This is a genomic window from Anabaena lutea FACHB-196 (assembly GCF_014698305.1).
Classification (GTDB): Bacteria; Cyanobacteriota; Cyanobacteriia; order Cyanobacteriales; family Nostocaceae; genus Anabaena; species Anabaena lutea.
Genome location: NZ_JACJST010000014.1, coordinates 1 through 56980, shown reverse-complemented (window position 1 = coordinate 56980; position 56980 = coordinate 1). Strand labels below are relative to the sequence as shown.

General features: G+C 38.5%; 58 protein-coding genes and 4 pseudogenes (1 of these 62 cut by a window edge). 28 read left to right on the top strand and 34 right to left on the bottom strand.

Annotation, left to right across the window (positions count from 1 at the left end; genetic code table 11):
• The 3 genes from H6G59_RS27365 to H6G59_RS15870 form a co-directional block, all read right to left on the bottom strand.
• Positions 1 to 521, bottom strand: the start of a protein-coding gene (locus H6G59_RS27365) for a serine/threonine protein kinase (RefSeq protein WP_242038888.1). 772 nt of this gene lie to the left of the window's left edge; only the first 521 of its 1293 coding nucleotides appear in the window; the start codon lies at positions 519 to 521; its stop codon lies off the left edge, out of view.
• 225 nt (positions 522 to 746) lie between these two features.
• A complete protein-coding gene (locus H6G59_RS15875) occupies positions 747 to 998 on the bottom strand; it encodes a hypothetical protein (protein WP_242038887.1) in 252 nt (83 codons plus the stop codon).
• Entirely contained in the window at positions 970 to 1557 is a 588-nt protein-coding gene (locus tag H6G59_RS15870) for a Panacea domain-containing protein (RefSeq protein ID WP_190716027.1), read from the bottom strand. Before H6G59_RS15870 ends, H6G59_RS15875 begins: the two co-directional genes overlap by 29 nt.
• 309 nt (positions 1558 to 1866) lie before the next feature.
• Here H6G59_RS15870 and typA point away from each other — a divergent pair, with 309 nt between their 5' ends.
• From typA to H6G59_RS15855, 3 genes are all read left to right on the top strand, one after another.
• The gene (gene typA, locus H6G59_RS15865; RefSeq protein WP_190716025.1) at positions 1867 to 3657 is read left to right on the top strand and encodes a translational GTPase TypA; all 1791 of its coding nucleotides are present in this window, start codon (positions 1867 to 1869) and stop codon (positions 3655 to 3657) included.
• A 334-nt stretch (positions 3658 to 3991) separates the two neighbouring features.
• Positions 3992 to 4582 (top strand): Uma2 family endonuclease, encoded by a 591-nt coding sequence (locus tag H6G59_RS15860; RefSeq protein ID WP_190716023.1) that lies wholly within the window; start codon positions 3992 to 3994, stop codon positions 4580 to 4582.
• Positions 4583 to 4652: 70 nt separating this feature from the next.
• Entirely contained in the window at positions 4653 to 5297 is a 645-nt protein-coding gene (locus H6G59_RS15855) for a Uma2 family endonuclease (protein ID WP_190716216.1), read from the top strand.
• Positions 5298 to 5957: 660 nt separating this feature from the next.
• On the opposite strand, the gene H6G59_RS15850 is transcribed toward H6G59_RS15855, so the two are convergent.
• From H6G59_RS15850 to H6G59_RS15840, 3 genes are read right to left on the bottom strand one after another with little or no spacing between them, the layout of a single operon-like run.
• A complete protein-coding gene (locus H6G59_RS15850) occupies positions 5958 to 6758 on the bottom strand; it encodes an endonuclease/exonuclease/phosphatase family protein (protein WP_190716021.1) in 801 nt (266 codons plus the stop codon).
• Between the two features lie 18 nt (positions 6759 to 6776).
• Complete coding sequence (locus H6G59_RS15845; RefSeq protein WP_190716019.1) at positions 6777 to 7112, bottom strand: DUF5615 family PIN-like protein; 336 nt, start codon at positions 7110 to 7112, stop codon at positions 6777 to 6779.
• Positions 7105 to 7416: a DUF433 domain-containing protein gene (locus H6G59_RS15840; RefSeq protein WP_190716017.1), complete on the bottom strand. Its 312-nt coding sequence runs from the start codon at positions 7414 to 7416 to the stop codon at positions 7105 to 7107. The genes H6G59_RS15845 and H6G59_RS15840 overlap by 8 nt, the downstream gene beginning before the upstream one ends.
• A gap of 66 nt (positions 7417 to 7482) precedes the next feature.
• Between H6G59_RS15840 and H6G59_RS15835 the strand changes: the two are divergent.
• Positions 7483 to 7620: pseudogene (locus tag H6G59_RS15835) on the top strand (DUF58 domain-containing protein); the annotation flags it as partial.
• A 170-nt stretch (positions 7621 to 7790) separates the two neighbouring features.
• On the opposite strand, the gene H6G59_RS15830 reads toward H6G59_RS15835, so the two are convergent.
• A complete protein-coding gene (locus H6G59_RS15830; protein WP_190716015.1) occupies positions 7791 to 8579 on the bottom strand; it encodes a DUF1868 domain-containing protein in 789 nt (262 codons plus the stop codon).
• A 266-nt stretch (positions 8580 to 8845) separates the two neighbouring features.
• On the opposite strand from H6G59_RS15830, the gene holA reads away from it, so the two are divergent.
• From holA to H6G59_RS15815, 3 genes are all read left to right on the top strand, one after another.
• Complete coding sequence (holA, locus tag H6G59_RS15825) at positions 8846 to 9835, top strand: DNA polymerase III subunit delta (protein WP_190716013.1); 990 nt, start codon at positions 8846 to 8848, stop codon at positions 9833 to 9835.
• Between the two features lie 167 nt (positions 9836 to 10002).
• Positions 10003 to 10479, top strand: a complete 477-nt coding sequence (locus tag H6G59_RS15820; protein ID WP_190716011.1) for a DUF4168 domain-containing protein — start codon at positions 10003 to 10005, stop codon at positions 10477 to 10479.
• A gap of 539 nt (positions 10480 to 11018) precedes the next feature.
• Positions 11019 to 11849 carry a squalene/phytoene synthase family protein gene (locus tag H6G59_RS15815; protein ID WP_190716009.1) on the top strand — a complete coding sequence of 277 codons (831 nt, stop codon included), beginning with the start codon at positions 11019 to 11021 and terminating at the stop codon, positions 11847 to 11849.
• 62 nt (positions 11850 to 11911) lie between these two features.
• Here the strand turns inward: H6G59_RS15815 and H6G59_RS15810 are convergent, their stop codons facing one another.
• Positions 11912 to 12115: a hypothetical protein gene (locus H6G59_RS15810; protein WP_190716007.1), complete on the bottom strand. Its 204-nt coding sequence runs from the start codon at positions 12113 to 12115 to the stop codon at positions 11912 to 11914.
• Between the two features lie 281 nt (positions 12116 to 12396).
• On the opposite strand from H6G59_RS15810, the gene H6G59_RS15805 reads away from it, so the two are divergent.
• Positions 12397 to 13197, top strand: coding sequence for a Tab2/Atab2 family RNA-binding protein (locus tag H6G59_RS15805; protein ID WP_190716005.1), 801 nt, complete (start codon positions 12397 to 12399; stop codon positions 13195 to 13197).
• Between the two features lie 158 nt (positions 13198 to 13355).
• Here the strand turns inward: H6G59_RS15805 and H6G59_RS15800 are convergent, their stop codons facing one another.
• The 7 genes and pseudogenes from H6G59_RS15800 to H6G59_RS15765 form a co-directional block, all read right to left on the bottom strand.
• On the bottom strand, positions 13356 to 14756 hold the full coding sequence (locus H6G59_RS15800) for a TldD/PmbA family protein (protein WP_190716003.1): 1401 nt from the start codon (positions 14754 to 14756) through the stop codon (positions 13356 to 13358).
• A gap of 136 nt (positions 14757 to 14892) precedes the next feature.
• Complete coding sequence (locus H6G59_RS15795) at positions 14893 to 15309, bottom strand: hypothetical protein (RefSeq protein ID WP_190716001.1); 417 nt, start codon at positions 15307 to 15309, stop codon at positions 14893 to 14895.
• 91 nt (positions 15310 to 15400) lie between these two features.
• On the bottom strand, positions 15401 to 16012 hold the full coding sequence (coaE, locus tag H6G59_RS15790; protein ID WP_190715999.1) for a dephospho-CoA kinase: 612 nt from the start codon (positions 16010 to 16012) through the stop codon (positions 15401 to 15403).
• A gap of 182 nt (positions 16013 to 16194) precedes the next feature.
• Positions 16195 to 17817: pseudogene (cobA, locus tag H6G59_RS27845) on the bottom strand (uroporphyrinogen-III C-methyltransferase).
• Between the two features lie 81 nt (positions 17818 to 17898).
• Positions 17899 to 18366: a tetratricopeptide repeat protein gene (locus tag H6G59_RS15775; protein ID WP_190715993.1), complete on the bottom strand. Its 468-nt coding sequence runs from the start codon at positions 18364 to 18366 to the stop codon at positions 17899 to 17901.
• Between the two features lie 4 nt (positions 18367 to 18370).
• Positions 18371 to 19312, bottom strand: a complete 942-nt coding sequence (locus tag H6G59_RS15770; protein ID WP_190715991.1) for a homogentisate phytyltransferase — start codon at positions 19310 to 19312, stop codon at positions 18371 to 18373.
• Positions 19313 to 19404: 92 nt separating this feature from the next.
• Positions 19405 to 20247, bottom strand: a complete 843-nt coding sequence (locus H6G59_RS15765) for a methyltransferase domain-containing protein (RefSeq protein ID WP_190715989.1) — start codon at positions 20245 to 20247, stop codon at positions 19405 to 19407.
• A 116-nt stretch (positions 20248 to 20363) separates the two neighbouring features.
• Between H6G59_RS15765 and H6G59_RS15760 the strand changes: the two genes are divergently transcribed.
• From H6G59_RS15760 to H6G59_RS15755, 3 genes are all read left to right on the top strand, one after another.
• Positions 20364 to 21698 (top strand): TrkH family potassium uptake protein, encoded by a 1335-nt coding sequence (locus H6G59_RS15760; protein ID WP_190715987.1) that lies wholly within the window; start codon positions 20364 to 20366, stop codon positions 21696 to 21698.
• A 103-nt stretch (positions 21699 to 21801) separates the two neighbouring features.
• A complete protein-coding gene (locus H6G59_RS27620; RefSeq protein ID WP_277924638.1) occupies positions 21802 to 21927 on the top strand; it encodes a hypothetical protein in 126 nt (41 codons plus the stop codon).
• Positions 21924 to 22619: a potassium channel family protein gene (locus H6G59_RS15755; RefSeq protein WP_190715985.1), complete on the top strand. Its 696-nt coding sequence runs from the start codon at positions 21924 to 21926 to the stop codon at positions 22617 to 22619. The genes H6G59_RS27620 and H6G59_RS15755 overlap by 4 nt, the downstream gene beginning before the upstream one ends.
• 111 nt (positions 22620 to 22730) lie before the next feature.
• On the opposite strand, the gene H6G59_RS15750 is transcribed toward H6G59_RS15755, so the two are convergent.
• The 4 genes and pseudogenes from H6G59_RS15750 to H6G59_RS15735 all read right to left on the bottom strand — a co-directional run bounded on the left by H6G59_RS15750 (position 22731) and on the right by H6G59_RS15735 (position 26994).
• Positions 22731 to 23834 carry a tetratricopeptide repeat protein gene (locus H6G59_RS15750; protein ID WP_190715983.1) on the bottom strand — a complete coding sequence of 368 codons (1104 nt, stop codon included), beginning with the start codon at positions 23832 to 23834 and terminating at the stop codon, positions 22731 to 22733.
• Between the two features lie 143 nt (positions 23835 to 23977).
• Complete coding sequence (queA, locus tag H6G59_RS15745) at positions 23978 to 25141, bottom strand: tRNA preQ1(34) S-adenosylmethionine ribosyltransferase-isomerase QueA (RefSeq protein WP_190716215.1); 1164 nt, start codon at positions 25139 to 25141, stop codon at positions 23978 to 23980.
• 423 nt (positions 25142 to 25564) lie between these two features.
• The gene (locus H6G59_RS15740; protein WP_190715981.1) at positions 25565 to 26140 is read right to left on the bottom strand and encodes a hypothetical protein; all 576 of its coding nucleotides are present in this window, start codon (positions 26138 to 26140) and stop codon (positions 25565 to 25567) included.
• 196 nt (positions 26141 to 26336) lie between these two features.
• Positions 26337 to 26994: pseudogene (locus H6G59_RS15735) on the bottom strand (RpnC/YadD family protein).
• Positions 26995 to 27296: 302 nt separating this feature from the next.
• Here H6G59_RS15735 and H6G59_RS15730 point away from each other — a divergent pair.
• Together H6G59_RS15730 and H6G59_RS15725 are read left to right on the top strand one after the other, a co-directional pair.
• A complete protein-coding gene (locus tag H6G59_RS15730) occupies positions 27297 to 27686 on the top strand; it encodes a hypothetical protein (RefSeq protein ID WP_190716212.1) in 390 nt (129 codons plus the stop codon).
• 404 nt (positions 27687 to 28090) lie between these two features.
• Positions 28091 to 28630 carry a retropepsin-like aspartic protease family protein gene (locus tag H6G59_RS15725; protein ID WP_190715979.1) on the top strand — a complete coding sequence of 180 codons (540 nt, stop codon included), beginning with the start codon at positions 28091 to 28093 and terminating at the stop codon, positions 28628 to 28630.
• 330 nt (positions 28631 to 28960) lie between these two features.
• Here H6G59_RS15725 and H6G59_RS15720 read toward each other — a convergent pair whose 3' ends face one another.
• From H6G59_RS15720 to H6G59_RS15705, 4 genes are all read right to left on the bottom strand, one after another.
• A complete protein-coding gene (locus H6G59_RS15720) occupies positions 28961 to 29647 on the bottom strand; it encodes a PHP domain-containing protein (RefSeq protein WP_190715976.1) in 687 nt (228 codons plus the stop codon).
• Positions 29648 to 29814: 167 nt separating this feature from the next.
• Positions 29815 to 30039, bottom strand: a complete 225-nt coding sequence (locus tag H6G59_RS15715) for a hypothetical protein (RefSeq protein WP_190715974.1) — start codon at positions 30037 to 30039, stop codon at positions 29815 to 29817.
• Between the two features lie 289 nt (positions 30040 to 30328).
• Complete coding sequence (purM, locus tag H6G59_RS15710; RefSeq protein ID WP_190715972.1) at positions 30329 to 31351, bottom strand: phosphoribosylformylglycinamidine cyclo-ligase; 1023 nt, start codon at positions 31349 to 31351, stop codon at positions 30329 to 30331.
• A gap of 72 nt (positions 31352 to 31423) precedes the next feature.
• Positions 31424 to 31630, bottom strand: a complete 207-nt coding sequence (locus H6G59_RS15705; RefSeq protein WP_190715970.1) for a hypothetical protein — start codon at positions 31628 to 31630, stop codon at positions 31424 to 31426.
• A gap of 87 nt (positions 31631 to 31717) precedes the next feature.
• Between H6G59_RS15705 and H6G59_RS15700 the strand changes: the two genes are divergently transcribed.
• The 4 genes from H6G59_RS15700 to H6G59_RS15685 are packed head-to-tail and all read left to right on the top strand — an operon-like array spanning position 31718 to position 36544.
• The gene (locus H6G59_RS15700; RefSeq protein ID WP_190715968.1) at positions 31718 to 32338 is read left to right on the top strand and encodes a DUF3859 domain-containing protein; all 621 of its coding nucleotides are present in this window, start codon (positions 31718 to 31720) and stop codon (positions 32336 to 32338) included.
• A 2-nt stretch (positions 32339 to 32340) separates the two neighbouring features.
• Entirely contained in the window at positions 32341 to 34038 is a 1698-nt protein-coding gene (locus tag H6G59_RS15695; protein WP_190715966.1) for an asparagine synthetase B family protein, read from the top strand.
• Entirely contained in the window at positions 34014 to 35225 is a 1212-nt protein-coding gene (locus H6G59_RS15690) for a diaminopimelate decarboxylase family protein (RefSeq protein WP_190715964.1), read from the top strand. The genes H6G59_RS15695 and H6G59_RS15690 overlap by 25 nt, the downstream gene beginning before the upstream one ends.
• A 14-nt stretch (positions 35226 to 35239) precedes the next feature.
• Entirely contained in the window at positions 35240 to 36544 is a 1305-nt protein-coding gene (locus tag H6G59_RS15685) for a toprim domain-containing protein (protein WP_190715962.1), read from the top strand.
• 23 nt (positions 36545 to 36567) lie between these two features.
• Here H6G59_RS15685 and H6G59_RS15680 read toward each other — a convergent pair whose 3' ends face one another.
• The 4 genes from H6G59_RS15680 to sodB form a co-directional block, all read right to left on the bottom strand.
• Positions 36568 to 37152, bottom strand: coding sequence for a hypothetical protein (locus tag H6G59_RS15680; RefSeq protein WP_190715960.1), 585 nt, complete (start codon positions 37150 to 37152; stop codon positions 36568 to 36570).
• 14 nt (positions 37153 to 37166) lie between these two features.
• Positions 37167 to 38402, bottom strand: a complete 1236-nt coding sequence (locus H6G59_RS15675) for an AAA family ATPase (RefSeq protein ID WP_190715958.1) — start codon at positions 38400 to 38402, stop codon at positions 37167 to 37169.
• 4 nt (positions 38403 to 38406) lie between these two features.
• Positions 38407 to 40137 (bottom strand): asparagine synthetase B family protein, encoded by a 1731-nt coding sequence (locus H6G59_RS15670; RefSeq protein WP_190715957.1) that lies wholly within the window; start codon positions 40135 to 40137, stop codon positions 38407 to 38409.
• A gap of 92 nt (positions 40138 to 40229) precedes the next feature.
• On the bottom strand, positions 40230 to 40829 hold the full coding sequence (sodB, locus tag H6G59_RS15665) for a superoxide dismutase [Fe] (protein WP_071191799.1): 600 nt from the start codon (positions 40827 to 40829) through the stop codon (positions 40230 to 40232).
• A gap of 203 nt (positions 40830 to 41032) precedes the next feature.
• Between sodB and H6G59_RS15660 the strand changes: the two genes are divergently transcribed.
• A complete protein-coding gene (locus H6G59_RS15660) occupies positions 41033 to 41224 on the top strand; it encodes a hypothetical protein (protein WP_190715953.1) in 192 nt (63 codons plus the stop codon).
• 616 nt (positions 41225 to 41840) lie between these two features.
• Here H6G59_RS15660 and H6G59_RS15655 read toward each other — a convergent pair.
• Entirely contained in the window at positions 41841 to 43532 is a 1692-nt protein-coding gene (locus tag H6G59_RS15655) for a bifunctional pantoate--beta-alanine ligase/(d)CMP kinase (RefSeq protein ID WP_190715952.1), read from the bottom strand.
• A gap of 129 nt (positions 43533 to 43661) precedes the next feature.
• Positions 43662 to 44768 (bottom strand): septal ring lytic transglycosylase RlpA family protein, encoded by a 1107-nt coding sequence (locus H6G59_RS15650; RefSeq protein WP_190715950.1) that lies wholly within the window; start codon positions 44766 to 44768, stop codon positions 43662 to 43664.
• 812 nt (positions 44769 to 45580) lie between these two features.
• On the opposite strand from H6G59_RS15650, the gene glsA reads away from it, so the two are divergent.
• Positions 45581 to 46549, top strand: coding sequence for a glutaminase A (gene glsA, locus H6G59_RS15645; RefSeq protein ID WP_190715948.1), 969 nt, complete (start codon positions 45581 to 45583; stop codon positions 46547 to 46549).
• A gap of 427 nt (positions 46550 to 46976) precedes the next feature.
• Positions 46977 to 47327, top strand: coding sequence for a hypothetical protein (locus H6G59_RS15640; RefSeq protein ID WP_190715946.1), 351 nt, complete (start codon positions 46977 to 46979; stop codon positions 47325 to 47327).
• Positions 47328 to 47476: 149 nt separating this feature from the next.
• Here the strand turns inward: H6G59_RS15640 and H6G59_RS15635 are convergent, their stop codons facing one another.
• Positions 47477 to 48475 (bottom strand): cyanophycin synthetase, encoded by a 999-nt coding sequence (locus H6G59_RS15635; protein ID WP_190715944.1) that lies wholly within the window; start codon positions 48473 to 48475, stop codon positions 47477 to 47479.
• Positions 48476 to 49020: 545 nt separating this feature from the next.
• Between H6G59_RS15635 and H6G59_RS15630 the strand changes: the two genes are divergently transcribed.
• The gene (locus H6G59_RS15630) at positions 49021 to 49257 is read left to right on the top strand and encodes an SPOR domain-containing protein (protein WP_190715942.1); all 237 of its coding nucleotides are present in this window, start codon (positions 49021 to 49023) and stop codon (positions 49255 to 49257) included.
• A 102-nt stretch (positions 49258 to 49359) separates the two neighbouring features.
• On the opposite strand, the gene bcp is transcribed toward H6G59_RS15630, so the two are convergent.
• Positions 49360 to 49836, bottom strand: coding sequence for a thioredoxin-dependent thiol peroxidase (gene bcp, locus H6G59_RS15625; protein ID WP_190715940.1), 477 nt, complete (start codon positions 49834 to 49836; stop codon positions 49360 to 49362).
• Between the two features lie 184 nt (positions 49837 to 50020).
• Between bcp and H6G59_RS15620 the strand changes: the two genes are divergently transcribed.
• From H6G59_RS15620 to H6G59_RS15600, 5 genes are all read left to right on the top strand, one after another.
• Entirely contained in the window at positions 50021 to 50845 is an 825-nt protein-coding gene (locus tag H6G59_RS15620; RefSeq protein ID WP_190715938.1) for an FAD-binding domain-containing protein, read from the top strand.
• On the top strand, positions 50842 to 51318 hold the full coding sequence (locus H6G59_RS15615; protein WP_190715936.1) for a GNAT family N-acetyltransferase: 477 nt from the start codon (positions 50842 to 50844) through the stop codon (positions 51316 to 51318). The genes H6G59_RS15620 and H6G59_RS15615 overlap by 4 nt, the downstream gene beginning before the upstream one ends.
• A gap of 67 nt (positions 51319 to 51385) precedes the next feature.
• Entirely contained in the window at positions 51386 to 52903 is a 1518-nt protein-coding gene (locus H6G59_RS15610) for a GNAT family N-acetyltransferase (RefSeq protein ID WP_190715934.1), read from the top strand.
• Positions 52893 to 53390: a DUF3850 domain-containing protein gene (locus tag H6G59_RS15605; protein ID WP_190715931.1), complete on the top strand. Its 498-nt coding sequence runs from the start codon at positions 52893 to 52895 to the stop codon at positions 53388 to 53390. Before H6G59_RS15610 ends, H6G59_RS15605 begins: the two co-directional genes overlap by 11 nt.
• 151 nt (positions 53391 to 53541) lie before the next feature.
• Entirely contained in the window at positions 53542 to 54093 is a 552-nt protein-coding gene (locus H6G59_RS15600; RefSeq protein WP_190715929.1) for an ATP-binding protein, read from the top strand.
• A 95-nt stretch (positions 54094 to 54188) separates the two neighbouring features.
• Here H6G59_RS15600 and H6G59_RS15595 read toward each other — a convergent pair whose 3' ends face one another.
• Positions 54189 to 54632, bottom strand: coding sequence for a DUF29 domain-containing protein (locus tag H6G59_RS15595; protein ID WP_190715927.1), 444 nt, complete (start codon positions 54630 to 54632; stop codon positions 54189 to 54191).
• 170 nt (positions 54633 to 54802) lie between these two features.
• On the opposite strand from H6G59_RS15595, the gene H6G59_RS15590 reads away from it, so the two are divergent.
• Together H6G59_RS15590 and H6G59_RS15585 are read left to right on the top strand one after the other, a co-directional pair.
• Positions 54803 to 55102 carry a hypothetical protein gene (locus H6G59_RS15590; RefSeq protein WP_190715925.1) on the top strand — a complete coding sequence of 100 codons (300 nt, stop codon included), beginning with the start codon at positions 54803 to 54805 and terminating at the stop codon, positions 55100 to 55102.
• Between the two features lie 26 nt (positions 55103 to 55128).
• Positions 55129 to 55503: pseudogene (locus H6G59_RS15585) on the top strand (PIN domain-containing protein); the annotation flags it as partial.
• 109 nt (positions 55504 to 55612) lie between these two features.
• Here H6G59_RS15585 and hpnH read toward each other — a convergent pair.
• Positions 55613 to 56632, bottom strand: a complete 1020-nt coding sequence (hpnH, locus tag H6G59_RS15580; RefSeq protein ID WP_190715923.1) for an adenosyl-hopene transferase HpnH — start codon at positions 56630 to 56632, stop codon at positions 55613 to 55615.
• 133 nt (positions 56633 to 56765) lie between these two features.
• On the bottom strand, positions 56766 to 56960 hold the full coding sequence (locus H6G59_RS15575) for a hypothetical protein (protein WP_190716225.1): 195 nt from the start codon (positions 56958 to 56960) through the stop codon (positions 56766 to 56768).
• Between the last annotated feature and the right edge of the window lie 20 nt (positions 56961 to 56980).

The window sequence follows — 56980 nt, the reverse complement described above, 5'->3', positions numbered from 1 at the left end:
GTATGGGTTTTAGTTAAATTCGGTGTAAATTCTCTCGCAATGCCAAAATCAATTAACACAGCTTCTGATTTACCAGAACGCAACATGATATTTTGTGGTTTAATATCTCGATGCAATAAGCCATTATTATGAACAACAGTTAACGCTTCTCCTATTTGCTGAATGTATTTTAATGCTACATCTTCAGTTAAAACACCTTGATTTTCAACTAAACTTCCTAAATCTTCCCCATCAATATATTCCATCACCATACACCAAAGATCATTTTCATAAATAACTTCGTATATTTGGACAATATGGGGATGACTACATTTAGCTAATTTAATTGCTTCATTGAGAAAGTCTTGTTGAAATTTAGCAAAATCATAACGCTTTTGAACTGTATTATTCAAAGTTTTGATAACAACGAAATTTCCATTATTATCTTTAGCAAGATATGTGATCCCAAAACCACCTTCACCTAATTCTTTTTCAATGGTATATTTACCATTTTGTAATTGCTGTCCTGATAACCAAGCCATGTTAAATCAGCTTATAAACAACCTACAAGTTAATTTTGACACAAGATTTGCCGTAATTGAAAATATAATGCTTGGATAAAAATTATACAAACACTGTTACTAACAGTCTAGAATTTCTTTAAGAATGCTCTTTAAATCTGCGTCAGCAGGGCGTTTTGCAAATTGTTCGTGGCTATAAATCCATACCAGCTTAATTACAGAATCAGTTGTATTGACTAAATACATTTATCTAATTTGTCCAGATGCACCTTTGGATACCTTAAACTCGATTTTGTGAAATGACCATCCTTCGGGTAATTCAATCTTTCCAGGTAAAGGTTCATTGCGGGAATTTATGGGATATTGATTTTCAATTAAATCTTCTAAAACTTGTGCAACACATTCTACAAAGTCAGACCTATAAGCTTTCGCAAGTTTTTTGAAAGAACGCTGAAAATTATCAGATTTTTCAATCGAGAAGGGAGTTAAGCCAGTCACGCACTTCTCCTTTATGAATACGAGTTGATGATTCTGAATTACAAGCGTCTTTTAAAACTTGTCGCATAACAATTTGATAGCCTGGATGATCACGTTCTATCTGTTCTAATTTCTCATATCCTAATGCTTTTAAATCTTCTCGTAGAATTACTGTAGTTGATGCGGCTTCAGGAAGTAACCCTTTGCGTGCTTTCTTCCAAGGAAATTCTAAGTGAGTCATATCACTTAAACGATAAGCATGATAGCCACAAAAATATTCCCATACTTCTCCTAGAAGTTGTTTCTGATCTTCAGATATTTCTAATAATGATTCTTGACTAGGAATGGGTAATTGTTTAGCTTCAAATTCGCTATAAAATCTATAAGCAGGTGGACAGACTGGACCATAACGCCATGCCTGTATTTCTTCTACAAATAATGGCTGATCATACATTGCTAAATGCAAACTTTGAGCATAGTATAGAAGTTTTTGAGCTTTCATGTTTGTCATTTCTGCTTCTATACCATCCGCGTAAGCTTTCATAATGAAGTAGCGAGCTACAGTTAGACAATCAATCATAATCAAACTCGCATAAACTGACTATCTGAAGAATTTTTAACAACACCACATATCTTATTATAGTTTAAGCTTGGATTTTAGTACATATTTACTACAAATTCCCTATCAATATAGTTGACAACCCGAACAAACAGCCCTAAACCCAAGAAATGCTCTTGCCAGTTATTGTCAAAACAACAATAATTGTGACAATTGCGCTAGAATTATTAAAGGTTCGTTACAGAATTGGCAAATCATCCCCGATTCTGTTACAACAGCCAAACATTTAGCTTCTTAATCTTAAAACACTAAAGTTCACCCCCAGCCTCTATGACGCTCCCAATTCGTAACGTCGCCATCATCGCTCACGTTGACCACGGTAAAACCACCTTGGTTGATGCTCTCCTCAAACAGTCCGGCATTTTCCGCGAAGGCGAAGACGTTCCGGATTGTGTCATGGACTCCAACGCTTTGGAGAGGGAACGAGGGATTACGATTCTTTCTAAAAATACAGCGGTTCGCTACAAAGATACCCTAATCAATATTGTTGATACCCCTGGACACGCTGACTTCGGCGGTGAAGTAGAACGGGTACTCGGCATGGTCGATGGTTGTCTGCTGATTGTCGATGCGAACGAAGGCCCTATGCCCCAAACCCGCTTTGTGTTGAAAAAAGCGTTGGAAAAAGGTCTGCGTCCTATCGTAGTGATTAACAAAATCGACCGTGGCCAAGCTGACCCCCACGTTGCTGTTGATAAAGTCTTGGATCTGTTCTTGGAATTAGGAGCAGATGAAGACCAGTGCGACTTTAAGTATCTGTTTGCTTCCGGTATGGCTGGTTTCGCTAAAGAAACTTTGGAAGCAGAAGGGGTAGATATGCAGCCCCTATTTGATGCAATTCTCCGCCATGTTCCTGCACCAGTGGGAGATCCCAACAAGCCTCTGCAATTGCAAGTTACCACCCTAGATTATTCTGAATATTTAGGACGGATTGTGATTGGTAAAATCCACAATGGTACTATCCGTACCGGACAGCAAGCCGCTTTGGTAACAGAAAATGGCAGCATTGTCAAAGGTAAAATTAGCAAGTTGCTAGGATTTGAAGGCTTGAAGCGGGTGGAAATGGAAGAAGCCACCGCAGGTTATATTGTCGCTGTGGCTGGTTTTGCTGATGCTTACATTGGGGAAACAATTACAGACCCCAACGAACCACTCGCTTTACCGTTAATTAAGGTAGATGAACCAACTTTACAAATGACCTTCTGGGTGAATGATTCACCTTTTGCCGGTCAAGAAGGTAAGTTGGTGACTTCTCGACAAATTCGCGATCGCTTATTCCGCGAGTTAGAAACCAACGTGGCGTTGCGTGTTGAAGAAACTGATTCACCAGATAAATTCCTGGTTTCCGGTCGGGGTGAATTACACCTGGGTATCTTAATCGAAACCATGCGTCGTGAAGGTTTCGAGTTCCAAGTATCTCAACCTCAAGTAATTTACCGCACAGTTAACGGTCAACCTTGTGAACCTTATGAACTTCTAGCTTTAGACGTTCCCGCCGATGCAGTTGGTAGCTGTATTGAACGGTTGGGACAACGGAAAGCGGAAATGCAAGATATGCAGCCCGGAGGTGGTGATCGCACTCAACTAGAGTTTATCGTTCCTGCTCGTGGCTTGATTGGTTTCCGGGGTGAATTCATGCGGATGACTCGTGGTGAAGGCATCATGAATCACAGTTTCCTTGATTATCGTCCCTTATCTGGTGATATTGAAGCCCGTAACAAAGGCGTTTTAATCTCCTTTGAAGAAGGTGTTTCTACCTTCTACGCCATGAAAAATGCTGAAGATAGAGGCGCATTCTTTATCAGTCCTGGAACCAAGGTTTACAGAGGCATGATTATCGGTGAACATAATCGTCCCCAAGACTTGGAATTGAATGTTTGTAAAACCAAGCAGTTAACCAACCACCGTGCGGCTGGTGGTGATGAACTTGTCCAGTTACAAACACCAATAGACATGAGTTTGGAACGAGCCTTAGAGTATATCGCTCAAGATGAATTGGTGGAAGTTACACCTGAATCTATTCGTCTCCGCAAAATGGCGAAGAAATTAGCGAAACGCTAATCTATCAAGGGTGGGAAAAACAAACCCACCCTAATTTTTTATCTGCGTTCTATTAAATTAACTTATCTCTGGTTGTCCGAAATTCCTGAAAAAAAGATTTTCGCAATAAACTACCCCCTATTCTCAATATTATTGATACTATTCTCAATTATTTAACGAAGTTTGGTTTTTTGGGCGATTGATTATTGACATTGTTCTGACTTTTTGGTAAATTTAGTTAAAATCCCAAAGGATTGATATAGGGTTTTGGAAGATTTTTTCTCACGCAGAGACGCAGAGACGCAAAGAGAAGAAAGATTGAATATTTACAAACTATAGCCAAGATAAAAACCTGATGATAAAAAATCTTGGGTTGACACAGGGAAAAATTGCTTTTCCAGAAACCATGACTCTAGAGGAGTTTTTTAAACTTCCCTATATAGAAGAATCACCTGCTTGGGAATATATTAATGGAGAAGCAATTCAAAAACCGATGGGTGGTGGTAAACACAGTCTTTTACAAAAGCGTTTAGTTGCAGTGATTGATGGATTGGGAAGTAACTATGAAGCCTTTCCTGAATTGCGCTGTACCTGCGGTAATCGTTCAGTTGTTCCTGATGTGGCGGTAATTTATACTAATCAAATACCATTGGATGACAGCGGTGATATTATCAGCAGTGGTATTGATTTTGCACCTCCTTGGATAATAGAAATTCTTTCTCCGGCACAAAGTCAAACTAAGGTAACAGGGAATATTCTACATTGTTTGAGAAATGGCAGTAAATTAGGGTGGTTAATAGATCCCAGTGAACGATCTATTTTAGTTTATCAACCTAATTGTTTACCAGATTTGTTAACAGGAAAAGATGTTTTACCAGTGTTGGAAGATTTGAATTTAACTATCACTGTTGAGGAAGTTTTTGCTTGGTTACAGCGGAAAAATTAATACATTTCTAAGTCAATATCAGAAATAGTATCACATAAATTTTAAAACAAAAAAGCAAGGAGTGGAAATGATGTTGTTGGAATTAAAGCGCATTCATGTACCCCCTGGACAAAGAGTTTTATTTGAAGATGTCACTTGGACGGAGTTAGAAGCAATTCTGGAAGAGTTAGGAGAACATCGTGCTGCGCGAATTGCTTATGACAGGGGAATGTTAGAAATTATCGCTCCTTTACCAGAACATGAATTTGATAAAGAAATTATCGGTGATTTAATTAAGGCATTGTTGGAAGAATTAGATATTGAATTTCTCAGTCTTGATTCTACTACTTTTAAAAACCAAGTTATGGAAAAAGGTATTGAACCTGATCAATGTTTTTATATTAAAAATGAGGCTTTAATTCGTGGAAAAAAGCGACTTGATTTAACAATAGATCCTCCACCAGATTTAGCTTTAGAAATTGATATTACTTCCCGCACTCATCCGAATATTTATCAAGCTTTGCAAGTTCCTGAGTTGTGGAGGTTTGAGAAGGGGAAGTTGCAAATTAATGTTTTAGTAGATGGTAATTATGTGGAGTCTCAGTCAAGTTTAAATTTTCCCAATTTATCTTTAATTGAAGTAATTCCTCAATATCTTGAGCAAAGTAAAACCGCAGGTAGAAATGCGACTGTTAAGAGTTTTAGAAATTGGGTAAGACAGCATTTATCAAAGTAAAGTACGAAAAAATCATGGGAATATCAAATTTATATTTGAAAGTATCTATTGCGAATTACTGGATGATTTGCCAGAAATCTTTCTATTTTTAACTTAATCTGGAAAGTATAGTTTTCTTTTTTCTAAGCTATCCTTAAAATTATCATAGATATTTTCAAATTCTAAATATTGCGTTGAATTTTCTTCATAACTTAATGTGAACCATTTGAGTTTATTTATTAACTTAACTAAATCTTGTGGTTTAAATGTAAAATTTATATAGTCTCCTTCGCTATCAGCAGTAATAAATTCACAATACTCAACTATACTCTCTCCAACAAATACAGCCCATAAGTAAGCATCAGCCCAATCTAAATTAGATGTATAATAATCACCAACTTTAATCTGTCAAATTGTTTCTAATTTATTTTTTACCATTATTTCATATAATTCTTCAAAAGTATATTTACTAATAGCTGACATGGTTAGTTTTATGATATTCACCTAAAACTTTATAAAATTTTGATTTTTTCTATGAAATTTGCTATTTTAATTAATTTAGTGATGTAATTAAGCAAGCAAATCAAGCTCACTTGTAAAATCCAATTAATCTCTCTCTGTGCCTCTGCGTCTCTGCGTGAAATAAAAAAAATGTTTCATTTACCCGAAAATTGCTATAATCTAATTATCAACAATCTCTAAATCAGCAACAATGCCAAAATGATCTGAAGGATAAAGATAACGGTTATTCGCTGCTGGTTGATTGAGAATTACTCGACAATCTTTTACTTCTAAATATTGATTAATAAAAATATAATCTAAAGTACCTCTCCACTGTTTCCAAGTCTTATTAAAAATCAAAGTTCTCCAAAAATATTTTAATCGGTTTCTCCAACTAATTTTATCTTGACCTAAAGGTGTGGGACAAGTATATTCTGGTTCTTGACCATGATAAACTTGATATGCTGATTGATATTTTTCTTTAACTAATGCAATTCCTGATGTTTCAGGAGTACCGTTAAAGTCTCCTACAGAAATGATGGGCATTTCTGGAGGTAATTCTGATAACCAATTTAACATTAATTGTAGTTGCTTATCTCGTTTTGGGTGTGAACCTGGATGCCAAAAATAATGACCGTTACAAATTACTATTGATTTATTATTTTCTAATTTTATTTGTGCATATTGGGCTATTCTTCCCTGATGTTCTAAATTTAGTGCTGCTGTTTTTTCAATCGGATAACGACTGAGAATAGCTAAACCAAAGGGTAAATCACTATTACATACTTCCTGGGGAACAGCTTTATAAATATGGGGAATATTTAATTGTTCTGCTATCCAAGCAGCTGTATCTTCTGATAAACTGACTTCTTGTAAAGCAATGATATCAGGATTTTCGTTTTTGAGTCCATCTATTAATAATTCTCGACGTTGTGTCCAATAATTCAGTTTAAAAAGAATATTAATTGTGATGATTTTCATAATTTTCTGGTCATTTTTTCACAAAAACTCGACACGTCCTACCATCTGTTCAGGTGTCATCACCTCATAAATCAAAACTAAGGTTTCAATGATTTCTCCAATTGAACGAGTTCCTTTCTTACAGTATGTAATCCCAGGATGATCAAGCCTGCGACTCGCAATAATCAAAAAATCTGTATCTTGGGTAAACAGCACTCGCTGCGATTCCTGAATAAACTCCAACTGGATTTCATCAGATTGAGTGCGTAATCCCACATTGTTAGTTGTTGTGACATCAATTCCATAACGACGTAACCCAAGTGCGATCGCAGGATCAACATTTTCATCTAGATGAAAGCGAATTCGTTCACTCATTTCTCAACTGCCTGAGTTTCTCTTGAAGACGCGAAGGATGATTTTGTTTCAGCACCTCAACTAACTCATCCTCTTCTGCTGCACGTCCATCAATCTCGTCTCGATGATCAAAATAATAAGCCATTGCTGCATAAACGGATGCTAGTGACAGGTCATATTTCCCAGCAATCTCTACCAAAGAATACCCTAGCTTTAAATGCATCACTGCTACATCCTCTACCGCAATGCGAGTACCAGCAATCCTGGGTTTCCCACTCCGCACATCAGCAGCAATTTCGATATACTCCTGGCTGATTAACTGCATCAAAGAATTTTCCACCTACATTTCATAATTTAATCATACACACTTACAAATTTATAAATGCAGACTTGTTATTTAGGCGCTGCTATCAACACGATGGCTGGCTGGTTATATGAAATTAGTGGGGTTTATCTGGCTCTTTTGGGTGTATCAATTTTCTTAGCCTTGGATCAAAATCTAGTCGTCAAATGCTCTCCCATGCCACCAGATGCGTAGCTGGGTGAGTTTCTAGGAGTCCGCGTTCGCGCAGCGTCTCCGACAGGAGAAGAGAAGGAATAGGCGGACTTTGTTTTTGTAGTGATCTGAAAACTGATATATTACTTCTAATTCGTAATTCATGATTAATTACGGATTACGAATTACGAATTAGAAATTACTCAAAAATCTAAACTTATCCAGTCTGGTTGACGATAATAATGTGTCATGTTGTCGAACTTCCGCAATTCAACTCTGTTGATTAAAATCTCTGGGAAATTTAACAGCCATTGTTGATTTAACTCAGATAACATAGTACTGAGTTTGATGCGGTCTGGTTCTGCGGGAATTTCCCCAAAATAGCCTAATGTAATGTGGGCTGTAAAGTCATAGTGTTGCTCAATCCCCAAGCCCATTAATTTACGATTTTGATAAATTAGCCTGCGGAGTTGAATAATCTCCTCATAGGAGCTTTCATCTTTGGGTACTAAACACACACCTATAGCCCTGGGCATAACTAGTAGTCCCAGCATTTGCCAGGAAATGGGATTAGTTGCCTTTGTCCTGGATTGTTGATGTTGATTAAACAAATCACCTAAGCAAGAGTTCAATTCCTCAGCAAATTGGGGATTTTTTTGAATGGCATGATGGAAAGCATGATCCCAAATCAAGTCTGCTACGGTTAAATGAAAGCTGGCAGGAGGTACAGGTACAATCAAATCACAGTTGACTGGTAACTCTAAAAGCGATCGCTGATAAGTCTCGATTTGGCTGTAAAAAGCAGCATTTTCCGTATCTTCTCCCGCCGGTGGGGTAATCAGCGTATAGCCAGGAAAAGGTGCTGGTTCTCTGATTCCAGAATTAAGCTGAAATTTAGGAGATTCCTGGATATGCTGAACTTGGGTTCTGTAAAATTCTGGTAGCATCATTCTTGCTACCCGATTTAAGTAGGTTTGGTAGTTGTCGTCCAATCTTCATCGCCTCGCGCTCTCTTGATAGATTGTAGGGAAATTTACTCAATTTGACCAAATTAATTTGGTTTTAAATTTTTAAATTTTTAAATTTTTAAATTTTAACCAATTTTGGGGGTTTAATTTCCCTGCCTCTACAGGCAGCAAGTTTTGGGTCGGGGTCTAAATCCCCGTTGCCAACCTTAATTATGTATCCCTAGCGGGACCGTAGGCTCTATTACGAATTACGAATTACGAATTACGAATTACGAATTATTTTAATTGCTATGCCAATCTATGTTTACTGGGGTGAAGATGATTTTGCCATTGAAAAAGCAGTGACAGTTTTGCGCGATCGCATTCTCGATCCTCTCTGGCTCAGTTTTAATTATACTGTTTTCCCCCCAGAACAAGCCGATGCTGTGATTCAGGCGTTAAATCAAGTTATGACACCGACTTTTGGCGCAGGAGGGCGTTTGGTGTGGTTAATCAATACTACCCTTTGTCAACACTGTCCAGAAAATGTTTTAGCCGAATTACAACGCACTTTATCCGTTATTCCCGAAAACTCGTTTTTATTACTTACCAGCCGTAACAAGCCGGATGAACGCCTGAAAGCTACAAAATTTTTGAAACAATCCGCGCAGGAATTCCGCGAGTTTCCCCTCATTCCCCCTTGGAAAACGGAATTGTTGGTGCAAGCTGTCAATCAAGCTGCTCAAACTGTGGGGGTGAAATTAACTCCTCAGACAGCGGAACTGTTAGCGGAATCTGTGGGTAATGATACCAGGCTTCTGTACAATGAAATGGAGAAATTGCGGCTTTACAACGCAGGTAGCAACAAACCTTTAGACGTAAAGACAGTAACCGCCTTAGTTAGAAATACTACACAAAATACTCTACAATTATCAGCAGCCATTAGAACTGGAGATACAGCCAAAGCCTTGGGAATAGTTGCTGATTTGATCAATGCTTCCGAACCGGGATTGCGGATAGTTGCCACTTTAATCGGTCAATTTCGCACCTGGTTATTGGTAAAGATGATGATGGAAGCAGGAGAGCGCAATCCTCAAGCGATCGCTCAAGCGGCGGAAATCAATAACCCCAAACGCATCTATTTTTTACAACAAGAAGTCAAATCCCTCTCAGTACAGCAATTAATCTCATCTTTACCCCTGCTTCTGGAATTAGAAGTTAGCCTTAAACAAGGAGCCTCGGAAACATCTGCACTGCAAACTAAAGTCATAGAACTTTGTCAAGTATGTCAAGGAAATTAAATAATTCGTAATAGTGCTGACAGTCCCGCTAGGGATACGTAATTCGTAATTATTAAGTTTTAATTCACTAAAAGTTGAAGGAATTTGACTTGGACTGGAACTTCTAACACCTAAAATAAATCAAACTTATTATCATATCCTTACTATAGTTCTGTGTCACCTATCCTATGCAGGAAAATTACTTTGTCTTTTTCCCAATTCCGATTCAACGAATCCTGTCTCACTCCTTGGTATTTGCAACCCTCACCACTGCGAGTGTAATTTTTAGCACTTTAGGTTTGAGTTCCAAAGCCGCTGCTCAAATCCCTCCAGTTAACAATACAGAAGTCACTAACTATGCCCAATCTGTATTAAAAATGGAACCAGACCGTCAGCAAGCCTTTGATGAAATTAAAAAACTGATTGGAGGTGGAGAAATACCCAAGATAGTTTGTAACGACGTAAGCAGTATGAATTCCCTATCCAGTAAAACTAGGGACATTGCGGTTAATTATTGTAACCGCTCTCAGAAAATTGTCGAAAATCATGGACTTAGCATTGAGCGGTTCAATGCAATTACTTTAGAAATCCAAAAGAACAGTGATTTATATCAGCAGGTATACAACACATTATTGCGTCTGCAAAATGCCTCTGAAAAAAAGTAAGTAGTATTGCAGTGATATTACTGAAGAAAACTTAGATATTTTGTACTGCGAACCGAGAAACAAGCTATAGAGGATTCTGGTTTGACTTTTGTGTATCCCTTACGGATGTGTCAGACTCGATAATTCGGTAAAAATCACTATTATTTTTGACATCTGACCCACCCTACAAAGCAAGCCACTTGCGTAAGTCCTGCTCATGAATCCAATAGACATAGGAGTGAAAATTCAATATGGGTTATCCATAACACTTATCGAGAGTTGTCATGCTTAGTCTCTCCATTCTTTTTTACCAGATAACTAATAGGACTGCTACATCAGCCTAGATCAAACTTGGCAACAAAACTTTGTTGTCACCAAAAACCTATATACTAGACTAGAATTTGCTACATTTGAGATTTTTGTTAATTGCGATACCATAAACTATTAATTTTTAGATGAAATACTCGATAGTTTTTCAGATTTTTGAGTAAAAACTAAATCCAGTATCATCAAAAGACGCGAACTTTATGTGGTGTGAAAATAAAGAGAGGAGTGAAAAAATGGATTTACGTGGAGATGCATTGCAAATCCTCAAAGAAACTAGTCGAACTTTTTATATCCCAATTAGTATTTTACCGCCAGGATTACAAGAAGCCGTTGCCTCAGCATACCTGTGTATGCGTGCAATTGACGAAATTGAAGATCATCCACAACTGGATAATGCCACAAAAGCCCAGCTGTTGCGAAATATGAGCTTGACATTACAAGCCGGAGTTGATGGTTTTGCGGTAGATGCTTTTTCAGTAGCATTTAGCGGCTACGAGAATTCTTTAGCAGAAGTCAGTTTACGGGTTAGAGAATGGTCAATACTAGCACCGGAGAGCATTGCTCCTCGGATTTGGGATGCAACAGCCGCAATGGCAGATAGAATGGCTTACTGGGCAGAAAAAAACTGGACAATTGAAACCGAATCTGACTTAGACCGATATACATTTGGGGTAGCAGGTGCAGTCGGCTTGTTACTCTCAGATTTATGGTCTTGGTATGATGGCACACAAACTAACCGGACTCAAGCGATTGGGTTTGGGCGCGGTTTACAAGCAGTAAACATTCTCCGTAATAATACTGAAGATTTAACCCGTGGTGTAGACTTTTTCCCCGATGGTTGGAATAACGACAATCTCCAAGAATATGCCCGTCGTAATCTCCTCTTGGCAGATGCTTATACTAACTCTCTTCCTAGTGGACCGGCTTTGCAATTTTGCCAAATCCCTCTGGCCTTAGCTCATGGTACTCTTGACGCTTTGGTTAATGGCAAGGAAAAACTCAGCCGCAGTGATGTTTATGCACTGATTGAAAACCTGATGGGTATTAATGTAAAAGCTAGTTAAGAGCCTGGGAAATTTGTTCAAATTAGCACAGACGCAAAAACCTGCGTTTGTGCCAATAGTACTTAACGCGACTCCGTACCCTGATTAGGACTACCAGCTACAGAATCTTCTCCGGGTGCTTCTGGTGTAGCTGTGGGTCTAGCATCACTTTTTTCAGCGTCGCCAGTTTTACGAATATCTTCTTGGAGGGGGGTTTGATAGCCGCCTGAAGCTGTGGCTGTATTCTCTTGGGAATCAGATTGTTGTTTTTTAGTTTTTGCACTCATGATTACACTCCAATTCATCTGGGCATCAAATCAATTTAATCAGTGAAGCAGTGCAAATATATCTATCTACAATCTGGTTATGGCGGATTATTTATCTGTCTTTAGTCTTGTTTTTCACTGCGTCAACTGGATTTTCTATCCTTGTACAAAATCCGCAGATTCAATTTTGATTCCGAATTTGATTCCGAAAACTAAATGATAGTGGATGAATTAACTTAGCTTTTTTGTGTTAGGAATTGAAAGCATACAGGCGCAAAGAACGCAGAGGAAGAGTATTGAGAATGGGTCTGGTTTGGCAGGCTGATTTTTATCGTAGCCCACTGCGAGATGCAGAAGGGCAGATATTGTGGGAGTTGTTGATTTGTGACGAGACTCGCCACTTTGAGTTTGTGGCTACCTGTCTCCAGTCACAAGCTAATTCGCGTTGGGTTGCTGAACAACTTCAGTTAGCAGGTGGTGAAAAGTTACCAGATGTCATTCAGGTGTTTCGCCCCCAGTCTTTGAGTTTAATTGCAGCGGCTGGTCGCAATTTGGGTATTCATGTTGAACCTACCCGCAAGACTTTGGCACTAAAACAGTGGTTGGCAGCAAAGCAATATCCTGTGGTTGTAGATAAACCACCTCCAGCACCATTACCGGAAAATCTCTGGGGGGAAGAGTGGCGTTTTGCTACAATTCTTGCAGGTAATCTCTTGGATGAGTTTACAGAACGCCCAATTCCTATTATTCATATACCAGAGTTTCTGAAACCGATTAATCTAGGTTTAGCATCAACTGTGTCCGTTCCCGGTGTAGTAATTTATGGTGGACGGCAGTCTATGCGTTTAGCGCGGTGGTTGCAGGAAACTGAGGCTGTATCGTTAAATTACATTGCTGGTGCGCCTGATGGCTTGATTTTAGAAGCTGGTTTGGTAGATAGATGGATTTTGGCGACTTTTGAAGATACTGAAGTTGCTGCTGCTGCACAGGTATATGAACAGCGAAAACAATTAAGTAAGGGATTGCATTTTTTATTGATACAACCGGATGATTCAGGGATGACTTACAGTGGTTTTTGGTTGTTACAGGCGGAGAATGGATAAAGCTGGGAATAGGGAACTTTGTCTCACGCAGAGGAGCCATTGCGTTGCGCGGGTTTCCCGCGTTGTAGCAACTGGCGTAGCGCAGAGGCGCAAAGAGGAATCAAGAGTTCCGCGTCCCCGCGTCTCCCCATCTCCCCATCTCCGTGTCTCCTGAATTCTTAATTATCAGCTTCTCCTCCGACGACGACATCTTTGATTCGCAGACTTGGGCCACCACAACCTACGGGTAAACCGTTTTGTCCACCTTTACCGCATCCACCTGATTCATCCCAGTAAAAATCATCACCAATGGCTTCAATATCAGCCAGGGTTTGGAAAACGTTACCGGAAAGTGTTACATCCTTGACTGGTTCTGCCATTTTGCCGTTTCTAATCATCCATGCTTCACCGGCGCTAAAGGTGAACATTTCTCCATTTGTCATTCCACCTAACCAATTCCGGGCATAGACTCCTTCTTTGATATCAGTAAATAAGTCTGCTACTGGTGTATTACCCCTCTTAATCCAAGTGTTTGTCATTCGCACAATGGGCATAAAGTGATAATTCAGACAGCGAGCATTACCAGTGGGTGCTTCTTCTAATTTGCCAGCAGTTTCACGGGAATGTAAACGCCCGACTAAAACTCCATCTTCAATTAATTGCGTAGTTGTCGCGGGTGTGCCTTCATCGTCGTAAAAATAACTACCACGATGACCTTCTGGGGCTGCACCATCAAAAATTTGCAGTTCTTCGGAACCAAAGCGACGACCAAGGGTCATAACTTCCAGTAAGTCTGGGTTTTCATAGGCCATATCAGCTTCGGAAAGATGCCCAAAAGCTTCATGAACAAATAAACCACTGAGAATTGGGTCAATAACTACGGTATAAGTGTTACCTTTAACTGGTGGTAAGGATAAAGCGGTAACGGCTCTTTCGGCGGCGCTTTTGACTTGGGTATCTAAATCAGTTAGGTCTTGATATGCTTTACGAGAGCCGGTGGTTTCTCTACCAGTTTGTACGGTGTCGCCGTTTCTGGCTGTGGCTGCAAAGCGCATTTCCATATCTACCCAAGATTGCTCAATGAGAGTTCCTTCGGAGGAGGCGAGAATGACTCTTTGGGCGCTGTCACTATAACGGACTGAGGTGGTGGTGATGCGGGAATCAACGTTTTTGAGTAAGTCGGTATAGCGATCGCACAATTCTTTTTTCTGTTTTAGGGAAACTGTGCGTGGATCGATACCCGTCAGAGGTAAATTACATATAGCTTGTATGGGATCAATGGGTGCGAGTATGGTTTCTTCATCTCCCACTATCCGCGCCGCTGCGATCGCTTCTTCAATTCGTTCTTTTATCGTCGCTAACTGGTTAAAACTACTTAACCCCCAGCCACCTTTATAACAAGCTCGAACATGGCCACCAATAGAAATACCTTCGCTGAGGGTTTCTACCTTGTCACCACGCAACAAGATATCTGTTCCTTCTGCTTCTTCTAGGCGAATCATCAGATAATCTACACGGTGGGAATAACGGGCGATTAACTCAGAGAGTAAATTTTGTACGTCAGCAAGTGTATTTGGCATTGTTGTGAGTGATCATCACGAACTACATTTATTTTCCAACTATTTAGGTCAAGTCGCTTCGCTCCAATTAAAAAAAGTCAATTTTGTTATTTTGGGTATCATGTAGATAGTCGGAGTTTTTTGAGCTTTTTATTTATTATTCAAAAACGTATTTTTCAGCTACTTTCCAATAACGAGAAAACCGCTTTAAGTCAATAAAACCATCGTAATCAAAAAATGGTTCTACTTCTAAAACTTCCAACTCTAAAGACCGCTCAATTTTGGTACAGATTTCCTCAAATCTGGGACTAGGACTATCTGTGGTGACAACTAATTTAGCATCATGTTCTTTAGCAAACTTGATAATTTCTTCTGCCACATTTCCCCGACGGATTTCCACAGGTAATTCTAACAAACATTCATAGATAAAGGTAAGGCGTTTTAGACTAAGTTGCCATTCCTCAATTAAAGCATCATCCCAAACCCAAATGGCTGGGGTATGAGGATATTCTTGAAATGCGGGGTTCTGGGGACTCAAACAGTCTCCATGTATCCAAATAATTGGTTTATTCATATTGGTAATTTGGTTATATAGCAATTATAAATTATATCTGAAAATTTTAAGGATTTGGTGGGCAATGCCTACCCTAGGTGTATTTCAAAAATCAAATATTATTCCTATATTTATGTATATTTTTAGTGATTGCTACATCTACTTGTTGTAAAAGTGATTCTAAGGTAGAGGAGTTATCTAATACTATATCAGCCTTGGCTACTTTTTCTGCAATTGGTAATTGGCTATTAATTCTAGCTGTGGCTTGTTCGCTGTTTAAATGATTGCGCTGGATTAATCTTTGCTGTTGCTGTGCTGGTGAACAATATACAACCCAAATTTCACTAACTAGATTTTCTAAACCAACTTCAAATAACAAAGGTATGACTAAAACTAAAGTATTTGCAGATGATTCATTAATAGATTGATCAAAACAATTTCGCACATAGGGATGTATGACACTTTCTAGCCAATTTCGTTCTTCTGATTGGTTAAAAACTATTTCTCCTAACTTTTGACGATTTAAATTTCCATCGGATAGTAAAATTTCTTTACCATATCTTGCGGCAATTTGTGCGAGAGTAGATGAACCAATAGATACTGCATCTCTCGCATAAACATCTGCATCTAAAATTGGCAAATTATAAGCACTATGCAAATAATTAGCTACTGTACTTTTACCTGTAGCTATACCACCTGTTAAACCGATTAAACGTTTGATCATTGGTCATTGGTCATTGGTCATTGGTCATTGGTCATTGGTCATTGTAAAGAGATTAAAATAATTCTTAATTAATAAATGACCGAAGTTGAGAATTTTAACCGAGTACAGTGGGTCTAAATCCCCGTCACAAAACTTAATTACGTTGGCGGTAGCCTGCCGTAGGCACTATTACGAATTACGAATTAATTTAATTTTCCTTGATTTGCCCATTTTATAATAGCGTTGGTTAAGCCATCTAAGGTATATTCCTCAGCTTCTATATCGACACGACCAAATAAATGATGACAGGTTTGGGATGTTTGGGGACCGATAGAAGCAATGCCAACTTTGTCTATGTAACGTGTTATTCCATCTGTAAATTTACTTGCGGTTAATAGACAGAAAAATTGTACAGTTTTAGAACTAGCAAAAGTGATGACATCTAAAGTGCGGTTTCGCAAAGCCAACTCTGCTTCCGGGGGAATAGTTTGAGGACAGCAAGATTCATAGGTGGGAACTTCTATGACGTTTGCACCTTTGATGGTTAATTCTTTGACTAAAACTTCTCTTCCACCACTTTCTACTCTGGGAAATAAAATCTTTTTACCTGCTAAGTCTTCAGGAAAGTTTTCCACTAAAGAGTCAGCAATAAAGTGGGGAGGAATAAAATCGGGATGGATATTTTGTTTTTTCAAACTTTGGGCTGTTTTTTCACCGACAACCGCAATTTTTACCCCAGCTAGGGAACTGTTATCTTTACCTTTGGTGTGGAGTCTAGTAAAAAAGTGTTCTACTCCGTTGCTGGAAGTGAGAATTAACCAGTGGAAACTGGATAAATTAGCGATCGCTTCATCTAAAGCAAACCAACTTGAAGGGGGTCCAATTTCTAAAGCTGGCATTTCGATTACTGTAGCACCTGCGGCAATCAAGCGATCGCTAAATTGGCTGGACTGTCCAACTGAACGTGTAACTAAAATGGTTTTTCCTGCGAGGGGAGATAAGGGTAAATTGCTATCCACGATTTTCTCGTTCAGAATTGTGGGTAATTAAGAATAGTTTATAAGAAAATAGGCTGAAAACGCCGGAATTGAGAAATTTTCACTTTTTAATTTTTACAAGTATTTGCGTAATCCCACAACTTCACCAATGACAATTACCGCTGGAGAGAGTGATAAACCCGCTGTTTGTGCCACAATATTGCCTAATTCACCTACCCAGATAGCTTGACTGGGAGTTCCTGCCCAACGAATAATAGCAATGGGTGTGGAGTACAAGCGCCCATATCGTAGCAGCTGATGCACAATCTCACCTAAATTTTGTCCCCCCATCAAAATTACCAAAGTTTCTAACCTTGACAGTGCTTCCCAGTCTAAAGCATCTGGTTCATGTGCTGTCAAAACAGCAAAACAGCGACTCAGAACCGGATCTGTGAGGGGAATTCCTGCTAATAAAGGTGCGGCTAAAGCTGAAGAAATTCCCGGTATAACTTCAAATTCACAACCAGCAGATTTTAAAGCTTCAATTTCGGAAGTACAACGTCCAAAAATAAATGGATCACCTGATTTTAGCCTAACAACTTGTTTCCCTTCTTGATAATGCTTGATCAGTAAATTGTTAATTTCAGCTTGGGGAGTGCTGGGTTTACCACCGCGTTTACCCACATCTAGTTTTAGACAATCCTGTGATACACATTCTAACAATTGGGTATCTACTAAAGCATCATAAACCAAGACCTGAGCAGTAGCCAAGAGACGATAGGCTTTAACAGTCAAGTATGCCACATCTCCTGGGCCTGCACCAACGAGGTAAACTTTATTATTAGTCATCCGATTTTGGATTTTGGATTTTGGATTTTGGATTCATCCCACGAAAGTTTGAGGGGGCTTGTCCCATCAAGGAATTATTGGTCATTTGTTATTATTGTGAATACCTTGGAGGATTTTATTTATTGTTTCTGCTTTTCCAGGTTGACGCTGTTTTTGGAATAGGTCTTTTGCTGTTTGAAGATTATTGATTGCTGCTTCCTGATTGTTTTCCAGTAACAATATATTTGCCAAACGTAGGTAAGCATCAGCATTTTTGGGGCTGCGGTGAATTACTTCGTTGAATAATTCTTTTGCTTCTGCAATTTGTCCTTTGTGATTTAAAAGATCGCCCAACAACAACCTGACTATATCATTAGTAGAGTTGTTGGCAATTACTTTACGAAATTCTGATTCTGCCCCTTCATAATCTTTGGCTTGAAAAAGTTCAATTCCTTTTTGAAATGAGTTTGAGGTAATCAATGTTTTCCAGGAGAAATAAAGGAGAATTCCCAGGCTGGAAATTACTAAAGATATAGCAACAATATTACTAATTGGTGAATTTTCTAACATGATTTTAAGCCAAAATACAGGCAATAGGAAAAATTAGATATTCGATGAAAAACAGTTTCCAAATAAATTGATAAAATCCCGCAATTGCATTTTTATCTTGCAAATCAACTCCTGCACTTTGCCACCACATGACAATCAAGGTTACTAACTGCGTAATTACTAGGAATATTGAGTTAACTTCTGCCATTTTGAACAAAGCCACAATAATCATCCCTAAATAGCAAACAGTTAATACCCAAAGTGCGAGTTTAAATACTGCTTTTTGTCCCAATTGGAGGGTAAAAGTTGTGATATTGTAAAGGCGATCACCTTCCATATCAGGGATATCTTTAAAAATAGCGATTGCAAAGGTAAACACCAAAATAAACACCGTCAAAACCCATACTGCTGCGGGAATGCCTTGGCTTTTTTGCAATAGCCAATTAAAATGAAAAAACAAGCCTAAATTAACAATTGTTCCCCGCACAGAAAAAATACATAATGCTGCCCAAAAGGGATACTGTTTTAAGCGAATTGGTGGTAAAGAATAAGCTGTCCCAATTGCCAAACTTAGCGCTACCATTCCCAACAAAAATGGTCCGTTCAACCAAGCGACAATCAGTGCCGAAATTCCTGTAATAATGACAATTAATTGTCCTTGTTCTGGGGTGAATTCCCCTGAAGCTATGGGTAAATGAGGCTTGTTGATTTTGTCGATATCAACATCTTCTAATTGGTTTAAACCAACGATATAGATATTGCCACATATACAAGCAATCCAAGCTCCCAAAACTTGACCAAGATTAATATTAGACAAGCTGGTAGAAGTGACACCCAGGGTAATCAAATATAAACTCAACACACTTAAACTCGTGCCAATAATTGTGTGTGGACGAGAAAACTTCCAAAAGGCATAAAGCCACTTTCCCGGAAAAATCGGAGAATTTTGTTGATAAAACTGATTCATTTTTTACTCTCTGTGTTGTCTGTTATGTGGGAAACTACAAAGGACGGGGGAAACCCGCCCAAACAAAGCGTTTAAATTTGCTTACTTATTGCTTACTTGTTTCCGCACAATAACCCAAATTTAATTAAACCCCGTTCATAACCTCGACGCATTAGCCCTAAAGAAAGCGCCCCTTGAATTGTACTCCAACCGGAAAGCAGTAATCCCAAAACAGCTTGGGGAGTAAATGCTGAATCAATTACCCGATTCCAAAATGGAGCCACAGCGGTTGACCAATCAGCCGTGCGGATATTATTTAATGGTAGTTGACGAGCGATCGCTTCATACTCTGGCAACGACATCACATAAGGTAAACAATAAACTCGATAAATATCCTCTAAATGCTTTTGTTCATCCGCAGTCAAAGGTTTCTTATCCGTAGGTCGATGACACCAAGTCACCATAATCAACGTACCTCCGGGCTTCAACACGCGGTAACACTCTTGCAAAAACTTGGTTTTATCTGGCATATGTTCACCACTTTCTAAAGACCACACCAGGTCAAAAGAATTGTCAGCAAAAGGCATTTCTTGAGCATTGGCGACAAGGAACTGAGTTCTGGTATTCAAATTAGCTTCTCTTGCTCTTTCCGTGGCTCTAGCGGCTTGTACAGGACTGAGTGTAATTCCCGTTGCTTTAGCACCAAACTTTTCTGCTAGGTATAAAGAACTGCCACCAATACCACAGCCTACATCTAATATATCCTCTGCACCCTTGACCTCTGACCATTTCAGCAGTTCTTCGATTAAATCAATTTGCGCTAAACGACGGTCTTTCCGCTGGTTCCCCGTAGGACCATAGTAGCCATGATGCATATGTTCTCCCCAAATCTGTTCCCACAAACCGGAGGAAGCATCGTAAAATTGTTGAATTTGCTGATAAAGCGTTGAACTCATGGATACACCAGATGAAGAAAAAACCGAATTGAAAAAAAAACATATTGGTAGGCTACCATGTGTGTTTTTAATTAGATAAGAGTATTTTGCTTCCAGAAGCAAATTTTGAATTACTTATGACTGTTGCTCGGACAATTTGTTTGGGATTTCTGGCTGTCATCTTGCTAGGAACCATGATGTTGATGATGCCTTTCTCAACTAGCGATGGTAGTTGGAACAACCCGATTGTAGCGCTTTTTACTTCAACGTCCGCAGTTTGCGTTACAGGTTTATCTGTAGTTGATCCTGGTACTTATTTTTCCTTTTGGGGTCAGTTCTTTATTGCACTTTTAGCTCAAATTGGTGGTTTAGGTTATATGACAACTACCACCTTTCTCATTTTATTAATTGGGCGGAGATTTGACTTGCGGCAAAAAGTAGCCATTCAACAAGCTTTAGATCGACCAGGAATGAGTGGTAGCACGCAAATTATTCGTTCAATTATTGCAACAACAATGATTTTTGAAATCACTGGAGTATTATTATTACTGCCAGTTTTTGTTCCCGAATATGGATGGAATCAAGGACTATGGTTGGCAATATTTCATAGTGTTAATGCCTGGAATAATGCTGGCTTTAGTCTTTTCAAAGATAATTTAATAGGTTATCAAAATTCGGGTTTAGTAGTTTTTACTATTACTGGATTAATTATCTTTGGAGGAATTGGTTATCAGGTAATTTTGGATCTATATCTTTGGCTGCGCGATAGAATTGTCAGAAAAACAAGTGCCATAGTATTTTCTCTAGATTTCAAAGTGGCAACCAGTACAACTTTGATACTTTTAGTATTGGGAACAGTAGCCTTTTTATGTATAGAAATCAGGAATCCACAAACATTTGGTGACTTGAGTTTTACTAACCAATTATTATCAGCTTGGTTTCAATCAGTAACTCCCAGAACTGCTGGATTTAACACCATTGATATTGGCAAGATGACCGATGCTGGTTTATTTATTACCATTGCTTTGATGTTTATTGGTGCAAGTCCAGGTGGTACAGGAGGCGGTATGAAAACAACAACTCTCAGAGTTCTTACTAGTTGTACACAAGCAATTCTCCAAGGAAAAGAGGAAGTTTTACTATATGAGCGTAAAATAGCAGTTTCATTAATTTTGAAAGCGGTTGGTGTATTAGTGGGTTCCATAACAACCGTCATTATGGCAACTATTTTAATTAGTCTCACAGACCCTAAATTAGAGTTTATTCAAATTCTATTTGAAGTGGTTTCAGCTTTTGCTACAGTTGGTCTATCTACAGGTATTACTGGTACTGTTTCCACAGGAGCCAAGCTGATTTTAATTGTCACAATGTATATTGGCAGAGTCGGTGTTTTATTATTTATGTCAGCTATGTTAGGTGATCCCCGTCCTACCAGAGTTCACTATCCCGAAGAAAATTTACTCGTAGGATAGTTTGGGGAAATGGGGATGGGGAGATGGGGAGATGGGGAGATGGGGAGATGGGGAGACACGGGGACGCGGAGAAAATGAAGAATAAGTTAATTATCTATTTCCAATGACCAATCACCAATCACCAATCACCAATCACCAATCACAAATTACCAATTACCAATCACAAATTACCAATTACCAATCACCAATTACCAATCACCAATTACCAATTACCAATTACCAATTATGAATCTTTCATCATTAAAGTTTTTTCGCAGTTTACGTCACGATAACCACCAATTTGCTGTAATAGGTTTGGGTCGGTTTGGTCGTTCTGTTTGTTCAACATTACATAATTTGGGTTATCAAGTTCTGGCTACAGATGTTGATGAAAAGCTTGTTTCTGAAGCGTTAACTGAAGAAATTGTTAGTCATGCTGTGCAACTAGACTCAACGGAACCTGCCGCACTCAAAGAAGCTGGTATTTTTGAATTTGATACAGTAATTGTGGCAATTGGTAACTATATCCAGGAAAGTATTATCACCACTCTTAATGTGAAAGAAGCTGGTGTACCTCATGTAGTTGCTAAAGCTTCTAGTGAGGTTCACCGCAAGCTGTTAAAGCGAGTGGGAGCAGATCATGTAGTTTTCCCAGAGTATGAAGCAGGTTGCGCTTTAGCAAGGACGCTGACTAAACCATCTATTCTAGACCGATTTGATCTCGACCCAGACCATAGTATTGTTGAGGTAATTGTCCCTGATGAATTTCACGGCAAAACTGTTTCAGAAATCCAACTTCGTAATCGTTATGGTTTAAATTTGTTGGCAGTGAGTCAGGATGGTAAATTTAAAATTAATCCTGACACCACCAAGCGTTTAGAACGTGGTTCAGCAATGGTAGTTATTGGCTGCAATAAAGATATTAACCGCTTACCAATTTGAGGGTGTAGGCAGGGTGCAGGGAACAGGGAACAGGGAACAGGGTGCAGGTGACAGGTGACAGGTAATTCTTAATTTTCCCCATCACCCCATCACCCCATCCCCGCGTCCCCATTACCTCGGCTGTTCTTCAACTGTTTTAGGCACGTCAGTGGAGTTAACTGGAACTGCTTGCTCAGGTGCTGGTAGTACTACATCACTGTTAGAAGTGGGAGTTGGGGTTGCTGTTTGACTAACTTGAGGTTTTTGTGGTGTTAAATACTGGGCAATTTGTTGTGTCATCTGGTCAATTTTTGCGAATTGCTCAGTATTCCCTTGTTCAGCATATTCTTGACGAGCGCGTTTTAACGCTTGATTAGCTTGTTTGAGATTGCCTTGATTGTATAAAGTTACCCCTAAGTTATAGTAAGCTAAAGCATTTTTGGGATTTTGGCGAATAGCTTGTTGGTAAATGGTAATAGCTTGGGAGGGTTGACCCTGAATTACCATGAGACTACCCAAATTGTTGTAAGCTACGGTATTGTTGGGATTTAGCTTTAAGGCTTGACGATAGGCTGCGATCGCATTTTCTACTTGACCTTCTTGTTGAAATACGATCGCTAAATTAAAGTAAGCATTGGCATTGCTACTATCTAAATTAATTGCTTGTTGAAAAGCTGCGATCGCTTCCTGTCGCTGTTCTTGTTCGTATAATACCAAACCTAAATTATACTGTGCCGCCGCCATTGTCGGACTTGCTACCAACGCTTGACGGTAAGCAGTAATCGCTGCTTCTTTTTGTCCTTGTTTTTGTAAAGCTAACCCCAAATTGTAATACGTATCACCAGAGTTGGGATTCAGTCTAATCGCTTCTCCATATTCTTGGACAGCTAAATCTAGGCGATTTTGCTTCAAAAAGATATTGCCTAAATAATTCCGCGCCATACCAATTTTAGGGTCTCGCTGCAAAGCTTGACGAAATGCAGATTCTGCACCTTGTAAATCTTGGCGCTGATAACGTGTCACTCCCAGTTGATACAAGATAGCTGCGTCTAAATCCTGAGAAACGACATTTTGTGCCAACAACTTACTACCAGGTAAACTAGTAATTGTTGGTACAGCCAACACTAAAAATACTGAGGAAGCAAACAGAAGTCCTAATCTCTGTACAGAACTTTTGTAAAATAATGCTTTAATTTGACTGTGTAAGCACTGATTAAATTGCAGTTTTTTAGACATACTAGCAGCCCTGTACTTTTAGTTGAGATCCTCACAACATCAGAGTACCCATAACTACATCAAAAATTCACAATTCACAATTCACAATTCGTAATTCGTAATTCGTAATTCGTAATTATTAATGAACACTCGTTACTCAATACTCAATACTCGGTACTCGGTACTCGGTACTCGGTACTCGGTACTCGGTACTCGTTACTGATGGTTGCTTCGGGTAAAATGAGCATGGCATCACCAAAGGAATAAAAACGGTATTGAGCAGCGATCGCTTGTTGATAAATCTTCAATAACCTCTGTCTCCCAATCAAAGCACTTACCAGCATCAATAAACTCGAACGTGGTAGATGAAAATTAGTAATTAGACCCTCTACTACCCGCCATTGATAGCCAGGATAAATAAACAGGTTTATTTTGCCTACATAGGGTTGCAAATCTCCAAATTGAGCCAAACCCTCTAAAGTGCGGACTACTGTGGTGCCAACGGCAATAATGCGCCCTCCAGCGGCTTTAGTAGCCCGAATTTGCTCAATTGTCGTAGCAGTCACTTCAATCCATTCTTCATGCATTTGGTGAGTAGTTACATCTTCGACTTCCACAGGACGAAAAGTCCCAACACCAACGTGCAGCGTCACAAAAGCTTGATTAATACCGCGATCGCGCAATTTTTGTAAAAGTTCTGGTGTAAAGTGTAATCCTGCCGTTGGTGCTGCGATCGCTCCTTGTTCCTGAGCATATACAGTTTGATACTGTTCATCCGCAGCCGTAGAAGCCGTGATATAAGGTGGCAGCGGTATTTCCCCAAATTTCTCCAACACCTGCACCAAAGACACATTCTCAGGTATATCAAACTTTAACAACCGTCCCCCAGTTGCTTCATCTCTTTCCAAAACTGTAGCCGTCAGTTCATTACCCAAGGGTGAATTTTGTCTATCAAAAATAATTTGAGTTCCTATCTTAAAGTGCTTTCCTGGCTTCACCAAAGCCAACCAACAATTATGCTGTCGTTCTTCCAACAGCAAAACTTCCACTTCTGCCCCTGTAGACTTGCGACCATACAACCGAGCGGGAATGACTTTTGTATTATTCATTACCAATAAATCCCCAGGTTGTAAGAGTTCAGACAAATCCCGGAAAATGTGATTTAGGGCTGGTATTTCCTGACCTGTATGGGGAGAATTGACCACCAGTAACCGAGAACTATCTCTAGGAACAGCCGGATTTTGGGCGATTAATTCCATGGGCAGTTCATAATCATATCCAGATAATGAACGGTCTAAATTAATATCTTGTATCTCTAAGTCAGACATTTCTTCAAAAGAGCGGTAAAAAAAACCCACATACACAGCAAAAAACCACCTGTGTGGCTTGGAAATCGTTAATTTTCCATGTTTCTTAAATACCATAAATAAGGGTTTAGCAATGCTAAACCCCTACCTGATTATTGTTAATCATATTTTATTTTAAAATAGTTCTTCCTTATCAACATTATGACAACAAATCTAAAATCAGTTGTCAACCCCCCAATACCCTCTTTTCGCGCTTTTGTCAGAATCAGGATTTTGAGGATTTAAGGATTAACAGGATCGTTTTTTTGTGGGTGTCAGGATTTTAGTTGTAAGCTGCGTCAGACTATATAAACGTATCAACAGATGTTTACTATTTAACGTATCCTACTAAATCATCCTGTTAATCCTCTAATCCTGGACATCCTGATTCTGACATTTAATCTATTAAACTACTGTTTCCACAGGTTTAACAACGAGGGTTTTTGCTGCTAGACGTTTTTTAGCTTTCCTCATCGCACCCAAAGCGAGTAAAGAGCCGACTGTGGGGATGGTTGCACCTCCGGGGATATCAAAGGGGACAGCAGCACTGACTGGGGTGTATGTAACGCCTGAAAATCCATCGAAGTTTAGAGCTCCATTATTAAAATCATTTACGACGTTAACCGTCTGCCCTTGACCATTTAAATATACGTCGTAGTTCCCGTTACTCAATTGAAATGCAGCGCCAGTCAATGTTCCCCCACTAACAGTAAAACTATTCTGTGAGGCTCCACCAATGTTTATGGAAAAAGGAAGGGGGGTAAAGACAGAAGAACTCCAGGTAAGACTGTTTATTGTGATTTGTGATGCAGAGCTAGTTGCATTGTCTGTTAATCCATATATTGTACCTGTTGCAATATTAGTATTAACGGTGCTACTAAGCGTAAAATTGAAATCCAACGCTTTGGCTGGAGACATACTAGCCAGGATACCAGCAGCAGCACTACAAACAACTAAGGGCAGAATCTGAGATAGTTTCATTGTGTAAGTTCTAATTTTTGTGTTCTAATTTCATCTATGTATCAGTGTATTCCCAATACTAATAATTGTTGCTTTTTTTACGAAAGTTTGCATATCTGATTTATTTATACAAAAAACATAACCGCCTACGGTATGGTAAGCGGTTGATGATGGGTTAAACTTAGGATGAGTTGTAATATAATTTGGGGTAGCTCTATTATTGTGTAAATCTACTTAATAAATCCTCACGGGATAATTGTAGGAGTAAAGGAGTAAATTCTTCTCTACTCATGGCAATGAGAGGGTTGATAATTGTTGCTAACTGTGAATCTACTTCCCCAAACCGCACTTGCAGAATACTCTCAATCATAGCGCGTCTTTCTCTTTCTATACCTGTTTGGAGTCCTAGTTTTTCTCCTTCTTGTATTCCTTCTTGTCGTCCTTGTTTTTTAAGTTCTTCTAATTGTTGTTGATACATTTCTGATAATTTCATAATTAACTCCTGGTCATCTTTATCAATATCGTGTTCTTGACGCTGACGAGCCGATAACACAGCAATTAGGTTATGTACTAATTGTATGATATCCGCAAGGAACGGACTATTATTTGCTAGTGCTTCTAATTCTTCTACTGCTTGTCTTTGTACTTTTCCTCTCCCTAAAATCCTCAAAAACAGCGTTTCGGGTGTACTGGGTAGTTGGTGAATAGCCACAACTACGGTTTTAAATAATTTTGGCAAAAAATAAAGGAATAAATAATACGTCAATTTGTCTGACTTCTGCTGTGATATCTTTGCTGGTTTCTACTTGACCATAGGGTGTTAATAGTTCTGTGAGATATTGTTTTGCAAATTGATCATGTATAAAGCGAGTCATCAGATCCTAATTCCTGCTTTCATCCTGATTCTGACAAGAAAGATTAATTTAACATTTTTTGGGTGATGACGATTTCTAGGTCGTGCTTTGCGATGCCTGCGGCGAGCGTATCGCACTGAGATACGATTTTTGTTTTGATACGTTTTCTAGCCGCCCTTTGAACTTGCCGGCAATGACTAATGACAATTTCCCAAAATTGGGTAAACCTCCCCATATAAAAACGGGGGGTTTTACCCTACCGGGAACTATGCTTTATTTACGAAGATAGAGAAGTAGGATTAGCTTCAATCCCAAACACCATGATGGAATATTTATATTACCTAGCCAATGCCAGTTTAACTCTGAGGGTTGTTCAACATCTGCATGGCAGACCCCAAAACCCAATTTCCTTCATCACCGTAATTCATCAAATAGATGGTTGGGTAGTGAGGATCAAATTTAGAGAGCCACTTTCACCCCAAGACGATGGTGATTTTCGAGCTTTTCTCAATGAATTAGGAATCAGCTACGAACCACCCATGAGAGTGCAAATGGCACTTTGGAGTTTGGAAGCGGGACAGTTTCCTGTAGATGTAATGCGCCGCTATCAAGTAGCAATTGTCTCTCATGGTAATCCGGAGAGAGAAGAAATTGAAGCTTTCCGGCAACAGTTTGTCCGGGGTTTGGGCTATTGTCCAGAAACACTAGCTTAATCTCGATTTATGATCAAGTGTTTACAAGATGATGAAACAATTCAAAATTCAAAATAGAGCCAAAGGCTTACGTAAGGATACAGCCGGGGTCTAAATAAGAATCTGTAGCTTGCTTAGACAAGGGTAACACAAGCTACGTATACACCTAACCTTTTGATATTTCTGTAGGCTACAGCTATAAATCCTTTAATTTCTGATCAACTCAACATTTAACTGCTAGAAAGAAAGCCGCTGAGAGTAGTGATTATTTGCACAACTTCTTGTCAAGACGGTGGCTTTTTGGAGCTTTCAGATATCCTCTAGTAATTTCAGTGACTCGAAAAATCTTTGTTGTAGGTATAGTCAAGATTTTCGATTATTCTAGATTTAGAGGATTTTCGAGCAATTTACAGTAACCATAAACAATGAAAGCAGTTGAGAGGATAGGAATTGCATCTATATTTGGGATGATGTTTTTAACAGTACCCTACGTAGCAAAAGCTAATGATCCTGGTGCTTGTTTTATGGTGACATCATCAGGTAAAACCGTTAGTTTGGGGCAACTATGCGGTGTAAATCAACTAAATCAACCCAGTCCAAGAGTGTTCCGAGTCCCCATTAAGCGTCGTAGCGGCAAGACTCCCATTATAGATGTTAGTTTTAATGGTAATCAAGTTTTTGAGATGATTGTTGATACTGGTGCCAGTGGTATTCTCATTACTCAAGGAATGGCCACAGCCCTGAAAGTCCAACCTTCGGGAAAGATAAACGCCACGATCGCAGATGGTAGCGTGGTAGAATTCCAAACTGGTAATATCCCCACAATTGCCGTTAGTGGTGCTGTAGTTAATAATGCTACGGTAGCCATAGCTCCCAAAGCGAGAATTGGGCTACTTGGACACGATTTTTTTGGCAACTATGATGTCAAAATTTTAGAAAAACAAGTTGAATTTCAACAGCGTTAAAATAATTCGTAATTCGTAATAATGCCTCCGGCAGGCTACCGCCAACGTAATTCGTAATTCGTAATTACAGGTAACTGAGGTACAAATATAAATAATAAAACTCTTGTGGTGCGGGCATCTTGCCCGCTATGGGTGTACCTCACTCAGAGAAAATCCGCTGTAAGTTTTGTGATGGAAATTTAGACTTCGCCTAACATACTTGTCGCTTGTAGAAGCGGAGGACTTAAAACCCCAAAATTTAATTAAAAATTAAAAGTTAAAAATTAAAAAGAATAATAATTTTTAATTAATAATTTTTAATTAATAATTGGAGCGTAAGCGACTTGCGCCTTACAACCGTTGGAGTAGATTTAAACCGTGGGTATCTGTCCCACAGGTGTTAAATAAACCGAATTCATGAGCTAAGTTTTGGACTTGTTCTGATTCCACCGCGCAGGGTTTCCAGGGATTGGGATTTTTGTAAGCATAGAAAGCTTCAACACCATCAATACCGTGTTCTGCTGCTGCGGGAATCAAGTCAAAGTGCGATCGCTTGTAACGTGCTGGGTGAGCTAGTACCGCTATTCCTCCAGCGTCATGAATAGCGGTAATGACATTGGCTATTTCATAGTCTTGGCCTGTAGTCCCTTTGCTTTGCAAATACGGTTTTAGACTAGAGTGTTCTGGCTCAAAACCATAAGCCAAAATGTGAACTTCTATATCCAAGAGATTGGCATTAATTTCTACACCACTCCATAGATAAGGAGTTTGTATATCTGGATGATTCCACTTCCAATCTTCTAACCAAGCCTGTGCGGCTTGATAGCCACCAATTGTATGATGATCTGTGATCGCCATTCCTTTCAAACCAATTGCGATCGCTTGTTCCATTAATCCAATCGGCTGCAACCTTCCATCTGAGTGGACTGTGTGCATATGAAAGTTGTATAAACTTGGACAACTTTGGGCATCAATGCTCTGGAATACTTGTTTTAAAAGTTCTGTAGAAGCCGTAGTCCGGGCAAAATCTATAACCATAACCCTCTCTGAACAGAAAATACGTAATTTTTAATACGCTCACACACTAGACTTAGAAACTAGAAATCGCTAATACAGCCCACTAGTTTTGTCTGTTAGTCTCTACGCTACTTCAATGATTTTTTTAGTTTTGTTACGACTACGTTAGCAAATCTAAACGCTGATGGTCATGAGTATTTTTGATTACTTCTATAAAGAGAGTCTAAATTTTTGCCTAAGTTTCCATAAATACTGGTATTTATGGTTTGCTGAAGACCATAGGGAATAAATAGGCTTTCTTGCAGGGGGCAGGGTGCAGGGTGCAGGGTGCAGGGTGCAGGGTGCAGGGAACAGGTAATTCTTAATTTTCCCCGTGTCTGTCCCCGCGTCTCCCCATCTCCCCATCTCCCCATCCTCACAAGGGTAGGTTTTTAATATTATCTGTGAAGGCAGGACTTGGAAGACAAGGAGGGAAGGTAGACAAGGAAGATTTTATACGCACAATGGTCTTTTGACGGACTGTTCTTGTTACCAAGAGAATATGATTTTATACGGTTTTCCTCCCTTGTCCACTGTCCTTCCTTGTCCACCAAGTCTAGCCCTCACGACAATGTAAAATACCTACCCTTGTGAGATCTCCCCATCTCCCCATCTCCTCATCACCCCATCACCCCATCACCCCATCACCCCATCACCCCATCTTCATAAACCCTCTAATTTACCTGCACCTGTCACGACTTCACCAATCGCATAAGCGGGAATATCTTGGGACTGAAAATGGGTAATAACTTCTTCTGCTTGATGGGGTGGAACTAGCACTACAAATCCAATGCCCATATTGAAAGTATTATACATAGCTTCAGCACCGACAGACCCAGCCTCAGCTAACCACTCAAACACGGGGGGAATACTCCAACTATTGGGGTTAATTTTAATTGACTGATCTTTTCCTAAACTTCTAGGTAAATTCTCTGGTAAACCTCCACCAGTGATATGCGCCATTCCATGAATTTCTAACCCTGCTTTCAACGCCGCCAAAACAGGTTTAACATAAATGCGGGTAGGTGTAAGGAAAGTTTCGCCGATAGATACTCCATTTAATAATGGTGGAGTGTCATTCCAGGAAAAACCACCGTCACCGACAATCTTTCTCACCAAACTTAAACCATTACTGTGAACACCAGCACTAGCTAAACCTACAGCCACATCCCCAACTTGTACCTGGGAACCATTCAACATGAGGCTTTTTTCCACAATTCCCACACAAAAACCAGCCAAGTCATATTCACCAACTTGGTAAAAACCTGGCATTTCCGCCGTTTCTCCCCCCAATAAAGCAGAACCAGCTAACTTACAACCAGTAGCTATTCCTGCCACAACTTGAGTTAACTGGTCTTTATCTAGCTTACCTGTAGCCACATAATCTAGAAAAAACAACGGTTCTGCGCCAGATGTCAACACATCGTTAACACACATCCCCACCAAATCAATACCAACGGTGTCATGGCGGTTGAGAATTTGGGCTATTTTCAGCTTTGTACCTACACCATCTGTCCCAGAAACCAAAACCGGTTCTTTGTAACCTGTGGGTAGTTGAAAGCAGCCACCAAAGCCACCTAGTCCACCTAGAACTTCCGGCCTAAAGGTGCTGTGAACCAAATTGCGAATTTGGTCTACAAAGGCTCTACCCGCTTCAACATCAACGCCTGCATCCCTATAATCCATGCCTAGTTACACCGTTATCAATCCGCTACAAACATAGGCTATTATCATCACACAATTTAGGCGCTATCTGCATTAAAAAACTTGATCTTCAATTCCACGCCACCATTCGCCCAAATTCATCAAATCTTGGTGAATATCTGCGAGTTCTTCGGCGTAGGCTGTTGAGGAGATGGTATCGCGCCTTTCTTCTAGTTTTTTCAGGCGTAGTTGTACCAATAGCCAAGGTTTGGAGATGCCATCTGTAGCTTCTAGGTATTGAGCGAGTGTTTTGCTATCCATAGGATTGGAGATTCTTATAGTAGTCGATTAATTCTAAGATATAGAAAGAAAGCAAAGAAAGGTTTTTACCAAAAGTTACCCAAACCTATGAACCAGCGACTGACTCAAGAGCAATTGAACCAAATAATCGCTGAAGTCCAAGGACTGCAATTACGTCAAGAAGCAGAACTTGATCAACAGCAGGTTAAGGACATTTTAAAAGAATTGAATTTAGCACCTGAGTTATTAGATGAAGCCTTAATTCAGTTAGGTCGTCGTCAAGCTTTGGAAGTGCAACAACGCCGAAATAAATTGATTGGTTTTGGTGTGGCTGGGGCTGTTATTTTAGGGATAGCATTAACAATATTTTTTAATCAACAACAAGCTTCGTTACTGGCTAATGTTTCGGCACAGCAAGACCGCATTACTTTAGAATCAAATAATGGAAATTTGAAAAATGTCTCCCGTCAATCTAATTCAGAACTTTTTTATCGTGTCACTTTGAAAGATGCACCCATAGGTAAAAAACTTAATCTTTCTTGTAATTGGATTGACCCCAGTGGTCAAGTTGTTAAGCAAAATAATTATCAAACCCGCGAAGTTAAAACTTCTGTTTGGGATACTTTTTGTCGTTATACCATTAATTCTACTGCAACGGCGGGAAATTGGAAAGTCGAAATGTTTCTCGATGGTCGGAAAATTAGCGATGAAACTTTTGTGGTTCAATAGTTATGTTTCCTTGTCATTTTGTTGGTTATTGGGGTAAGGATAAACAAGAGTTTCTCACGCAGAGGCGCAGAGGCGCAAAGAGAGGAGGTGAGGGGGAAAAGTTTGTTTGGGATGTTGTTTTTGTTGGTTGTGAGTCTGTACCATCTTTACCTGAAGATAGGATTGCGGCTATTTCTGCGGGTGGATTTTCTGCTTGTTCTGATGTTTGGGTGAGATTAGAATCAAATAAGTTGATTTTGGGTAGGGAAGTTTTTGGAAGGGTTTCTTTATTTTGGAGTCAGCAAGGAGGGGTAATTTGGTTTGCTTCTCAATTACAATTACTTTTAGAAGTTCTTGAAAAACCGGAAGTTAGTATTCCTGGTTTATATGGTTATAGTTGTTTTTCTTATGTTCCTAATCCTCTGACTTCTGTTCATAAAGTATTTTCTGTACCTGCGGGAACTGAGATTGTTTGGGAAGATATTGGTTCTTCTCAATTTCGCGGAATTTATCAATGGGGTGAATCTCCAGAACAAATTAAAGATGAAAATATTGCAGTTTCTCAATTACAAGTTTTACTAAAAAAGTCTATTCAAAAACAAATTGCTGATTTGAAAGATGAACCTGTAGGAGTCTTTCTTTCTGGTGGTTTAGATTCTTCAATTGTTGCGGCTTTGTTGGTAGAAGCTGGTGTGAAGGTTCGCGCTTACACTTTGGATTTTGGTAATGTGGGAATTCCTGAATATCCCTATGCGGAAAAAGTGGCGGAATTTCTCAATATTCCTCTGGTGAAAGTTGATGCAAGTCCAAATAAAGTTAAAAATGCGCTGATTCCTACTGTCAAAGCTTTAGATTTACCTTTTGGTGACGGGGTAACTGTTCCTTTATATCTCCTTAATCAAGTTGCTTCTCAAGAAACTCAGGTGATTTTTAATGGTGAAGGTGGTGATCAATTATTTGCAGGTTGGACTAATAAACCTTTAATTGCTGCTGGTATTTATCAAGCTGAAAATCCCAACGGAGAAGAAACTTTTATTCAGCAATATCTCCGCACTTTTCACCGTCTTTGGGGTTATGAAGCAAGGGTTTATCAACCGGAAATATATGCACAGATACGGGGTTTAAATGCTCAGGAATGGCTGTTAGATGCTCTTGATGCTAGTTTTTGTCCTTCGTTGTTACATCGTCTCCGTCGTGCTAGTTTGATGTTAAAAGGAGCGCAGAATATCCATCCCCGTGCGACTGCGTTGGGTTTTGCTCATGGGTTGGGTGTGCGATCGCCTTTTTGTGATTTACTTTTAGCAGCATGGACTTTTCAGCTATCTGGAGAACTCTGTCTACACGGTGCTTGTGAGAAATATATCCTCAAACGTGCAGTAGAAAATTGGCTACCAGCGGAAATTGTTTGGCGACAAAAGCGCGGTATGGGTGTTCCCTTAACCTCTTGGTGTTTAAATGATTATTGGCATGATATCGGTAATTGGTTAAATCCAGGTATACTGAGTTCTGAGAAATGCTTTTTTCCTGATATTGCCTTACAAATTGTTACAGGCGAATTGGGAGGAGCAATTCAAGGAAGACGCGTGGGTGAAAGTCTGTGGTTACTGATAATGTGGCAACTTTGGCGTTATCACGTTTTCGGTGCAAAATTAGTGACAAAGTCTTGGAATCATCCATTTATCTTACCTAGTTGGTTATGGAAAAAGTACAAGCAATACTAAATTTAGAACTCAAACTTGCACAGGAGTTATTGCAAATTTACGGTTCTCCTTTGTATGTTTATGATGGGGATATTTTACGCCAAACTATTGCACATATTACTAAATCTTTCAGTTATCCCCGCACTAAGTTTCATTTCGCTAGTGTGACAAATGGCAATATTGCCTTATTAAAAATTTTTCAAGCTGCTGGTTGGGGACTTCATGCTAATACTCCAGGGGATATTTATTTGGGTTTAAATGCAGGTTTTCTTCCTGGTGATATTGTTTATAGTGGCAGTAATTTAAGTCGGGAAGAAATGTCTCAGGTTTTAGATTGGGGTGTGACTACTCTCAATTTGGATAGTATTTCTCAGTTGCGTTTGTGTTGTGAGGTTTTTTTATCTCACGCAGAGTCGCAGAGACACAGAGAGGAAGAGGAGTTACGTCTTGGTTTAAGGTTGAATGTTTCGGAAGATAGTCGAATTGGTGTGACTTTGGCAGATTTTGATGAGGCTATTTTTATTACTAATGCTGCGGGATTAAAACTTACAGGGTTACATTTTTATCGAGGTACGGGAACTAATGCAACTTCTGCTTTTACTGATGTTATTGATTCGGTTTTAGCAACTGCAAGAAATTTACCAGATTGGCAATATTTAGATTTTGGTGGTGGTTTTGGTTATCCATACAATCATAATAATATAGCTTTTGACTGGAAAATATTTGGTAATGAGTTAAGCATCAGAATTAGCCATTTAGACAGCAAAATTAATTTGGTAATTGAGCCAGGACGTTCGGCTATAGCAGGTTGTGCAATCATGTTAGCTAAGGTTGTTTCTGTAAAATGGCAAGGTAAAAAACAAGTTGTTGGTGTTGATTCTACTGTAGCTAATATTTCTGTTCTTTCTGTACATGGTGGTTATCGAGAAATCGTAACTTGGAAAAATCCAATTTCTGAAAAGTACATAACAGATATTTGTGGAAATACAACTTACTCACGAGATTATTTAGGTAAAAATTGTCAACTTCCAGCTTTAGAAATTGGCGATATTATCGCAATTTTAGATGTAGGTGCTTATGGTTATGCGATGTCTTCACATTTTTTACATCGTCCCAAACCTGCGGAAGTGTTACTAGAAAATAATACTCATCGTTTAATTAGAAAACGGGAAGATTACAGCGTTTTACTTAACAATCAAATTCTCTAATTTAACTAAAAACTATGAAATGTATTAACTGCGGAACTGATAATAATTTAAAAGACAGAACAGCAAATCAAGGAAGATGTCAAAAATGTAATCATCCTTTTGTTTTTGAACCTACAAATATGGGAAATGTGAAAATTACAGATCCTATGTTTGCGAAAATATTAGCTGATATTTCTGCTAATAACACTTTATTTTTTACACCCAAACAACTGCTTTACTTTTTAGATAGTCGTCTCAGAAATAAATCATTTAAATCATTAGGATTTGCTGGGTTTTATATTTTCTTTAATGTTTGGGTAACAGGCTTTGTTGGTGGTATTTTAAGCGGAATAATGAGTTCTAATTCTTTTTTAACTGCAAATATAATTTATCAAATTTGCGTAGTTATTTATTTGTTTAATAACACGAATTCTGCTAAACTAAATAATGCTAGTCGTAAGGCAAGTGCTAAATCTTTACAAAGACTAGGAGTCTTAATTTTAGTTGTCGGAATATTGGCAAGTCTGTTTGTATTTAATTCCTACATTCTATTTATTATTGTCGTAATTCTGGGAATGTCTTCAATATTCTTAGGAACTCGACAATTAGGAAAAGTTGATTCATTAGCACAGGAATTTTTAATTTCTCAATCATATTTAGAAGGTTGGTTAGAAAGATGGCAACAAATTAATGGTTCACTTCCCAAAATCCTCCCTTCACCACGACAAGAAATTGCACCAGCTACAATCAATCCTGATGTCACTGCTTACAGTTTTGATAGATTAGTGGTTTGTGATAATTCTACTATTGCTCAATTATTAATTGCTAATAATTTCCACTTTGAAAATAACTGTGCAATTCTCAGTATTACTGGTTATCCCCAAAGTATTTTCAATACAACAATGGAAATGCTGCGTCGTAACCCTGATTTAAAGGTGTATGCACTACATGATTGTACTCCCAGAGGTATTAGTTTAGTCCATCGTCTTCGCAGTAGTGATAGTTGGTTTCTTGACAGTAATGTGACCATTATTGATGTGGGATTATTACCGCGTCAAATTATCGCAACTAAGCGAGGAATGTTTATTCAAAATACACCCTCCATAACAACAGAAGCTAAAAAATTAAGTCAAGAAATTCGGCAGAGTTTATCTGCTGAAGAATTAGTTTGGTTAGATGCTGGTAATTTTGTGGAATTGGAATCTTTCACACCTCAAAGATTAATTAAAGTTCTACAAAGTGGTATTTCTGGCAGTTCTAATTTGGAAGGTAATGATAGTAGTATGATTTTAATTGGTGATTCTGGGAATGATATTTATATGGTGGAAAGTTTTGGATAATTTAAAGTAAGTTTTACTGATAATTATTCTAACTGAGAATGTGCTTGTTGTTTTTTAATTGCACGAGCAATGAGAGGAGCTTTCTTTTCTAATCCTGTTAGGGTAAGATCATCATCAATATACAACTTATACCATTCTTGACGCTGACGAAGGACTCGTTCATCATCCCGTAGATGCAATCTTTGTAAAGTAAATTCAGCCTTTTGACGTTCTTCTGGTGGGACTGTATTAGTTATTACTAATTGCAAGGAAGGTAACAAAATTTCAAACCAATCATCTTCAACTTCAAATGGATCAAGTAATTGGTCATCAAGAGTACCTTTACTACTATTAATCCAACCAGAAGCAAAACGATAATTACTCCATTCATAAGCTAAATGACGATGATTTTCACAACACAGGAAATGGTCTACAGTGCCTACAGGTTCATACATGGCACTATAAGCACAAAGATTACTAAAACCATCAGCTAAATCACTTTTGAAATTTGACCAATAATCTCTTGGTCTTTTTTTGGGATCTATACTTTTTGCTAACCAATTATTACCTGGTTGTCGTGCTTTTACATCAAAATCTTGCGGTTCTGGTGGTGGATTAAACTTTAACATCTTGAATATGATTCTTATAAACCTGAATTGATTCTTTCTGCTGTGACTATCCAACGTGGCCAAAATGGATCATGTCCTGGTAAAAGTCTTTGCAATTCCTGATGAATTTGTGACTGTGTTCTCAAATGTTCGGGAAAAGCATTCATCTCATCATTACGCATCCACGCTTCTGCTGCTTCAATTGCGGTTTCTGATTCTTGAGAACGCGCTTGTTTTAGTCCAAATATTTCTGAAGTTAACCATCCTACAGTATCTCCTTGTTTAGTCCAGAAAACTTCATTTAGTTCAACGTCTTTTCCTTGCATTTCAAATAAAAATAATTTGTCTTTCTCTTCATCAAAAAGTGGTTCTAATGAAGCCAAAACAAGGGGAGAATGAGTAGTAACTAAAGCTTGTATCGTGATATTTGGTTTTAACTGATTTACCACTGATAAAATAGATGGTAAGATGACTCTTTGCCAGCGAGGATGCAAGTGAGACTCAATTTCATCAACTAATAAAACTATTTGATTCATCGGTTCTTGCTTTCGGAGTTCTGAAGCTTTTTCGTGTTCGTACCAAGTCCATACCAATAAATAAGCAAGTCCCAAAATACGCTTCATTCCCGCTGATGCTTGAGTAATAGGAATATTACCGTAAGGAAGATTAATTGTGGGAATGTCACGGACATCATCTACAGATACTCGCGTTGGTTCTCCTATTTCTATCCATTCATCAGGATGGGGTGCAAGTTGTTTAATGACATTAGATAAAAGTTTAAATGGCGTTTTTTGGGGTTGATTTTGCCATGTTACCCAATCTTGAATTAGACCGTTACAAAGAGATTTTCTTTTTAGTTTCAATCCGTTCCAAAGTGTATCTGTGGTAAAAATATAGGCATTATCACGGTTACGAAGAGGGTCAAAAACAGAAAAACTTCCATCAACGCGAACAAAAATAACTACCTCGTTTAGTTCAGGAGGTAAATGCTCATTTAACCATTTTTGTTCAGAAAAATTAAAGCTACTTTGATAGTCTTTTGCACCATCTTGAGTATTAATTTGGGAGATAATTTCTGGAGGTTGTTCTGTATTTCTTTGCGGATAAGCGGGTTGTTCTACCCAATTTCCGGTAAGTACCCACCAAGCAACATCCAGTAAAAAGCTTTTACCTAATCCATTATCTCCAGTAAAAATGTTGACTCTATCAGCAAATTCAACATCAAATTGAGAAGATGGTCCCACTGATTTTAAATGAAGTTCTTTTAGCATTTGACTACTTCTTTAATACGGTTTTATTTACCTGTAACCAAATTTCTAAACTTACTAATAACCATAGTTTAACACCATATCTTCCCCAAATATCACCTTTAAAATTTAACCAATCATGCAAAATATCCTGATTAATATAAGGTGAAATTTCATTTTTTCTATTTAACAACAATCTCCTCGCTTCCCGTTGCCAATATTTCCTAAATCCCAATTGTACGGGAACCATCATTCCACTTTTAGGACGATGAATAATTGCCCAGGGTAAAATATCACTAACTGCATTTTTTAAAACTGCTTTTTCTTCTACTCCTGAAAGTTTATATTCGGGGGGAATTTGCATACTTAATTCAACTACACGCTGATCAAAAAGCGGTGATAAACCCTGCAAATTTGCTGCTTGTGTTAAGTTGTTCACTTTTGTTAATATCTGATCTGCACCTTTAAATTTAATATTCAATGCCATTAATCTATTTAAATAATTAGCGTGGGAATTTAAATCAGCAGCAAATACAGATGGTTCGTTTTTTAAAGTTTGCCAAATTTCTGGTTTTAAAAGTTGCGGTAAGTCTAAAGCGCATTTTTGGAAAGAAATTAAAAATGCTTGTAATGAATCTTGATTATTAACAGAACCATATAAACTATTTATTAACATCGGTTGATTTTTGGGGCCACCAAAGCAAGGATCTCCACCTTCTCCATTTAGTGTAAACTGTACGTTCTCCCTTGCCATTTTTCCTATTAGCAAATTTGGTACTGTTAAAGGATCACCAATAGGATCATCTAAATAAGCCATTGTTTCGGGGAGACGTTCCCACATATCTCGAAATGTGATTTCTAATATGCGATGTTGAGTTTGGCAATGTTGAGCAACTAAATTAGAAAATTCTAATTCGTTCGCGGTTTCTGTGCCAAAATGAATTGAATAAGTGTGAACTGGTGGATGATGAAATTTTGCTGCTAATGCGGTGATGCTGCTAGAATCTAAACCACCAGATAAGAAAACACCAACGGGTTGATTTTCAGGTAAATATTCTTTGACAACTTGCTCAAGTAAAGAACGCAGTTTTTCACCATACCATTCTAACGGTTGATTTGTGTCTATAATCTGTTCTTGTAGTTGCCAATAATGATCAACTTGTGCTGTTGGCATTTTCATGAATGTACCGGGACGAATTTCCCGCACATCTTGCCAAAGTGTTCTTTCTCCAGGCACAAAAGCACAACAAAGATAATCTCGCAATGCGACTAAATCTAAATTATTGGTACGATAAGGTGTAAGAGTTCTTAATTTGGGGGCTATCCAACGAGTTTCACCAGTGGTAGTATAATATAAAGTGCGGCTACCAATGCGATCGCGCACTAACCATAATACCTGTTGCTCACAATCCCAAATTACTAACCCAAACATTCCCACTAATAGAGTTAAGCATTCAAAATTGTATTTTTCCCACAGTTGTGCAACCAGTTCTTGATTACTGCAATTATCATTAATATCAATTCCCAATTTTTGCAGGAGTTCCCCTCGGTTACTTAGCCAAATATCCCCAACTACTACAAATCTTTTTGTATGACTCAGTGCAAATTGTGCTGGTGCAGAAATAACCGCAAATTGCTGATCTTGCCAAATTACATCTTTGGTTAAATTATCTAATTTTCCATAAGCTACACACCAACTAGGAGTTAGTTGCATTTTAGCTATAGGAGATTTAGGACTTTTAAAAAAATTAAATAGCATGAAGACTATATATTGATAACTGAAAAAGCAGTCACGATCATACTCATGACTGCTGAATTCTTGCAAATTAACTAATTATCGTTTGCAGTTGATTAAGCAGCAAAATTTGCAGCAGCAAATTCCCAATTAACCAATTGATCTAAGAAATTCTTGATGAATGCAGGACGAGCATTTCTGTAATCAATGTAGTAAGCGTGTTCCCAAACATCTAAAGTGAGAAGTGCCTTTTTGCCATGTGCTAAAGGGTTTTCTGCGTTTGGGGTTTTGATTACCTTAAGTGTACCACCATCATCAATCAACCAAGCCCAGCCACTACCAAACTGAGTTGCAGCCGCGTTAGAAAATTCTTCTTTGAATTTGTCAAAGCTACCAAAATCTTGGTCAATCTTAGCAGCTAATGCGCCTGTCGGTGCGCCGCCACCTGCGGGTTTCAAAGAATTCCAGAAAAAGGTGTGGTTCCAAACTTGTGCGGCGTTGTTAAAAATGCCAACTTTAGAGGAGTCTTTGAAGGAGATTTGAATTACCTCTTCCAGGGACTTATCAGCAAGTTCTGTCCCGTCAGTGAGCTTATTCAGGTTGTCTGCATAAGCTTTGTGATGCTTGCCATAGTGATACTCGAAAGTTTCACCTTTCATGCCATATGGCTCTAGTGCATTAAAGTCGAAGGGTAGGGGAGCTTGTGTAAATGCCATTTTGTGAAATCCTCTCTTGATCGGTTTTCCGGGGAAAGCTATTGCAAAAGCTTAGAAAATTATAGGTTTTGTGTTTAGCTGTTTTATATCCTTAATTCGGGGACATAAAACTTAACAATTTTATTTTACTACCAAAGTGAACATTCAGACCAGGTAGTTTTCCAATAAGTCAAATCTCTATGGATTTTGAACTATGAATAAAAATGGCTAATACTTCATCGCCAAAGTTCAATGAGCAATTTATAGAAAATATGTCTCATACCGATTTCATACATTCATCCTACACATCAATCACCGCCTTTGTGCGTCTTTCTGCCTTGGGTTCCCATTCTTTTTTCATAGAAATATTATCCCTGGATAAAGCAATTATCTACCCTGTCAATCTCTCTAGATAATGGTTAATTAAAAGAGTCGTCTATTCAAATGGACTTGAGTTTTTATTGCTAATGAAACATTTATAAATCTACCTATGGATAGATGAATAAACCCTACTTCTAATATTTTTAACCGAGTACCTTGGGTTTAAATTCCCCGGTTCAATAACCGGCAAGTTTTGGGTCGGGGTCTAAATCCGCGTCACCAAACTTAATTACGTATCCCTAGCGGGACCGTAGGCTCTATTACGAATTACGTTGGCGGTAGCCTGCGGTCGGCATTATTACGAATTACGAATTATTTAATATGTTGTTTTTACAGCAGATTGCAGATCAATGAGGTACAGAATAAAAATTGAAACCTAAACACCAAGCCAGTTTTACTCCTGAACCGGAGGTCTGCGAAGCGTCTCCTGAACCGGAGGTCTGCGAAGCGTCTCCTGACTCCTGAATTCTGCCGTACAATAATTGACTTTAAGAGAACTCCACAAAATGAACAACTTTTATGGCTTACGCCAAGCTACGCTATCAGCAAAACCTAAATCGAAGATTCAGACACTTGAAATTGGGCGGGGTTACAATCGGAGTCGAATTTCTGTCCCCGTGTCCCCGTTTCCCCTTTTCTGTGCGTCTACATTTAATCGTTATTCTTCTGGTGGGAAGGGAGTAAACGCTTTTGATAGTAGTCAACAATTTGTGCAGCCACTTCAGAGGCGTTTAAACCATCAGTTTGAACTTCCACTGCATCAGCTGCTTTTTTCAAGGGGGAAACCTTGCGAGTGCTATCTTTCAAGTCTCGTTCAGCAATATCCTGTTCCAGCTGCTCTAAAGTAACTTCGGGTTGACCTTGTTTTCTAAAGTCTTGCAGACGGCGACGGGCGCGTTCACCAACAGAAGCGGTTAAGAAGATTTTCACTTCAGCATCGGGGAACACATGAGTACCAATGTCCCGGCCTTCAGCCACTAAGCCACCGCGTTTACCCCAGCTTTGCTGTTGTTTTACCAGTGCTTTTCGCACTTCACTTTGGGCTGCGATCGCAGATACTTTTGATGTTACCTCAATTGTGCGAATTTCTTGAGTAACATCAGTATCATTAATCCATACACCTACGGGAGATTGGAGGTTAGGGCTAGGAGTCAGTTCAATTTTACACTGATGAGCTAATTCAGCGATAGCGCAACGAGCATCTTCTGCGATCGCACATTCATCATCTAAAACAATGCCATTTTTCAGCACTAGCCAAGTGATAGCTCGGTACATAGCTCCCGTATCTAAATACACTAGACCTAGCTGGTTTGCTACTTGGCGAGCCACTGTAGATTTACCAGCACCAGCAGGGCCATCAATGGCGATGATCGCTTGGCGTTGGCGTAGCCCATCGTAGACATCGCACAAAATAGTATTGTCGATCAACCGTGTAGAACCTAGACGTGCTGCGATCGCCAGCATTCCTTCTTCCTCAACTTTTTCTAAAAACATCAACGTACTCGGTTCAACCAATTCAATATATTCCACAAAGATAGTGCTGACTTTTGCTATTTCTTGCCGCACCAATGCTATCAGTTCGCTGCTGTTACGAACGCCAGCACCAAATGCCGCTTCAGCTTGCCGCAAACCTTTAAATAACACTGTAGCTTGCTCTTTTTCCGTTGCAGTCAAATATTGATTGCGAGAACTCAAGGCCAAGCCTGACGCTTCCCGCACCGTTGGACAAGCAACAATCTCCACCGGCAAATTTAAATCAGCCACTAGCCGTTTAATAATTGCCAGTTGCTGACCATCTTTTTGACCGAAGTAGGCTCGGTCAGGTTGTACCAAGTTGAAAAGCTTGGTGACAATCGTCGCCACACCTTGAAAGTGTCCTGGCCGAGAAAGACTACACAAGCCTGATATCATAGCAGATGGAGGGATCACTTGTGTAACCTGAGATTCCTGTATACTATTCTGCGGTACTCCAATTTCTTCCGGAGTAGGCGCAAAAATCACATCTACTCCAGCTTGTTCACAAAGTTGTCGGTCTAGCTCCAAAGTTCGGGGATAGCGTTGAAAATCCTCATTGGGTCCAAATTGCAGGGGATTGACAAAAATACTCACAATCACCGTAGAATTTTCTTGTCGCGCTCGTTCAATGAGGCTGAGATGACCTTGATGCAGCCCTCCCATCGTTGGCACCAACCCGACTTCTGTCTGATCCCAAGTAGTCTGATCATCAAATAATCGCTCCTCAGAAAGCATGAGATTGCTTTCTGTAGACCCAAGCCGTGCCGCTAGGCAGCGACGTTGATTTAAATAGCAGCGTAAAGCTGCAACTGTTGTCAGCAAGCGCACAAAATACCCCTAGTTATTCTCGATCCTCTCCCCCGTTAGTTTATATCTGAAAACGGAGTCAGGGATGAATGAACTAGGGGAATTAAGCAATAGTGAAGAGCGAGAAAAGAGTAGAGTGTAGGAAGTTGGTTATCTTCCCAGAACCTCAATATGCACTGGAGCAATGCCACTGCTCATCATGCCTAAAATTCGAGCAGCACCGGCAGAAAGGTCAATAATTCGACCACCGATGTATGGACCCCGGTCATTAATTCGCACAACCACAGAGCGACCATTGCGGGTGTTAGTAACACGAACTTTTGTACCCATGGGTAAACTGCGATGGGCAGCTGTGAATGCTTCGGGATTAAATCTTTCCCCACTGGCAGTTTTATTACCAGACCAATCATAGCCGTACCAAGAAGCTATGCCCTTAAAGTTGATTTTTAATCCACCAATGGCAATCTGTTGTGGTAGCTTTTGTAGAGATACAGGCGTTACTGGTAAGTTAGCAATCTCATTGATGGGAGATGCATTGCCTATGAGTCTGCGTAGGCGATTGGTCGCTTGTAAAGCATCTTTAGCTAGATTCTTGGTGCTGTCTGCTAATTGGATACCTTGATTAATTTCTACCAATTCTTGATCATTTACTTTGATCGAGTAACGATCTGCCTGTTGAACAGAGCCGCCTTTGTTTTGGGCTTTATTATTGACTGGAGATTGGTTTTCTGCTTTCCAACTTACGGTAATTTGACTCGCGTCCACGTTCTCCTGAATCAGTTGGTTGATTCTAGAAGCTACTACACTAGCTCTTTTTACCGGGTCATTGTCAATGGAGCTAATTTGGTTGCTCACATCTATCGCATTCCCAAAACTAGCGACCTTTTTTGAGTTAGTAGAGACAAGGGCAGAATATTCAGAATATTTTAGTCCCTCACTATTTCCAATTGTGCCGATTTTTGTTTCCGTACTAGCAACTGGAGCAGAACTCAAAAAGGTGAGAACGGGAATATTCTTGATGTAAAGGGTTGCCGCCTGACGGCCTCCAATGCTGTGAGGATGAATTTCTGCATTCACAGTATTAGAAGCGGATTTCTGGGTAGAGGATTGGTACTCTCCTACTTTCACTGCATCACCTGTCGGTAATGCTTGGTTCGCTGGAGAGGTTCCCTTGATGGTTTGAGTACGACCGACTGAGGGTACACCCAAAACAGCCAGAAACAGGGCGACAATAGTCCACAAATGTCTTTGATTCATGCGTCCGATTTTAAAGCGACTGTAGAACTTAAGTCTTATAATTTCGTTGGTTTTTCACCAGTGATAGTGATACTCCCTAAAACTCGAACTCGTTCCGATTTCACTTTTTGTTTATAACTGCAACACATTAACATGAACCTTTTGGCTTGGGGATCAGGGATTTAGCGTAGGTTTTAGTCATTTAGCCAAATTTAAATTCTGGTTTCTAGGGCAGAACCTTGTTCAACTGCGGATTTTGGCTGTGTAACCTTTTTTTTCTGATCGTCAATAATTTCTTATGAAAAGTTAATATTAGGTTGTTCCTCAATGAAGCAAGTAGGATCTTGAATTTGTTGATAGCCCTTATTGCTATTTTTGTAACATATTTAACCGAATATGAAATTTTATTTTTGTCAATATTCCTGTCTTTAAATTAAAAAAATCATGCTAAATACTTACATAGTTTATTTGCTGAAAATTAGGCAAAAGTATGATTTAGCAGGTCTAAAAAACTAATAATTACCTATTAGACAGATTAAAAATTAGCCAAAATAAAGATATATATGATACTAAAAAATTAGTTCTATACACTTAAATAACTTCCCAAAAACCAGTATAAATTAGAGAAAGTTATTCAAAAAAATATACGTAGAAAAATCAGTTACTACTCCAGTAAGTATTTTTCTCATCCAAAAAAAAGTAATAATGAGACAATGAAAAAAGGAGGGGTGAGCTTGTCGAAATGAGTTTAAACTGTAGCAAAAATCACTCCAAGTCTTACATACCCAAACTAGTAAATCCGATTTAATGCTTAATAAACAGCTATTAGCCTCATGGGAAACCCAGAAGATTTAGAAATAGTTCCATCACCATTTCCAGAAGTTCTCCAAGATTTGCATTCCCAGTACAAATCTCTGCAAGAAGGTGTGGTAGCTAACTACATTCCCGAACTGGCAAAAGTCAACCCCAACTTATTTAGTATCTGCATTGCTACTGTTGATGGCCAAATTTATGAAGTCGGTGATTATCAACAACTATTTACTATTCAGTCTATTTCTAAGGTGTTTGTGTATGGACAGGCGCTAGAAGATCATGGACGGGATTATATTTTGACTAGGGTGGGGGTGGAACCGACAGGAGAAGCATTTAATGCAATTATCCTGGATGAGCAATCAAAGCGACCTTATAATCCCATGGTGAACGCCGGGGCTATAGCTACCACCAGCTTAATCAAGGGTTCTGGTCCAACTGAACGCCTAAATCGATTGCTAGATATGTATCGGCGCTATATTGGGCGGGATGTATTTGTGGATATTTCTGTGTTTACCTCAGAACGCAGTACGGGACATCGCAACCGCGCTACAGCACACCTGATGCTAAATTTTGGCATGATTGACCAAAATATTGAGGAAGCCTTGGATTTATATTTTCAACAATGTTCTGTCATGGTTAATTGTCGAGACTTGGCAGTGATGGCAGCCACCCTCGCCAATAAAGGTATTAACCCAGTTACTAAGGAAAAAGCGGTAGATAACCGTTATATCAAAGATATATTGAGCGTGATGTACACCTGCGGGATGTATAACTTTGCGGGTGAATGGGCTTACAATGTGGGAATTCCGGCAAAAAGCGGCGTTTGTGGGGGAATTATCGCCGTTGTTCCTAACAAAATGGGGATTGGAGTGTTTTCACCTTTGTTAGATGTTCGGGGTAACAGTGTGCGCGGGGTGAAGGTGTGTGAGCAACTGTCTCAAAGGTTGGGTTTACATCTGTTTGATTGTTCGCGTCAGGAAGGAATTTAATTTTGTTTAATCAAACAGAATTCAGGAGTCAGGAGTCAGAACGCTGCTCAATGCCGAGCTACCGCTAACAGAATGAATTCTGTTCGATAAAAGTAAATAAGGCTAAAACCCTTTTCTCCTGGCTCCCCTGCTTTGTCACAACGATAATTATTTACACCCACCTATTTAGTGGCAGCAATAATTAAGAAGTTATTAAAAATAATCTGTATTCCTTAATTAATGCTGGAAACTCTTTAATAAGACATTAAACAATTGAATAAAAATTAGCACTCTCGGCTAACAAGTGCTAATTTTCGACTAAATTTTTAAACCTATGGACTAGGCAAACATTCTACTTTTTCTAGCTGGAGTTGACTATTTTTTCGACCATAATTTGCCAAAACATCAGGTTTATTTGGAATTGATTAAATAGATTGGGAGGACTGGAATGAAATTTAGTTTCGATATTGTAGGAGTATCTCCAGTTTTATACTTTTTTAATCACCAACAGCAGAGTTGGCAAAAACCTCAGTCGCCTGGTGTGGAATATCTGGGAACCCATACTTGTACACTCGATGGGTTTCTAGAATCTGTGGAATCTGTTTTACCAAAGTTAAATTGGAATCTAGATCCAGTTGTCGATACGGTAATTCAATTTTGGTTGAACAACTCGGAGAGTATTCAATATTGGAAATCCAGGTTACAAGATGCCGGTAGAGATAATTTAGTAGTAGCAAGAGTGGCAGAAATACAAGCTTTGCAAGCTGAATTTGAATCACTACTAGGTAAAAATTGGTAATCTCACATTTTGCCTGATCAGCTGTTGTTATTTATTGTCTGCACATTGAGACAACAGAGCATTTGCAAGTTTTGCCTAAAAATTCCTAAAATTAATGGCTGCGCTGACCAAAATCATGAGCAATTTGCAGGTGGGACAGCTTATCAGTACTACTCGATAATAGTTTCGCTTTCTAAGGCTTTGAGAACTCTCAAATATAAATCTTCTACTCTCTTAGTTTGGATTTCACCACTGGCAGCATAGTGAGATAAGCTAGGAGAGCCATTCACTTCCAGCAGGGTATAATCTACCATCGGCTTTGTAATGTCGCTGGTAATTACATCTACACCTGCTAATCTCAGTCCTATATCTTTTGTAATATTGACGGCTAATTTTTGAAAGTCAGGATGGATGCTTTCAGTTAAATCTATGGCTTCACCTCCACTTGATAAATTCGCATTATCTAGAAGATAAACAATAGTATCTTTAGGAATAACTCTACTGAAACTTAGATTCTGCTTTTGTAGTTTTTTATCAATTCGGAAATCATCACAGTGAATAATTGTTTTTCTGCCATTTTTTATAAACTGCTCTTGCTTCTGCTGCATGAGTTCTAAAATATTTGATTTGCCGTCTCCAGTTATAAATAAAGGAATCCTTTGATAAGCTGCTATAACTTCGTTATCCAAGACTACGATTCTATAATCGTTACCACTATAGAACTTCTCAACAATTAATCCTGAGTTGATCTGCAATATTTTTTCGGCAACTTCATAGTATTCTGTCTGATTGTAAACTTTAGCTACTAATATTCCCTGACTGAGATTTAGCGGTTTGACAATTAGTGGAAATCCCAGTTCTTTTGCATAATTAAATCCATCATCAATATTTCTGGGGTTAGATATTTTCTTACATATTTGAGCATTAAAAAAGGTTTTTCCCTCTGGAACTTTATATCCAAATTTATTGAGAAAAAAGTTGGAGTAAGCTTTATCTTTAGCTAGATATGCTGAACCAAAGCCATTAATATTTAATTTAGTACTACTAAAACAAGATTTTTTACCATTTTTAAAGGTAATATGTCCGACTAATTCATATTCTGGTTCTACTAAGATTACTGCCCCTATTTGAGATGCTACTTTTTGCAGTATTGATGTGATTAATGGCATTTTTATTTACCAATATTCTAAGTACGCAATCATTTTACCAAAACAGTGCTGAGTAAAAAACTAATAATCACATTCAACATTTCTGGGGTAATATTGTACTAACGTAAGTTGCTCTTTTGGTGACTCGTAACTGGGAAAAGGCAACAAGTAATAATTTTATCAATTACAAATTACCAGCCTCAACTAGTTAACTAGTACATCCCGGCATAAATAAAGCTACCATACCCTTACGGGGAAGCAAGTTACAAAATAAACCTAACACTTACGTCAAAAGCTTTTTTTAATTTTTAATTTTTAATTTTTAATTCCGGGCGGTATTAGTAACTTAGATTAGTACATAGGACTTGGTTTGTGTATCTTGAAAACTGCGTAAACTCTATTCACCTCAGTTTTGCTGCTGAGTAGAAGCTATTTTGTCACACTAAGTGTTGACAATTCAAAAATTATGTAATAACAAGGTGGCATCATCAATTAAAGGCGCTAGTGTATCCCCCCTAAGAGACACACTAACGCTGTTCACTGAATTTCATACGGTTAATATAATCATGCCACAAAATACTGATTACAAAGATACAAAGTCAGAAAATCAAGCACTTGCTTACAGAAATCGCCTGAATGGTTGGGCGATCGCTCGTGTGGTTGCAAATCAGGAACGGGTGATTGTAGGGCGATTCCGCAGCCGTTCCAACGCTGATGGTTATATGCAGCACTTACGCCAGCTGACACCGAATGCTTCTTTTGAGCTTGTCTTTGATTGTCAGCAGGAAGAAGTGGTGATTTAGGCTTTGAGGCTAGGCGATCGCAGTTGAGTTAATTGAGAGGATGTTTTCAAAGTGATCATTGATGTATCAAAACCTCAAACCTGATACTTAACAAACATCCTCTTAAACGGCTGCTAATTCCTGCAATTTTGTGAACACTGCTTGAGCATGACCTTTAGTTTTGACATTTGGCCAAGCATAGGCGATGGTTTTATCAGGTGAAATCAAAAAAGTTGACCGAGCCACACCCATATATTCTTTACCCATAAACTTCTTTAATCTCCACGCACCATAGGCTTCTATTAATTGATGTTCTGGGTCACTTAATAGGGTAATTGATAATTGATGTTTGTCGATAAATTTGCAATGTGCTTTACCCGAATCTGGACTGACACCGATGATTTTAGCTCCCAGTGCAGTGAATTGTGGAGATAAATCGGTGAAATCTTTTGCTTCTGTGGTGCATCCTGGAGTGTCGTCTTTGGGGTAGAAATAAAGGACTATCCATTCACTGAAGTCAGCAAGGTTAACTGGTTTGTCGTTTTGATCTGGAGTGGTGAAGTCGGGTGCTGGTTGTCCAGTTTGGGGAATGTTGGTCATGATGGGATTTAGATAAATTGCAAAAATCAGGATTGAAATTTTTGATTAGATTTTAGATTTTAGATTTTAGATTGTAAACGCTAGGGACGTTCCATTTGACGCAATCATGTTTAAAATGGGTATTACCATCTAAACGCTTGCTAGTCGAGATTGGCACTACAATTAAGTCTAAACCAATAAATTTATGTTACGTGATTTTACCAGTCGCGAAGAATTAGTAGCGTATCTGCGCGAACAATTTCCCCAAGCCGCAGAACGAGATGATCACATCAGCATGACTGTGGGGGGACGGAAAGCTGCCAAACAAATATTATATAAAATAGACCCAGTATCATACGCAAAGACACGTAATTTTTTAACGGGTGCAGTCACAAGACTATCACCTTATATTCGTTATGGCGTTTTGAGTTTGCGAGAAATTCGGGATTATATTCTTGATAAAGTCCAGAATTCCGATGAAGCAACTAAACTAATTACCGAATTAGCTTGGCGTGATTATTGGCAAAGGTTATACATCAAACTAGGAAACGGTATTTGGCAAAATCAAGAAGAATATAAAACTGGCTATAAATTAGCAGACTATGCAGCAGCCTTACCCCAAGATATTACAACAGGAACTACTGGTAGCGTTTGCATTGACAGCTTTAGCCGAGAGTTACAGGAAACTGGCTACCTGCACAATCACATCAGAATGTGGTTAGCCGCTTATATTGTCCATTGGCGACGTATTCAATGGCAAGCTGGCGCAAAATGGTTTTTACAGCACTTGCTTGATGGTGATCCAGCCAGTAATAATATGTCATGGCAGTGGGTAGCAAGTACTTTTAGTCACAAACCCTATTTCTTCAACCGCGAGAATTTAGAACGTTATACCAAAGGCGTTTATTGTCGTCAATGTCCACTGTATGGAAAATGTGATTTTGAAGGCAGTTATGAAGAATTAGAACAGCGACTTTTTCCGAAAGGACAATTTAGTCAACAAGCAAATAGTCGAACTTGGCAGAAATGATAATTAGACAAGCAACCATAAATGATCATCAAGGTGTGCTGAAGTACGCCCTCAAACTTGTTCATCAACATCACAATTTCAATCCTTTAAGGTTTGTTGAATTTGACAATCATGAAAAACAGCTTTTTGATTTTTTTGCTGAAGAGATTGTTAACCCAAAAGCAGTTGTGTTAGTTGTGGAAGCAGAAAATGAAATTGTTGGGTACTCATTTACAAGGTTAGAAGAAATCAGTTTGGTTGATATTGCACCAGCATCAGCATGGCTTCATGACATATATATTGATGAATCGGTGCGGGGAATGGGAGCAGGAAAATTGCTGTTAAATGCTTCAATAGATGCAGCAAAGAAGTTAGGTTCACAAATATTGATACTTCAAGTCGCAGCACAAAACGAATTTGCCAAGAAGTTATTTGAAGCTAATGGATTTAATGTGGCAACTTACGAGATGATGATGAATTTAGGTGAAGGGTGAAAAGGTTAGAGGTTTTATGAGAGAATTTATTAGCTGTATAATAGGTAATATTTTCTAGGTCTAAGCTATGGAGATTCAGATAGTCCTTTACATTTATTCATTTCCTTCGTATCTGCGGGAACAGCCACGAGTTAAAATTGGCAGAACTTCTGGAAGTATTGATACTGATCCTACAGAATTAGCATGGCAACGCATACGTTCGCAAGTTAAAACTTCACATCCAGAAGAACCTAAATTATTGGGTGCAGTCACAGTTCCAGGCGAATGGATAGAAACAACAATTCATTCACAGTTAAAAAATAAGGGATATCACATTTCTGAAGCACCTGGAATAGAATGGTTTAAATTTCCCAATCAAAAGGAATTGCAGAATTTCCTCGATATACTTTATCGTTCAATCATCATTGATGATTTCTCCGAATTTGGTGGAGGAAGAACAGATATTAAAGGTGATTCTTTTGATTCTATTATTTCTGCATTTGGTGTTAAAAAACTGAGTGGAAAAGAGTTTAGAAATGAAAGTGATTTAATCAAAATTCTCAATGATGAATTATCTCCACTTTATCCTGGTTTTCCTCAATGGTTCGATAAAACCATGAAAAGCTCAGACAGTGTTTTTAACGTAGCTTATAGAGATAAACAAGCTATTGGAGTTGCTATTTGGAAGCCTAAAGTAAATGGAATAGCTAAACTTTCAACTCTTTTTGTGACTGAGGATTATAGACGTAGTGGTATTGGCAGAAACTTAATTTTAACTTGTTTTGAGCAATGGAAAGCGGAACTAATTAGACGAGTTTTTGTTACCACAGCTAAAATTGAACTTGTTCCCTTTTTTGAACGTTACGGCTTCTGGGTAGAAGGTATAGGAAGAGAAATATATGAACGTGAAAAACATTTACCAGAATGGTTTTTAACGAAACTATTTTTTTATGAATCTGATCAGAATAATTTAGACACAATAAATAAAGCAAAAATTCTATTTCCATCTATAACATCAACATTTTATCAGCCTAAAGGCAGAGAAGAAATTTCACAAATTGAATTGAAAGATGGAAACATTCAGTTAAGTGCTGTTAATAATAGTCTCATTTATCAATTCTCTCTGCATTCTTGGCTAAATCTTACTTATCCAGCCGAGTCAGTTTACACCCCACAAACAGCTTATATTATACCAATTGAGCCTCAATTTTTGATTCAGATATTTCAAAAGGGGAAGACAGTCTATTATGGTAGATGTGTACACAAGAAGTTTGACATGAGAGGAGGATTAATATTGTTCTATGCTAGTAGTCCGATATCTGGTATTGTAGCGATCGCAAGAATTGTTAATCGCTATATTGGAACGCCCAATAAACTCTATAATGATTTAAGTAATAGGGGGGTTCTCACCTTGGAAGAAATTGGTAGTGAAGAAAAAGTACAACAGGCTGTTGAGTTTGATTTCCTTATGCCACTCCGTCAAGTCATTCATTTAAATGACTTACTCAGTAATGGTGTTCTCAACGGACCGCCACAAACAATGCACAGCCTTCCTTTAGAACGTTATAGAAAAGCTGTTGAACTTGGAGGTATTTATGCAGGCTAAATATATTAAAGCATTAAGCATTAAGAGAATTTATGCTGAACGCATTATTGACGGTAGTAAAAAAATTGAGTTACGAAAACGTTCAATTGGCATTGAATTAGGTGATCTAGTTCTTTTATACGAAACCACACCTGATTCTCTTATAAAGGGAGGTTTTATTGCTGATAAAACTATATTTTTACCTGTGTCTCAAATGTGGAGTAAATATCACCACATTTTAGGAGTAGACAAAGATTTCTATGATCTATATTTTGAAAACTGTGAATTTGCTTATGGTACTTTTATATATCAGAGCTTTCTTTTCCCTTCAATTTCTCTGAAACAAATATATGAAATTTGCCCTAATTTTACTCCACCACAAGCCACAATTAACTGGCGGAATAATTGGTATATTCAGCCTGAATGGATAGATGCACTTAATCAGGGAAGAAATCAGTTAATGCAGGAGGGTAAACTAAGTGAACAGTTGAGATTATTTGCATTTTAGTAGGTAGATGCGATTAATTTTCTTTAAATTTCAGTGCTAAATAAAATAATTGCATAGCCAATTCTGTAAAGTTTCATGGTCAATAAATCCTTGGGTTGATTAAAAACTGATAATTTTTGTTGTTTTTTTTAAGTAGACAAACAATAACAATATGAGCAAACGTAAAATCATTTTTGTTGGTGGAATTCATGGTGTTGGTAAAACAACGCTTTGTAAAAATATAGAATCAAGATATAATATCAAACATTTTTCAGCAAGTAATCTAATTGCTGAAGAAAAGACTGAGGAACATCTTCGCAACAAGCAAGTTAAGAATATTGCCGGAAATCAAGATTTTTTAGTAACAGCAATAAACAAGTATTTTAAGAGTGAACACTGGTATTTACTTGATGGTCATTTTTGTTTATTAAACAAGGATAATGAAATTACTAAAATTCCATACTCAACATATGAAGACATTAGCCCCAGTGCTATTCTTATTTTGGTTGACGAACCTGAAAATATTTATACTCGTTTAAGCTTAAGAGATAGCATTAAATATAATTTAGCTCTGTTACGCTCTTTTCAAGAACAAGAAATTGATTATGCTGATTACATAAAGGATAAATTAAATATTCCCTATATAATGTACAATACTAGTGAAAGTGAGGATAAAATATATACTTTTATTGAAGATTTAGTAGATAAAGCAGTATGTGAATAAAAGTTTTTGTGTCTTTAGTAATGAGTGAGAGATCGCATAGTACATAGCATTTAAAGAAAATTCTTTCAATACGAAATTAATAAAGTTCTGATTTATTATTCTTCTTGATTCACTAAAAAAGCAGGATCAAGAATTTGAGAAATACTATAGGGATTTTCATTAGGAAAAGTTGTATCCGGTAAATTAGTTTCCTGAATTGCTAAATCTACACCATCTTGATAAGCTAAAACAATTGCTTCCGATAAATAGGACTTAAGACTGGGGTTTTCTTCAAGAAGTTCTTTAATGCGACGACGTTGTTCTCTAATTGTGGCTTTCCAACTATTGCTGCGTTTATCGCTTTGATACTGCCATTTCAGAAGATGTCCAATCAAAATCCCCAGTCTGTTTCTCAATTCTTGCTTTTCTCGCTTACCCAAAGATTCAATTTCCTCTATTAAATTTAAAATATCAAGTTGATTTAGTTGACCTTGTTTTAATAATTTTGCTTGTTCTAATGTCCAAGCATAAAAATCTGTTTCATAAAGTTTTGATGACATTATCTTCATCTCCCATTGTACAAATATTCTTTAGCTGTTATTCGTCCTAATCAGTGATTTACATTCAGGTTAGTACTATTGACATAATTTATATAGCTTCTTATAACTCCTGCATCTGGCATAAAATCAAGTATAATAGTTTTATCAAATAAGAAAACTTAGGCTCACAAATGTTAACAGCTAAGTCCTTACAGAAAGTTATTGATGCAGCACGTTCTTTGCCAATCAATGACCAACTTCAGTTACTTCAAGTAATCGCACTTGATTTGCAACAGAGCGATAACCTGGAAGCATTACAGGCTTCTTTCTGGGAAAATCAATCAATAGATAAATTGCTTCAACAACAGTCAACTCCTATAATTACTGATATTCAATCCCTTACAGTTGATTCTTGGAAAGAAGATGAATCAACTGATCAATTTGAACAATTTATTGCAGATAGCAGACGCACTGACAGAACAATACAATGAGTATTTTATTATAAGATACAAATGTTGTATCTTATTTGTTCAAAGGAGATACTCGTGCATTGGCTTATGCTCCAATCCTTCAAGGAAACCGTCTCGCTATTTCATTTGTCACAGTAGCAGAATTGTATGAGTGGGCGGCTATTAAAAAATGGGGAGAAAGACGCTTAACTCAGTTAGAAATTACACTGACAAGTTACCTTGTGATTCCTATAGATATTGAACTTTGCCGCATCTGGGGAACAATACGCGCCCAGCAAAGGGCAGCAGGAACTACAATCGCTTCACAAGATGGATGGATTGCAGCAACGGCTCTTTGCCATAAATTACCACTTGTTACCCATAACCCTAGCGATTTTCAAAATATTGCCAACCTTGATATTCGTAGTATTATCATTCCTTGAGGAATCAGAATCAGGATTTACTGGATTTGAATATTAACAAGATTAAATGTGATTCAACTATTATTTTATCCTGTACATCCATTAATCCTGGTAATCCTGATTCAGACACCTATCCTCTACCAAACACAGTCCCCATAGAACGGACTATATTTTGCGGTTGCATAGCATCCATAGCTGCGGTTGGTTCATAACCACAATGAACCATACAATCAGCACATTTAGGATTACCACTAGCGCGTCCGTACTTACTCCAATCAGTTTCATCCAACAACTGTTTGAAACTTGTATAGTACCCTTCATTCAACAAATAACAAGGTTTTTGCCAACCTAAAACACTATAACTAGGACTACCCCAAGGAGTACATTCATAGTCTTTCTCACCAATGAGAAAATCTAAAAATAGGGGATTGTGATTGAAGTTCCAGTTCTTCTTTCCAGATGTGTAAGGTGTGAGAATTTCTCGGAATAAAGCGCGGGTTTGTTCTCTTTGCAGAAAATGATCCTGATCTGGGGCCCATGCGTAACCGTAACCAGGAGAAATCATCATTCCATCAGTACCAAGAGTTTCTAGAAAATCGAAAAACTCCTGCATTTCTTGAATATCGCAACCTTCAAAAATTGTCGTGTTAGTAGTGACACGAAACCCTTTGGCTTTAGCAGCGCGAATAGCTTGTACAGCAGTATCAAAAACGCCTTTTCTGTCCACACATTTATCATGCCATTCCCGCATTCCATCGAGGTGAACGCTGAAACTTAGATAAGGAGAAGGTTGAAATTTATGGAGACTCTTTTCTAATAACAAACCATTGGTACACAGATAAACATATTTTTTGCGTTCAACTAAACCTTTAACAATTTCATCAATTTGGGGATGTAATAACGGTTCTCCTCCAGGAATAGAAACAACAGGTGCGCCACATTCTTCCACAGCCGCAAAACACTGTTCTGGAGTTAGGTTTTGTTTGAGAACTTCTGTGGGATGTTGGATTTTTCCACAACCTGTACAAGCTAGGTTACATCGAAAAAGCGGTTCTAACATTAATACCAGAGGGAAACGTTTACGCCCTAAAAAGCGCTGTGTTACTAGATACTTGCCAATATCTATTGCTTGTTGTAGATTAATCGCCATTTAATTAACACTCCTCTCTTTGGTAATTGGAGGCAGGAGGCAGAAGGCAGGAGGCAGAAGGTAGGAGAGTAGGAAGTAATTTTCTATGCCCTAATTTCCTTTTTACTGTCACCTGTCACCTGTCACCTGTCACCTACTTCGCGTAACCATTAGACACAAACCAATCAACAGCGTCCTTGAGTGCTACGTTCAGAGGGGACTGAGGTAGACCAAGTTCGCGGAGGGAGCAACGCGATTTTGTGAGGTAGGGCAAAAAAAGTGCGATCGCCAAGTTAAAAACAGGCATCACTAAAAAATCTTTACCGTACAAAAAAATGATTTTACACATAACAAATAAATAATATTACT

Excerpts from the sequence above, each read along its gene's own strand:
- H6G59_RS15740 (WP_190715981.1), bottom strand. The coding sequence starts at position 26,140 with ATGAAACTATCTCAGATTCTGCCCTTAGTTGTTTGTAGTGCTGCTGCT.
- H6G59_RS15870 (WP_190716027.1), bottom strand. The coding sequence starts at position 1,557 with ATGATTGATTGTCTAACTGTAGCTCGCTACTTCATTATGAAAGCTTAC.
- H6G59_RS15840 (WP_190716017.1), bottom strand. The coding sequence starts at position 7,416 with ATGCAGTTAATCAGCCAGGAGTATATCGAAATTGCTGCTGATGTGCGG.
- H6G59_RS15650 (WP_190715950.1), bottom strand. The coding sequence starts at position 44,768 with ATGAATCAAAGACATTTGTGGACTATTGTCGCCCTGTTTCTGGCTGTT.
- H6G59_RS15860 (WP_190716023.1), top strand. The coding sequence starts at position 3,992 with ATGATAAAAAATCTTGGGTTGACACAGGGAAAAATTGCTTTTCCAGAA.
- H6G59_RS15615 (WP_190715936.1), top strand. The coding sequence starts at position 50,842 with ATGATAATTAGACAAGCAACCATAAATGATCATCAAGGTGTGCTGAAG.
- H6G59_RS15620 (WP_190715938.1), top strand. The coding sequence starts at position 50,021 with ATGTTACGTGATTTTACCAGTCGCGAAGAATTAGTAGCGTATCTGCGC.
- holA (WP_190716013.1), top strand. The coding sequence starts at position 8,846 with ATGCCAATCTATGTTTACTGGGGTGAAGATGATTTTGCCATTGAAAAA.
- H6G59_RS15600 (WP_190715929.1), top strand. The coding sequence starts at position 53,542 with ATGAGCAAACGTAAAATCATTTTTGTTGGTGGAATTCATGGTGTTGGT.
- H6G59_RS15775 (WP_190715993.1), bottom strand. The coding sequence starts at position 18,366 with ATGTTAGAAAATTCACCAATTAGTAATATTGTTGCTATATCTTTAGTA.
- H6G59_RS15605 (WP_190715931.1), top strand. The coding sequence starts at position 52,893 with ATGCAGGCTAAATATATTAAAGCATTAAGCATTAAGAGAATTTATGCT.
- H6G59_RS15845 (WP_190716019.1), bottom strand. The coding sequence starts at position 7,112 with ATGAGTGAACGAATTCGCTTTCATCTAGATGAAAATGTTGATCCTGCG.
- H6G59_RS15815 (WP_190716009.1), top strand. The coding sequence starts at position 11,019 with ATGGATTTACGTGGAGATGCATTGCAAATCCTCAAAGAAACTAGTCGA.
- H6G59_RS15635 (WP_190715944.1), bottom strand. The coding sequence starts at position 48,475 with ATGCCATTAATCACATCAATACTGCAAAAAGTAGCATCTCAAATAGGG.
- H6G59_RS15750 (WP_190715983.1), bottom strand. The coding sequence starts at position 23,834 with ATGTCTAAAAAACTGCAATTTAATCAGTGCTTACACAGTCAAATTAAA.
- H6G59_RS15730 (WP_190716212.1), top strand. The coding sequence starts at position 27,297 with ATGGAATATTTATATTACCTAGCCAATGCCAGTTTAACTCTGAGGGTT.
- H6G59_RS15820 (WP_190716011.1), top strand. The coding sequence starts at position 10,003 with ATGCAGGAAAATTACTTTGTCTTTTTCCCAATTCCGATTCAACGAATC.
- sodB (WP_071191799.1), bottom strand. The coding sequence starts at position 40,829 with ATGGCATTTACACAAGCTCCCCTACCCTTCGACTTTAATGCACTAGAG.
- H6G59_RS15760 (WP_190715987.1), top strand. The coding sequence starts at position 20,364 with ATGACTGTTGCTCGGACAATTTGTTTGGGATTTCTGGCTGTCATCTTG.
- H6G59_RS15810 (WP_190716007.1), bottom strand. The coding sequence starts at position 12,115 with ATGAGTGCAAAAACTAAAAAACAACAATCTGATTCCCAAGAGAATACA.
- H6G59_RS15705 (WP_190715970.1), bottom strand. The coding sequence starts at position 31,630 with ATGGATAGCAAAACACTCGCTCAATACCTAGAAGCTACAGATGGCATC.
- bcp (WP_190715940.1), bottom strand. The coding sequence starts at position 49,836 with ATGACCAACATTCCCCAAACTGGACAACCAGCACCCGACTTCACCACT.
- hpnH (WP_190715923.1), bottom strand. The coding sequence starts at position 56,632 with ATGGCGATTAATCTACAACAAGCAATAGATATTGGCAAGTATCTAGTA.
- H6G59_RS15690 (WP_190715964.1), top strand. The coding sequence starts at position 34,014 with ATGGAAAAAGTACAAGCAATACTAAATTTAGAACTCAAACTTGCACAG.
- H6G59_RS15855 (WP_190716216.1), top strand. The coding sequence starts at position 4,653 with ATGTTGTTGGAATTAAAGCGCATTCATGTACCCCCTGGACAAAGAGTT.
- H6G59_RS15770 (WP_190715991.1), bottom strand. The coding sequence starts at position 19,312 with ATGAATCAGTTTTATCAACAAAATTCTCCGATTTTTCCGGGAAAGTGG.
- H6G59_RS15685 (WP_190715962.1), top strand. The coding sequence starts at position 35,240 with ATGAAATGTATTAACTGCGGAACTGATAATAATTTAAAAGACAGAACA.
- H6G59_RS15720 (WP_190715976.1), bottom strand. The coding sequence starts at position 29,647 with ATGGTTATAGATTTTGCCCGGACTACGGCTTCTACAGAACTTTTAAAA.
- typA (WP_190716025.1), top strand. The coding sequence starts at position 1,867 with ATGACGCTCCCAATTCGTAACGTCGCCATCATCGCTCACGTTGACCAC.
- H6G59_RS15765 (WP_190715989.1), bottom strand. The coding sequence starts at position 20,247 with ATGAGTTCAACGCTTTATCAGCAAATTCAACAATTTTACGATGCTTCC.
- coaE (WP_190715999.1), bottom strand. The coding sequence starts at position 16,012 with ATGATCAAACGTTTAATCGGTTTAACAGGTGGTATAGCTACAGGTAAA.
- H6G59_RS15700 (WP_190715968.1), top strand. The coding sequence starts at position 31,718 with ATGAACCAGCGACTGACTCAAGAGCAATTGAACCAAATAATCGCTGAA.
- H6G59_RS15670 (WP_190715957.1), bottom strand. The coding sequence starts at position 40,137 with ATGCTATTTAATTTTTTTAAAAGTCCTAAATCTCCTATAGCTAAAATG.
- H6G59_RS15575 (WP_190716225.1), bottom strand. The coding sequence starts at position 56,960 with ATGTGTAAAATCATTTTTTTGTACGGTAAAGATTTTTTAGTGATGCCT.
- H6G59_RS15610 (WP_190715934.1), top strand. The coding sequence starts at position 51,386 with ATGGAGATTCAGATAGTCCTTTACATTTATTCATTTCCTTCGTATCTG.
- H6G59_RS15630 (WP_190715942.1), top strand. The coding sequence starts at position 49,021 with ATGCCACAAAATACTGATTACAAAGATACAAAGTCAGAAAATCAAGCA.
- glsA (WP_190715948.1), top strand. The coding sequence starts at position 45,581 with ATGGGAAACCCAGAAGATTTAGAAATAGTTCCATCACCATTTCCAGAA.
- H6G59_RS15755 (WP_190715985.1), top strand. The coding sequence starts at position 21,924 with ATGAATCTTTCATCATTAAAGTTTTTTCGCAGTTTACGTCACGATAAC.
- H6G59_RS15595 (WP_190715927.1), bottom strand. The coding sequence starts at position 54,632 with ATGTCATCAAAACTTTATGAAACAGATTTTTATGCTTGGACATTAGAA.
- H6G59_RS15715 (WP_190715974.1), bottom strand. The coding sequence starts at position 30,039 with ATGGGGAGATGGGGAGATGGGGAGACGCGGGGACAGACACGGGGAAAA.
- H6G59_RS27620 (WP_277924638.1), top strand. The coding sequence starts at position 21,802 with ATGACCAATCACCAATCACCAATCACCAATCACCAATCACAAATTACC.
- queA (WP_190716215.1), bottom strand. The coding sequence starts at position 25,141 with ATGTCTGACTTAGAGATACAAGATATTAATTTAGACCGTTCATTATCT.
- H6G59_RS15680 (WP_190715960.1), bottom strand. The coding sequence starts at position 37,152 with ATGTTAAAGTTTAATCCACCACCAGAACCGCAAGATTTTGATGTAAAA.
- H6G59_RS15805 (WP_190716005.1), top strand. The coding sequence starts at position 12,397 with ATGGGTCTGGTTTGGCAGGCTGATTTTTATCGTAGCCCACTGCGAGAT.
- H6G59_RS15725 (WP_190715979.1), top strand. The coding sequence starts at position 28,091 with ATGAAAGCAGTTGAGAGGATAGGAATTGCATCTATATTTGGGATGATG.
- H6G59_RS15660 (WP_190715953.1), top strand. The coding sequence starts at position 41,033 with ATGGCTAATACTTCATCGCCAAAGTTCAATGAGCAATTTATAGAAAAT.
- H6G59_RS15640 (WP_190715946.1), top strand. The coding sequence starts at position 46,977 with ATGAAATTTAGTTTCGATATTGTAGGAGTATCTCCAGTTTTATACTTT.
- purM (WP_190715972.1), bottom strand. The coding sequence starts at position 31,351 with ATGGATTATAGGGATGCAGGCGTTGATGTTGAAGCGGGTAGAGCCTTT.
- H6G59_RS15795 (WP_190716001.1), bottom strand. The coding sequence starts at position 15,309 with ATGAATAAACCAATTATTTGGATACATGGAGACTGTTTGAGTCCCCAG.
- H6G59_RS15695 (WP_190715966.1), top strand. The coding sequence starts at position 32,341 with ATGTTTCCTTGTCATTTTGTTGGTTATTGGGGTAAGGATAAACAAGAG.
- H6G59_RS15675 (WP_190715958.1), bottom strand. The coding sequence starts at position 38,402 with ATGCTAAAAGAACTTCATTTAAAATCAGTGGGACCATCTTCTCAATTT.
- H6G59_RS15800 (WP_190716003.1), bottom strand. The coding sequence starts at position 14,756 with ATGCCAAATACACTTGCTGACGTACAAAATTTACTCTCTGAGTTAATC.
- H6G59_RS15850 (WP_190716021.1), bottom strand. The coding sequence starts at position 6,758 with ATGAAAATCATCACAATTAATATTCTTTTTAAACTGAATTATTGGACA.
- H6G59_RS15590 (WP_190715925.1), top strand. The coding sequence starts at position 54,803 with ATGTTAACAGCTAAGTCCTTACAGAAAGTTATTGATGCAGCACGTTCT.